The organism is Nocardioides luteus (genome assembly GCF_014648595.1).
GTDB lineage: Bacteria > Actinomycetota > Actinomycetes > Propionibacteriales > Nocardioidaceae > Nocardioides > Nocardioides luteus.
The window spans coordinates 1-49083 of sequence record NZ_BMRK01000028.1; the positions used below are offsets into that span (position 1 = coordinate 1).

General features: G+C 68.5%; 52 protein-coding genes and 1 tRNA gene. 29 read left to right on the forward strand and 24 right to left on the reverse strand.

Annotation, left to right across the window (positions count from 1 at the left end; translation table 11 throughout):
• The first annotated feature begins 552 nt into the window (after positions 1-552).
• From IEY81_RS22180 to IEY81_RS22190, 3 genes are all read left to right on the forward strand, one after another.
• Complete coding sequence (locus IEY81_RS22180; RefSeq protein ID WP_189120675.1) at positions 553-1164, forward strand: hypothetical protein; 612 nt, start codon at positions 553-555, stop codon at positions 1162-1164.
• Between the two features lie 328 nt (positions 1165-1492).
• Positions 1493-2101: a hypothetical protein gene (locus IEY81_RS22185; RefSeq protein ID WP_189120676.1), complete on the forward strand. Its 609-nt coding sequence runs from the start codon at positions 1493-1495 to the stop codon at positions 2099-2101.
• Between the two features lie 400 nt (positions 2102-2501).
• Positions 2502-3056: an HDIG domain-containing metalloprotein gene (locus tag IEY81_RS22190; protein WP_189120677.1), complete on the forward strand. Its 555-nt coding sequence runs from the start codon at positions 2502-2504 to the stop codon at positions 3054-3056.
• Here the strand turns inward: IEY81_RS22190 and IEY81_RS22195 are convergent, their stop codons facing one another.
• Complete coding sequence (locus tag IEY81_RS22195; protein ID WP_189120678.1) at positions 3057-3548, reverse strand: NUDIX hydrolase; 492 nt, start codon at positions 3546-3548, stop codon at positions 3057-3059. It lies immediately after the preceding gene.
• Between the two features lie 16 nt (positions 3549-3564).
• On the reverse strand, positions 3565-4299 hold the full coding sequence (locus tag IEY81_RS22200) for a helix-turn-helix domain-containing protein (protein WP_194501193.1): 735 nt from the start codon (positions 4297-4299) through the stop codon (positions 3565-3567).
• A 123-nt stretch (positions 4300-4422) separates the two neighbouring features.
• Between IEY81_RS22200 and IEY81_RS22205 the strand changes: the two genes are divergently transcribed.
• The 8 genes from IEY81_RS22205 to IEY81_RS22240 all read left to right on the forward strand — a co-directional run bounded on the left by IEY81_RS22205 (position 4423) and on the right by IEY81_RS22240 (position 10185).
• A complete protein-coding gene (locus tag IEY81_RS22205) occupies positions 4423-4857 on the forward strand; it encodes a plasmid replication, integration and excision activator (protein ID WP_189120680.1) in 435 nt (144 codons plus the stop codon).
• Positions 4854-5231: a hypothetical protein gene (locus IEY81_RS22210; RefSeq protein WP_189120681.1), complete on the forward strand. Its 378-nt coding sequence runs from the start codon at positions 4854-4856 to the stop codon at positions 5229-5231. Before IEY81_RS22205 ends, IEY81_RS22210 begins: the two co-directional genes overlap by 4 nt.
• Before the next feature lie 187 nt (positions 5232-5418).
• The gene (locus tag IEY81_RS22215; RefSeq protein ID WP_189120682.1) at positions 5419-6756 is read left to right on the forward strand and encodes an FtsK/SpoIIIE domain-containing protein; all 1338 of its coding nucleotides are present in this window, start codon (positions 5419-5421) and stop codon (positions 6754-6756) included.
• Positions 6757-6770: 14 nt separating this feature from the next.
• Entirely contained in the window at positions 6771-7034 is a 264-nt protein-coding gene (locus tag IEY81_RS22220) for a hypothetical protein (RefSeq protein ID WP_194501195.1), read from the forward strand.
• Positions 7031-7228 (forward strand): hypothetical protein, encoded by a 198-nt coding sequence (locus IEY81_RS22225; protein WP_189120684.1) that lies wholly within the window; start codon positions 7031-7033, stop codon positions 7226-7228. Before IEY81_RS22220 ends, IEY81_RS22225 begins: the two co-directional genes overlap by 4 nt.
• Positions 7225-8811 (forward strand): replication initiator, encoded by a 1587-nt coding sequence (locus IEY81_RS22230; RefSeq protein WP_189120685.1) that lies wholly within the window; start codon positions 7225-7227, stop codon positions 8809-8811. The genes IEY81_RS22225 and IEY81_RS22230 overlap by 4 nt, the downstream gene beginning before the upstream one ends.
• Before the next feature lies 1 nt (position 8812).
• Complete coding sequence (locus tag IEY81_RS22235) at positions 8813-8989, forward strand: helix-turn-helix domain-containing protein (protein WP_189120686.1); 177 nt, start codon at positions 8813-8815, stop codon at positions 8987-8989.
• On the forward strand, positions 8989-10185 hold the full coding sequence (locus IEY81_RS22240; protein ID WP_189120687.1) for a site-specific integrase: 1197 nt from the start codon (positions 8989-8991) through the stop codon (positions 10183-10185). The genes IEY81_RS22235 and IEY81_RS22240 overlap by 1 nt, the downstream gene beginning before the upstream one ends.
• A gap of 82 nt (positions 10186-10267) precedes the next feature.
• On the opposite strand, the gene IEY81_RS22245 is transcribed toward IEY81_RS22240, so the two are convergent.
• The 4 genes from IEY81_RS22245 to IEY81_RS22260 form a co-directional block, all read right to left on the reverse strand.
• A tRNA-Gln gene (locus tag IEY81_RS22245) sits at positions 10268-10349 on the reverse strand.
• Between the two features lie 59 nt (positions 10350-10408).
• On the reverse strand, positions 10409-11215 hold the full coding sequence (locus IEY81_RS22250; RefSeq protein WP_189120688.1) for an ABC transporter permease: 807 nt from the start codon (positions 11213-11215) through the stop codon (positions 10409-10411).
• A complete protein-coding gene (locus tag IEY81_RS22255; protein WP_229788085.1) occupies positions 11203-11961 on the reverse strand; it encodes an ABC transporter ATP-binding protein in 759 nt (252 codons plus the stop codon). The genes IEY81_RS22250 and IEY81_RS22255 overlap by 13 nt, the downstream gene beginning before the upstream one ends.
• Positions 11958-12332: a hypothetical protein gene (locus IEY81_RS22260; RefSeq protein ID WP_189120689.1), complete on the reverse strand. Its 375-nt coding sequence runs from the start codon at positions 12330-12332 to the stop codon at positions 11958-11960. Before IEY81_RS22260 ends, IEY81_RS22255 begins: the two co-directional genes overlap by 4 nt.
• Positions 12333-12394: 62 nt before the next feature.
• Here IEY81_RS22260 and IEY81_RS22265 point away from each other — a divergent pair, with 62 nt between their 5' ends.
• From IEY81_RS22265 to IEY81_RS22280, 4 genes are all read left to right on the forward strand, one after another.
• The gene (locus tag IEY81_RS22265) at positions 12395-12916 is read left to right on the forward strand and encodes a helix-turn-helix domain-containing protein (protein ID WP_189120690.1); all 522 of its coding nucleotides are present in this window, start codon (positions 12395-12397) and stop codon (positions 12914-12916) included.
• Between the two features lie 88 nt (positions 12917-13004).
• Complete coding sequence (locus IEY81_RS22270; RefSeq protein WP_229788087.1) at positions 13005-13241, forward strand: type IV toxin-antitoxin system AbiEi family antitoxin domain-containing protein; 237 nt, start codon at positions 13005-13007, stop codon at positions 13239-13241.
• Between the two features lie 4 nt (positions 13242-13245).
• Positions 13246-14340, forward strand: coding sequence for an ATP-dependent DNA ligase (locus IEY81_RS22275; RefSeq protein WP_189120692.1), 1095 nt, complete (start codon positions 13246-13248; stop codon positions 14338-14340).
• A gap of 36 nt (positions 14341-14376) precedes the next feature.
• The gene (locus IEY81_RS22280; RefSeq protein ID WP_189120693.1) at positions 14377-14901 is read left to right on the forward strand and encodes a hypothetical protein; all 525 of its coding nucleotides are present in this window, start codon (positions 14377-14379) and stop codon (positions 14899-14901) included.
• A 217-nt stretch (positions 14902-15118) separates the two neighbouring features.
• Here IEY81_RS22280 and IEY81_RS22285 read toward each other — a convergent pair whose 3' ends face one another.
• The 4 genes from IEY81_RS22285 to IEY81_RS22300 all read right to left on the reverse strand — a co-directional run bounded on the left by IEY81_RS22285 (position 15119) and on the right by IEY81_RS22300 (position 19525).
• Entirely contained in the window at positions 15119-16756 is a 1638-nt protein-coding gene (locus IEY81_RS22285; protein ID WP_189120694.1) for a CotH kinase family protein, read from the reverse strand.
• On the reverse strand, positions 16756-17433 hold the full coding sequence (locus IEY81_RS22290) for a DUF4956 domain-containing protein (protein ID WP_189120695.1): 678 nt from the start codon (positions 17431-17433) through the stop codon (positions 16756-16758). Before IEY81_RS22290 ends, IEY81_RS22285 begins: the two co-directional genes overlap by 1 nt.
• A gap of 23 nt (positions 17434-17456) precedes the next feature.
• Positions 17457-18341 (reverse strand): polyphosphate polymerase domain-containing protein, encoded by an 885-nt coding sequence (locus tag IEY81_RS22295; RefSeq protein ID WP_189120696.1) that lies wholly within the window; start codon positions 18339-18341, stop codon positions 17457-17459.
• A 104-nt stretch (positions 18342-18445) separates the two neighbouring features.
• Positions 18446-19525: a DNA polymerase domain-containing protein gene (locus IEY81_RS22300; RefSeq protein ID WP_189120697.1), complete on the reverse strand. Its 1080-nt coding sequence runs from the start codon at positions 19523-19525 to the stop codon at positions 18446-18448.
• Between the two features lie 91 nt (positions 19526-19616).
• On the opposite strand from IEY81_RS22300, the gene IEY81_RS22305 reads away from it, so the two are divergent.
• The 5 genes from IEY81_RS22305 (at position 19617) to IEY81_RS22325 (ending at position 24019) form a co-directional block, all read left to right on the forward strand.
• The gene (locus IEY81_RS22305) at positions 19617-20513 is read left to right on the forward strand and encodes a DUF4349 domain-containing protein (protein ID WP_189120698.1); all 897 of its coding nucleotides are present in this window, start codon (positions 19617-19619) and stop codon (positions 20511-20513) included.
• 40 nt (positions 20514-20553) lie between these two features.
• On the forward strand, positions 20554-21849 hold the full coding sequence (locus IEY81_RS22310) for a GNAT family N-acetyltransferase (protein ID WP_189120699.1): 1296 nt from the start codon (positions 20554-20556) through the stop codon (positions 21847-21849).
• Positions 21850-21897: 48 nt separating this feature from the next.
• On the forward strand, positions 21898-22296 hold the full coding sequence (msrB, locus tag IEY81_RS22315; RefSeq protein ID WP_189120700.1) for a peptide-methionine (R)-S-oxide reductase MsrB: 399 nt from the start codon (positions 21898-21900) through the stop codon (positions 22294-22296).
• Positions 22297-22397: 101 nt separating this feature from the next.
• Entirely contained in the window at positions 22398-23126 is a 729-nt protein-coding gene (locus IEY81_RS22320; RefSeq protein ID WP_189120701.1) for a sulfotransferase-like domain-containing protein, read from the forward strand.
• The gene (locus IEY81_RS22325) at positions 23126-24019 is read left to right on the forward strand and encodes an aminotransferase class IV (RefSeq protein ID WP_189120725.1); all 894 of its coding nucleotides are present in this window, start codon (positions 23126-23128) and stop codon (positions 24017-24019) included. Before IEY81_RS22320 ends, IEY81_RS22325 begins: the two co-directional genes overlap by 1 nt.
• A 2-nt stretch (positions 24020-24021) precedes the next feature.
• Here the strand turns inward: IEY81_RS22325 and IEY81_RS22330 are convergent, their stop codons facing one another.
• Complete coding sequence (locus IEY81_RS22330) at positions 24022-24792, reverse strand: LLM class F420-dependent oxidoreductase (RefSeq protein ID WP_189120702.1); 771 nt, start codon at positions 24790-24792, stop codon at positions 24022-24024.
• A 100-nt stretch (positions 24793-24892) separates the two neighbouring features.
• Here IEY81_RS22330 and IEY81_RS22335 point away from each other — a divergent pair, with 100 nt between their 5' ends.
• A complete protein-coding gene (locus IEY81_RS22335; RefSeq protein WP_189120703.1) occupies positions 24893-26173 on the forward strand; it encodes a uracil-xanthine permease family protein in 1281 nt (426 codons plus the stop codon).
• A gap of 197 nt (positions 26174-26370) precedes the next feature.
• Here the strand turns inward: IEY81_RS22335 and IEY81_RS22340 are convergent, their stop codons facing one another.
• The 4 genes from IEY81_RS22340 to hemQ form a co-directional block, all read right to left on the reverse strand.
• A complete protein-coding gene (locus IEY81_RS22340) occupies positions 26371-26745 on the reverse strand; it encodes a hypothetical protein (RefSeq protein ID WP_189120704.1) in 375 nt (124 codons plus the stop codon).
• Positions 26746-26840: 95 nt separating this feature from the next.
• A complete protein-coding gene (locus IEY81_RS22345; RefSeq protein ID WP_189120705.1) occupies positions 26841-30485 on the reverse strand; it encodes an RHS repeat-associated core domain-containing protein in 3645 nt (1214 codons plus the stop codon).
• Between the two features lie 10 nt (positions 30486-30495).
• On the reverse strand, positions 30496-31203 hold the full coding sequence (locus IEY81_RS22350; protein WP_189120706.1) for a WXG100-like domain-containing protein: 708 nt from the start codon (positions 31201-31203) through the stop codon (positions 30496-30498).
• A 146-nt stretch (positions 31204-31349) separates the two neighbouring features.
• Positions 31350-32069 carry a hydrogen peroxide-dependent heme synthase gene (hemQ, locus tag IEY81_RS22355; protein ID WP_189120707.1) on the reverse strand — a complete coding sequence of 240 codons (720 nt, stop codon included), beginning with the start codon at positions 32067-32069 and terminating at the stop codon, positions 31350-31352.
• A 58-nt stretch (positions 32070-32127) separates the two neighbouring features.
• On the opposite strand from hemQ, the gene IEY81_RS22360 reads away from it, so the two are divergent.
• From IEY81_RS22360 to IEY81_RS22380, 5 genes are all read left to right on the forward strand, one after another.
• Entirely contained in the window at positions 32128-33060 is a 933-nt protein-coding gene (locus tag IEY81_RS22360; protein ID WP_189120708.1) for an alpha/beta hydrolase, read from the forward strand.
• Between the two features lie 229 nt (positions 33061-33289).
• The gene (locus tag IEY81_RS22365; RefSeq protein WP_189120709.1) at positions 33290-33589 is read left to right on the forward strand and encodes a flagellar protein FlgN; all 300 of its coding nucleotides are present in this window, start codon (positions 33290-33292) and stop codon (positions 33587-33589) included.
• Positions 33590-33598: 9 nt separating this feature from the next.
• Positions 33599-34846: a hypothetical protein gene (locus tag IEY81_RS22370; protein ID WP_189120710.1), complete on the forward strand. Its 1248-nt coding sequence runs from the start codon at positions 33599-33601 to the stop codon at positions 34844-34846.
• Positions 34846-35481: a hypothetical protein gene (locus IEY81_RS22375; RefSeq protein WP_189120711.1), complete on the forward strand. Its 636-nt coding sequence runs from the start codon at positions 34846-34848 to the stop codon at positions 35479-35481. Before IEY81_RS22370 ends, IEY81_RS22375 begins: the two co-directional genes overlap by 1 nt.
• Entirely contained in the window at positions 35474-36118 is a 645-nt protein-coding gene (locus tag IEY81_RS22380; protein WP_189120712.1) for a protein TPRXL, read from the forward strand. The genes IEY81_RS22375 and IEY81_RS22380 overlap by 8 nt, the downstream gene beginning before the upstream one ends.
• 1 nt (position 36119) lies before the next feature.
• Here IEY81_RS22380 and hemG read toward each other — a convergent pair whose 3' ends face one another.
• The 8 genes from hemG to IEY81_RS22420 all read right to left on the reverse strand — a co-directional run bounded on the left by hemG (position 36120) and on the right by IEY81_RS22420 (position 44711).
• Positions 36120-37424, reverse strand: coding sequence for a protoporphyrinogen oxidase (hemG, locus tag IEY81_RS22385; protein ID WP_189120713.1), 1305 nt, complete (start codon positions 37422-37424; stop codon positions 36120-36122).
• A 33-nt stretch (positions 37425-37457) separates the two neighbouring features.
• The gene (locus IEY81_RS22390; RefSeq protein ID WP_189120714.1) at positions 37458-37748 is read right to left on the reverse strand and encodes a ribosomal protein L7/L12; all 291 of its coding nucleotides are present in this window, start codon (positions 37746-37748) and stop codon (positions 37458-37460) included.
• Positions 37749-37968: 220 nt separating this feature from the next.
• Positions 37969-38466, reverse strand: a complete 498-nt coding sequence (locus tag IEY81_RS22395) for a flavin reductase family protein (RefSeq protein WP_189120715.1) — start codon at positions 38464-38466, stop codon at positions 37969-37971.
• Positions 38463-39812, reverse strand: a complete 1350-nt coding sequence (locus IEY81_RS22400) for an MFS transporter (RefSeq protein ID WP_189120716.1) — start codon at positions 39810-39812, stop codon at positions 38463-38465. Before IEY81_RS22400 ends, IEY81_RS22395 begins: the two co-directional genes overlap by 4 nt.
• A gap of 8 nt (positions 39813-39820) precedes the next feature.
• Positions 39821-40969, reverse strand: a complete 1149-nt coding sequence (locus IEY81_RS22405; protein WP_189120717.1) for an LLM class flavin-dependent oxidoreductase — start codon at positions 40967-40969, stop codon at positions 39821-39823.
• A gap of 26 nt (positions 40970-40995) precedes the next feature.
• Positions 40996-42204 (reverse strand): SfnB family sulfur acquisition oxidoreductase, encoded by a 1209-nt coding sequence (locus IEY81_RS22410; RefSeq protein ID WP_189120718.1) that lies wholly within the window; start codon positions 42202-42204, stop codon positions 40996-40998.
• Positions 42201-43307 carry a dimethylsulfone monooxygenase SfnG gene (gene sfnG / locus IEY81_RS22415; protein WP_189120719.1) on the reverse strand — a complete coding sequence of 369 codons (1107 nt, stop codon included), beginning with the start codon at positions 43305-43307 and terminating at the stop codon, positions 42201-42203. Before sfnG ends, IEY81_RS22410 begins: the two co-directional genes overlap by 4 nt.
• 162 nt (positions 43308-43469) lie before the next feature.
• Positions 43470-44711 (reverse strand): acyl-CoA dehydrogenase family protein, encoded by a 1242-nt coding sequence (locus IEY81_RS22420; protein ID WP_189120720.1) that lies wholly within the window; start codon positions 44709-44711, stop codon positions 43470-43472.
• Positions 44712-44858: 147 nt separating this feature from the next.
• Between IEY81_RS22420 and IEY81_RS22425 the strand changes: the two genes are divergently transcribed.
• Complete coding sequence (locus IEY81_RS22425) at positions 44859-45773, forward strand: LysR family transcriptional regulator (protein ID WP_189120721.1); 915 nt, start codon at positions 44859-44861, stop codon at positions 45771-45773.
• Here IEY81_RS22425 and hemE read toward each other — a convergent pair.
• Complete coding sequence (gene hemE, locus IEY81_RS22430; protein WP_229788086.1) at positions 45752-46849, reverse strand: uroporphyrinogen decarboxylase; 1098 nt, start codon at positions 46847-46849, stop codon at positions 45752-45754. The genes IEY81_RS22425 and hemE overlap by 22 nt on opposite strands.
• Before the next feature lie 79 nt (positions 46850-46928).
• Between hemE and IEY81_RS22435 the strand changes: the two genes are divergently transcribed.
• The gene (locus IEY81_RS22435) at positions 46929-47567 is read left to right on the forward strand and encodes a DUF3000 domain-containing protein (protein WP_189120722.1); all 639 of its coding nucleotides are present in this window, start codon (positions 46929-46931) and stop codon (positions 47565-47567) included.
• Positions 47564-48832 carry an HRDC domain-containing protein gene (locus tag IEY81_RS22440; RefSeq protein WP_189120723.1) on the forward strand — a complete coding sequence of 423 codons (1269 nt, stop codon included), beginning with the start codon at positions 47564-47566 and terminating at the stop codon, positions 48830-48832. Before IEY81_RS22435 ends, IEY81_RS22440 begins: the two co-directional genes overlap by 4 nt.
• Positions 48833-49083: the final 251 nt, after the last annotated feature.

The window sequence follows — 49083 nt, forward strand, 5'->3', positions numbered from 1 at the left end:
GCTGCTGAACGTGTCGGCCTGGTCGACGTCGGGGTGCAGGGTCCCGGACAGCTAGCGGGTCGGGTCGATCTGGTCGACCGGTTGGAGAGTGAGCGCTTGGTCTACGGGCTGGGCGCTCTTCTTCATTTGCGCGGCGCGTAGGGGGACCGGCCGCCAGGCCGCACGCCCCCGGAGGCCGCGCCTGCGGCCGAAGGCCGCCTTGAGTCAGTAGAGAAAGTTCTCACGGAACGTCGGATAACGCGGTGGTTTCACCAGATCAGGGGATGACCTGGATGATCGACCGTCTGACCCGATGAGGCAACGCCTAGATTGCGGAGCGTGCTTCCATCCAGGCGTCGAAGGCAACAAGAAGTCGCGGCTCGTGAGGCTGCTGGCGAGTCACTTTGGACCGACCGTTTCGATGCCCCGACGCTCGTGCGCCTGAGCGAGCTATGGCTCGCTATGGAACGTCTGGCGCACGAGATGCATGGACCGGCGGTTTTCGGGGAGCGAATCTCGGACCTGCTACGACGTGAGGGAGGCTGGTCGGTCGGAGGGATGATCCGTCCAGACATGCTGAACAGTGCTCCGCCGCCGGCTTCTGAGTTGGTCCAGGATGCCCTCGCGGCCACGTGGGTAGCGGTCCGCGAGATGACCTCGAAGCAAACCGCTGAGGTCTTTGCTCGGGATGTGAACGAAGTCTTGGCGGAGCATCGGCTTGCTTTTAAGTTCGTCGAGGGCGAACTGATTCCCTTTTCGTCGGATGAGCTGCTCCAGAAGATTGTGGAGCCGGCACTGCGATTGCTCATCGGTCAGAAGTTCGCGGGGGCACACAGTGCGTATCTCAACGCCCTTAGGGAGATCGGCGGAGGAAGCCCAGCGGACGCGATCACGGACGCTGGAACTGCACTGCAAGAGTGTCTTGTGGCGCTCGGTTGTCGGGGAAACGCCCTCGGCCCTCTGATCAAGGATGCCAAGAAGAACGGTCTTCTTGGTGGGCACGACCAGCAGCTCATGGACGGGATTGAGAAGTTCATGCATTGGGCCAACGCGGACCGGAATACAACCGGGGACGCCCACTGGGCCTCCGAGGCCGTGGTTGCGGACGCGTGGCTCATGGTTCACGTCGTGGGCGCGCTCATGGTTCGACTCGTTGATCCAGGAAAGCCTAGAACCGAGGTCTGACACTACGCATTGCGGTCTGGCTGTCTTCGTTGGCACTCGGGTGGCCTTCATGCCTCGACAACGCGCCTGCCTTGTCCGTCTCCGAGTGTTCACATGAATCGGTTGTGACAGGAGGGACAGATGTGAGCGTTGTTGCCTGAAATCTACTGTCTAACCCAGGGCGGGCCATCGTGCGGGTAGTTGCTTCGGCGTGTTGCTTCGAAAAATTGCAGCCCTGCGTGGTCCGATTTCCCTCGGCGTTCAGGGAGGACGCCCACCCCGGAGGGAACCTCGTGCCCGACTGCAGCACAGACGGACTCTGGAGCATCTTCGCAAGGGATAAGGACTGATGGAGACGACCGCGAGGAACCGAACAATCGGCGGGATCGTCATCGCTGCGATAATTCTTATACTTCTCCTAGTGCTCTTTTCGTGCACCGTGACCGCAGATCTACAGGGATACGGGTATACCTATCATCGGGATGCGCAGGGGTACGTGGCTACCGTTGATGTGCCGACGCCCGAAGAAATACCACCAGAGTGGGATTGTCACCCCAAGGATGGTGCGTTTAGGACGTTGACTTGCGACATCCGGGTCGACGGCGCCCAAGGACCCGATGCCGATGGCTTGACCCGACAGGAGATTGAAGCTCTTGTTAGGGAGGAAGTCGCGCGCATCGAGGACACTCCCAAAGTCGAGCCGAAGCAAGAACGGGATTCTCCGTCGGACGCCTCGCCGATCGACTGGCCGAGCTGGATCATGGCCGTGGTGGCTGTTGCGACCCTTGTCTGGCTGGTGTTCACGCAGCGTGATCACATTCCGGCACTGGTAAAGAAGGTTCGCCGCCCGTTTGTTTGGCTACGTCGTCGGTTGGAGGCCAGGATGCAGATCACGAGCAGCGGCCCTGGGCCGCTTCGTCGCAAGAGGGGCTGGCGGCCGGATCGCAGGGGTTCTTAACGGAACTGTGCCCACTAGGTGATCCAGGCACTCCCTACCGCCAGCGGTCGTTCCACACGTTGATGTCGCGCTTCGCGGGTCGCATCTCCTTGACACTCAGCCAGTCCCACCGGATCTCGGGCCTCTGGTACGTGGTGTCGACCCAGATCACCCAGGCACGCCACCTACCTTTGTGCAACTCCCACTTGAGCACGAGGCCCGGGGCATCGGCGCGGATAGTTCCGGCGTTGGCGATGCACCCAGACGTGCAGCCAGTGCCTGGGATTGGGCCAGGCGTCGTTCTTGGGAGGGTTGGCCGACACGCCTCAGGATATCGAATGTATGTTCGACTCATGGTCGGCGGCCACTGAGGGGGCAAGGCCGATGACCCTCTAGGTGCCGACGCGCTAGCGTTGGTCGGGTGTCTGATGTCCTGAGCGCCGCGCAAGAAGAAGCCCGTCGACTAGTTGAGCCACTGGGTCGACGCTGGCTGCACCTGTCCGCGGTTGGCCGAAAGGCCGAAGTTCTTGCGCCGAAGGTCGGTCTCGATGTTGGCCTCCTGGCGGGAGCATGCTGGCTCCATGACATCGGATACGCCCCCGAGTTAGTTGACACCGGGATGCACGCCATCGACGGTGCGCGCCACCTTCGACGAATGGGCTGGGATGAGCGCGTCGTCTCGATGGTTGCCCACCACTCCTGCGCGCTGCTGGAGGCCGAGGAGCGTGGCCTTAGCGCTGCGCTCGACGAGTTCGAGCGGCCGCCGGCGGAGTACGAGGACGCGGTGTGCTTCTGTGACATGACGACCGGCCCGGCCGGGGCTGACGTATCCGCTCCTGATCGTCTCGACGAGATCGAGGTCCGCTATGGCCCGGACCACCTCGTGACGCGATTTATTCGCCGTGCGCGACCTGAGATTCTCGCCGCTGTTTCGCGGGTGGAGGGTAGGCGGTCGGGCGCAGCTCGGTCGGCCTGACTAACTGGCTGCCGAGGTCTGGTCGATGTGCGGCCACTGTCCGCTGAGCGCCCAATCGATCCGGACCCGCTGACTACGGTCCATCTGGAGCCCTGGCACCTTGTCGGGATCTACCCACTCGACGCTGAGACTTTCCTTGCTCGGCGTCGGTTCGCCAGCGAGGTAGCGCGCGGCGTAGATGATCGTGAACTCCTGGCGGACCTCGCCGTCCGAGGTGTACTCGATGCGGTGTAGTGGATCGGTCCAGATGCCGACGAGATCGGTCACCGCAACCTCGATGCCGGTCTCTTCGAGGGTCTCGCGGATAGCGCAGTCTGTGAGCGATTCGCCGGGGTCCATCGCGCCCCCTGGCATGGACCAGTTGCCGTTGTCGTCGCGACGGATAAGCAGGATGCGCCCGGCCTCGTCGCGTACGAACGCGCCAGCGCTCGGCTTGATGCTGTTGACCTCCGGCGCTGCCGGGTCGTCGTACCAATCGATCCTGCGGCCCATGCCAACAGGCTACGGCTCACGCGGGCGTGGCGTCCTTCCATACCCGGTCAAAGGCGGCGGCGTAGTAGTTGAAGAGATAGGCCTCTGCAGCGCGCTGGTAGTGGAACACGGGGGAGTCCTTGGCGGGTGCGCCGTGGGTGTGAGGGTTCGCGAGAACCTCGTCGTCGAAACGGTAGATCGAGGCGTAGAGCGGTGCGTCGTGCTGGCGTACGTCGACCCCAGGCAGGCCCTTGACGTGTGCCAGGTACTCCAGCGTTGAGCGTGCGCGCTCTGGGAGTGCGGGCAGTCCTTCGTTGAGCCCTCGAAGGCGTACCGCTTCGCTCTCCGGGTCTCCGAGAAGCACCCGAACCTGTCCGCCTGCGGCCGAGATGCGCTCGATCTCGCTGGCCAGGCCGTAGACCTCGACGAGGAATCCGCCGGCATAGGCGAGTACGTCCAGTCGCTCGGTCGTGCGAGTCAGCAGAGAGCGCCACACGTCGCCGGGCACGCTCTCGCGGGTCGGCCACAGCTGGACCAACTCCGACTGGGCCGAGGATGCCGCGCGGGAGTCCAAGAGCAACTGCGGCCACAGGTAGGTCTCGTCGTGTCCGAGTGCCTCGGCAACACGCGCGCGGGTGCCCGGGTGAGGTACGCGCCCCTGGCTGATCCACCGCTCGACGCTCTTCGGATCCACGCCAACCGCCCCGGCGAGTGCGGAAGCGGTCATGCCGGATGACGTGAGTGCTGAGCGGATGCGCTGGTTTGCTGCCATGTCCCCATCCTGGGGCAAATGTCCCCAAATGTCCAGTGATTGGGGTGAATGTGTCCCCTGGTTTCGCGGGTCAATGGATGCAATCCGGAAGAGGTCCGGACACGCAACCAAGGAGCAAGAGCAATGGCGATTCAGCGGAGGATGAACCTCACCATCGAGCAGGTCTTCCCGGCAGGTGCGTTCATCGTGGGCGCGGTCGAGCCGGTGCAGGACTGGGACCAGGCGGCGCTCCCGGATGGGACCCGGCCGCAGAAGATCGACAAGGAGACCGGTCTGCCGACCTGGACGGTGCCGGTCCTCGACGCGGACCCGGAGGCGGGGAAGAACGAGAAGACGGTCAACGTCAAGATCGTTGCCAAGCACCAGCCGGTGCCCCCGGCCAACGACACGGGTCTGCCGTTCGTCCCGGTCGAGTTCACCGGCCTGGTCGGTGTCCCGTGGATCGACGACTCCGGCAACCGCCCCAAGCTGCAGTGGTCGCTGACCGCTACCGGGATGGACGCTCCCTCGGCGCGTAAGCCCGCTGCGGGTGCTGCTGCCTCTAAGGCGGCTGCGTGATGTGGGCCGACCTGGAGTTCCTGGGCAGCGTGATGGAGCGCCTGCCGCAGATCGATGTCCGGTCCCCGGGGCTGGTCTCGCTGGAAGTCCTCGAGGGCGGCACGGCCCTCGGCGGTCGTCGACTGCTCGCTGATGTGCGGGTCACCATGCGCACCATCACCGAGGCTCAGACTCTGGCGGACACGCTCGGCCTGACGGGGCACTACCGCGACCCGGTCATCGACGGCCAGGTCATGCACGACTGGGTCGGCCTGGTCGACAACACCACCGGCCGTCCCATCGACGTGAGCGTCGTTGCCTACGAGCCCACCGACCAGACCACTGACGAGACCACCGACGAGACCACCGACGAGACGACCGGGGTGAGGGCCTGATGGGCACCGCGCTCGGCGTCGTCATGGTCCTCGGCCTGCTCTACCTCGTCGCCTCCGTGCTCTTCGACTGAGCACGACTCAGGGCACGGCGTGACACCCCGAAGGCTCCCGCTGGCCGTCGCGTGAAGGGAAGCGCGTGGCGGCTGACGGGACTCCACCCCAGCACTCTCTGGAAAGGCAGCACGTCATGAACGAAACACTCGTCTACAGCGTTGGCGGTCTCGTCGCGCTCCTGGTCGCGGTCCTCGTCGCGCTCCCCACGACCCGCAAACCCACCCTCGCGGCCCTGGTCTGGGTCGGCATGCTGGTCCGCCGTGCCTGGTGGTGGCTGCGCTTCCGGATCACCTGGAAGGGCCTCGCCCGTGAGTCCGGTCTCTCGAAGCGTCGCACCAAGCGCGTGAAGCGGATGGGCGTCGGGGAAGAGTCCATCGAGAAATGGCGCGACCCGAAGTTGCGGAGGGTGATCACCTCGTCGCACTCGGTCACGCTCAAGGTCCGCACTCGTCGCGGTCAGGCCCTGGCCGACCTCGAAGCCTTCGCCCCGAAGTTGGCGGCGACCTACAGCGCGGATTCCTTCCGGGTCTATCCCGCCAAGCGTCGCGCGGGGTCGACGGTGATGTTCGAGCTGGTGATGCGGGACCTGATCACCAAGCCTGCTACGGCCTCGATGCCGGAGCCTCGGATGCAAACCTCGTCGGTGCTGCTGGGTCGTCGTCAGAACGGGAAGCCGTTCCACCTGCAGATCGAGCAGCGTCACACCCTGGTTGTTGGTGCCTCGGGCGCCGGTAAGGGCTCGTTTCTGTGGGGGATCGTCGGCTCGCTGTCGCCGGCTATCGCGGTCGACGCTGTGCGTGCCTACGGGATCGACCTCAAAGGCGGCATGGAGTTGACCATGGGTGCCCCGCTGTTCACCAAGATTGCCGTCAAGGGTGAGCAGGCCGTCGAGATGCTGCAGGAGTTCGTAGCGATCGCTGACACTCGCACCGAGGAACTGCGCGGCGTCTTGCGCAACCACAAGCCCGGTCCGGGTGACCCGCTCTACCTGCTCCTGATCGATGAGTTGGCCTCGCTCACGGCGTACGCCGACCCCGAGATCAGGAAGGAGGCTGAGCGGCTTCTCAAGCGGCTTCTGTCCATCGGGCGCGCTGTGGGTGTCGTCGTGGTCGCGTTCGTGCAGGACCCCCGTAAGGAGGTCATCGACATGCGCGGACTGTTCACCCAGACCATCGCTCTGCGGGTCCGCTCGGCGATGGAGACCAACATGGTCCTGGGTGACGGCATGGCTGCCCAAGCGTCGGCTCACCGGATCTTGAAGGCTGCCCAGGGTACGGCGTGGATCATCGACGAGGACGGCTCCACCGACCGGGTACGCGCCGACTACTGGCCCGATGAACTCATCCGGCAGTTGGCCTCGCTCTACCCCGCAACCCCCGACCTGGCCACCATCCCCAACATCGCCCCGGACGCTGCCCCTGGGGAACTGCCCGGGATGCAGCTCTCCCTCACCGATGGCGGTGCGCGATGAGTACCCCGGCCTGGATGGAACACGCCGCCTGTGCCACTCGGGAGGCTCGCGGGCTGCCCTGGACCACCGACGCTGTCGAGACTCCCACGGTCCTGGTCGACCTGATGCGGGAGACCTGCGACGGCTGCGCGGTCCGCCTCGCCTGTGCTGCCTACGCCCGCACCTCGAAGGCCTCTGGTGGTTGGTGGGCTGGGGTCGACCGTGCCGATGAGCCTGCCGACCTCCTGGAGCTGCTCGACGTTCTCCCCGCGGCTTCGGTTCTGGGCGGTGCGGCATGAAGACGTTGGCTGGTGACCCGATCACCCTGCAGCGGGTCAGCGAGCCTGCAGGAGACGGCGGACTCTGGGTCGCGACCTGCACCGGGTGCGGCTGGACCTCCTCGGAGCCCGGTTGGGCCACCTACAAAGACCCCACCATCGCTGCTGCTCGCCGCCACGCCGAGTGCACGGGTGACCAAGGAGCCCTGTGGTGACCATCTCGACCTTGGATGCACCGGGCATCCACAGTGACGCATCCTCCTCGACCTCGGGCTCGTTCCCTGGGTTCGGGGAGGATGCGCCGCTGGATCTGTCCGGACTCACCGACGCTGGCCTGCAGGCGGTCACCGCTCGTCTGATCGACAAGACCTTCGACGCCTTCGCTGAGACCGCTGCGGCGGTGAAGAACTGCGCCCACCCCGTCCGCCTGGTCGGCCGCTCCGAGACCTACGAGCTCGACCCCGCCACGGGCGAGGTTGGCGGGCTGCTGTCCTCGTTCGACTCCGCCGATGCACCGCTGGGGCTGCTGTACCGGGCCTGCGGGAACCGTCGCGCTGACGTGTGCCCGTCCTGCTCCCGGACGTATGCCCGTGACACGTTCGCGATGATCAACGCCGGCCTGGTTGGTGGCAAGACGGTGCCTGACACGGTCGCAGAGAACCCGCTGCTGTTCGCCACGTTCACCGCGCCCTCGTTCGGCCACGTCCACGGATACCGAGGCGGCAAGCCCTGTCGGCCGCGTTCCCGTGACATAGGCGAACGCTGCCCGCATGGTCGACCGACCGCCTGCCACCAGCGTCACGACGAGGACGACGCGCTCAACGGTGCGCCACTGTGCTTCGAGTGCTACGACTGGCAAAGCGCGGTCATCTGGCAGTACTGCCTCCCTCAACTGTGGCGCTACACGACTCAAGCCTTGCGCCGCGCTCTCGCTCGCTGCCTTGGCGTTCCGGACTCTCGGCTGGGCAAGGTGGCGTCGCTGCAGTTCGTCAAGGTTGCCGAGTACCAAGTGCGCGGCTTGGTCCACTTCCACGCCCTGCTTCGGCTCGACGGCCCGGATGGCCCGGGATCTGCTGCGCCGCTGGATGGTCTCGACCTGGCCCAGATCCTCCAGGCCGCTGCCGCTGAGATCTTCGTGGACGCTGCGCCGGCATACGCGGGTGATCCCTCGAGGCGGCTTCGCTGGGGAAAGCAACTCGACATCCGAGTCGTTCGCGATGGTGACCGCATCGAGGACCCAGACAGCGACCTCACCCCCGGCCAAGTCGCCGGATACCTGGCGAAATACGCGACCAAAGACGCCAACTCGGTTCGCGCCGACGAGCCCCGGCCCCACCTAGCCCGCCTGGTTGAGGAATGCCGGGACCTGGCCGAGTCTGCTGCAGGTCACTACGGCTACGGCACCGACGAGAAGGGCAAGCCCCTCAACCCGTACCACTACCTCGGCAAGTGGGCGCACATGCTCGGGTTCCGGGGTCACTTCTCGACCAAGTCCCGGCGCTACTCGATCACCCTAGGTCGTCTGCGTCGCGCGCGGGCTCGCTACCAAGCCTTGGTCGCTGCCTCACACACCGACGAGGAAGCACGCACGCAGCTCCTCGACCTCGGCCAACTCGAATCGCTCCTCCTGGCCGACGACGAGGAAACAACCCTCGTCATCGGCGAATGGGCCTATCAAGGCTCCGGGTGGACGAACCCCGGTGACGAAGCCCTCGCCCTCGCGGCTGCTGCCCGTGCCCGCGAATACGACCAGTGGAAGGCCCAGACCAAGAACACCACCAACGGGAAGGGGAAGTGAGATGGATGAGAAGTTGCTCTACCGGATCAGCGAGGTTGCGTTTTACCTCAGCCTGAGCCGGTCGAAGACGTACGAACTGGTGCGGGTCGGTCACCTGCCCTCGGTGAAGATCGACGGCATCCGGCGCGTTCGTGGCTCCGATGTGGTGCAGTACGTCGAGGGACTGAGGGCCGCCTGATGGGCAAGGTGAAGGACGGCATCGTCAAGCGTGGCAACACCTGGTCCTACGTCATCCGGGTGACGGATGCCCACGGCGTCAGCAAACCCAAGTGGAAGGGCGGCTTTGCGACTGCCGAGGAGGCCAAGGACGCTCGCGATGAGGCGCGCGTTGCTGCTCGTCGTGGGGAGTTCGTACACCGGAAGTCGACGACCGTTGAGGAGTACCTGGCTCAGTGGCTCGAAGCGCACCGGATGGAGATTCGGCCGAAGACGGCTGAGGACTACCGGCTGATGATCGCGCGCTACATCGTGCCTCGCCTCGGCAAGATGCGGCTCCAGTCGGTGAAGCCCGCGACCCTGAGCACCTTCTACGCCTACCTCCTGCGGGAGGGCGGAAAGGACGGTGGCCCGCTGTCTCCTCGGACGGTCAACTACGTGCATTCGGTCCTCCGGAAGGCACTCAACGATGCCGTCAACACAGACCAGATCCTGGCCAGCAACCCGGCGCTCAAGGCCAAGCGCCCGAAGTCACAAGGGGTGACCGCAGTGCATGACATCTGGGACGCCAAGCAACTAGCCCGGTTCCTCGACGCCGTGGCGGCTGATCGGCTCGGGCCGTTCTTCCGGGTCGCTGCCTACACCGGCGCTCGACGAGGCGAGCTCTTCTATCTCCAGTGGTCGAACGTCGTCCTCGACGGCTCAGACCCGCACATCTGGATCCGGGGCTCAACGGCGATCGTTCGTGGCCACCGGGTCGACGGAGGAACCAAGACCGGCCGGGCTCGCCGGGTCAGCATCGATGCGGGAACCGTGGCTGTTCTCCGGTCCCACAAGGAGCGCCAGGAGAAGGAGCGCGAACTGGTCGGGGCCTCCTGGCCGGACAACGATCGGGTGTTCCGCATGGAGATGGGTACGCCGCTCCGGACCGACCTCCCCGGCGAGATCATGCGTCGGGTCATCAAGGGCCTTCACACCTCGAAGAACCCGCTTCCGTCGATCCGCCTTCACGACCTCCGCCACGTCCACGCGACGTTGCTGCTGAAAGCCGGTGTGCCGGTTCACGTCGTCGCGGCTCGTCTCGGGCACCGCGATCCCTCGATGACCCTTCGCGTCTACGCGCACGTTCTGAGCGACCAGGGCGCGAGCGCTGCTCAGACGTTTGCAGACATCTTCATCGAGGACGACGAGGACGACACCGAGGACGGGAATCAGTGATGGGTGTTAGCAACGGCGTTAGCAAGCGGGCCGGTTCCGGCTCCTCGCTCCCCCACCAGATGGGGCGATTCACGCTCAATTGTGGCTCCCCGGGTAGGAGTCGAACCTACGTCGCTAGTCCTGATTCAAAGTCAGGCGGGCCCTGCCGGCAGACCAACCGGGGAACGTACGCCGAAACGCACGGGACAACTGTAGACGGGAGAGTGTCCGTTCACCTCACCGACTAGACCACGTCGCGGCGTAGGGAGACGACGGCGGCGAGCGCGGAGGCGGCCAGGACGTAGAGAAGGAGGACGAGGGCACCGAGGAGCGGGGTCTGGATCACGGGGCCGGCCAGTCCCGTCTCGGCCGCGATCATCTCCAGCAGCGCCGTCGATCCGGTGAGCGATGCGGTGGCGCCACCGGGGAGGTACGGGTAGGCGATGTTGATGCCCGGGAGGATCATCACCAGGTTGTCGACGAGGTAGAAGTAGCCCAGCGTGATGCCGATGGCGAGGAGCTGGTGGCGCGCGACGGCACCGATGGAGACGCCGAGCAGCATGTAGATCGCCGCGGCGATGCCGTAGCGCACCGAGGTGCCGAGGATGGCGGTGAGGCCGAGGCCGGCTTCGATGCCGTTGACGACGGTGCCGGCGTAGATGCCGATGACTGCGGAGAGCGCCAGGACGAGGCCGTACGCCAGGCCGAGCGCTCCGTAGACGAGCAGCTTCGCGGTCAGCACCACACCACGCTTGGGAACGGCGAGGAAGGTGGTGGCGACGGTGCGGTGTCGGTATTCGCCGGTGATCGCCACGGTGCCGATCAGCGCGGGGGCGAAGAGGGTGACGCCGAGCAGGCTCAGGACTGCGGAGACACCTTCGACCGTGTCCAGACCGGGCATCGGCGGGGTGGCGTTCTCCGGGCCGGTGAGTCCGACGATCCCGGTGAGCACTCCCCCGCATCCTGCCGCGGTGAGCAGCGTCCACAGCGGCAGCCGGGTCCGGGTCAGCCGCACGGTCTCTCCTCGGACGGCGTCGTTCAGCCGGCGCATGCCATCTCCTTCTCGATCATGCTCAGGTAGGCCTCCTCCAGGGAGGCGTGCTCGGCGGTGAAGTCGGCCAGGGAGCCGGACCAGAGGGAACGGCCACCGGCGATGAGCACCAGGTCGTCGATCACCTGCTGCAGCTCGGTGAGCACGTGGCTGGAGACCAGCACCGTCCCGCCCGCGTCGGCGAACGTACGCAGGAACCTGCGCAGCCAGACGATGCCCGACGGATCGAGTCCCTCGGTCGGCTCGTCCAGGATCAGCCCGGAGGGTCGTCCCAGCAGCGCCGTCGCGAGGGCGAGCCGCTGCTTCATCCCGGTCGAGAACCCGCGGATCCGCCGACCCGCCACGTCGTGCAGACCGGTCTCGTGGAGCACCTGACCTACCCACTCGCGAGGTACGCCGATCAGCGCGGCCTGCGTCTGCAGGTGGCCGCGCGGGGTCATCCCCGGGTGAGCGCCGGCCAGGTCGCCGACGACACCCAGGACCTGCGACGGGCGGCTCAGTGCTGCGTACGGGACCTCATCGATCGTCGCGGTTCCACGGTCCGCGCGAACGAGGCCGGTGAGGATGCGCAGCGTGGTGCTCTTGCCGGCGCCGTTGGGCCCGACGAAGCCCGTCACGCGTCCGGGCAGGGCAAGCAGATCGACGCCGCTCAGCGCGGGCACCGGCCCGAAGGACTTGGCCAGGCCCTCGGCCCGCAGGACCGGGCCGTCCAGCGTCTCGCTCGGGGCCGACGTCCCCGCGGTCACGAGCGTGCCCGGGCGAGCAGGGCGTCGAGCCGGGCGGCCTGCTCGGCGGCGTCCGGGGCGCTGACCAGCAGTTCGTCGAAGCCCCCACCCGACTCCCGGTCGCGCAGCCGGACCCGCAGCATCGGCAGCCCGCGTGTCATCGAGACCAGCCGACGGGTGCCGTCGGGGTGGCGGAAGGTGCCGAGCTTGCGGAAGCCGGAGACCACCAGGCCGGAGCGCCAGCCCAGGATCTCGGTGCTCCAGCCCGGCAGCAACTCCACCGAATCGATGGCGCCGATGGCGACCGAGTGGGCCGCGCGGCCCGCCATCAGGCGCTCCCAGCTGGGAAAGACGAGCGTCAGCAGGTGGTCCTCGACGCGGAGGGTCGTCATCTCTTCTCCTAGAATATGCTCAGATCAGGAACATTCTCATTTTGAGAATAATGGAGGTCCTCATGCCGCCGCAAGGCAATATCGCCGACGTCGTCGCACACCCCGTCCGCCTGCGGATCCTGCAGGCCGTGGGCGGTCGCGACCTGACCACCGCGCAGCTGCGCGAGCTGATGACCGACGTGCCGCAGGCGACGCTCTACCGGCACATCGCCGCGCTCGTCGACGTCGGCGTTCTCGCCGTGGCATCGGAACGGCGGGTCCGCGGCACCGTCGAACGCACCTACACGCTCGGCGAGCAGATGGCCCACGTCGAGCAGTCCGAGCTCGCGACACTCTCCGACGACCAGCTCCGGGCGAGCTTCCTCGCCTTCGTCGGTGAGCTGCTGCGTACGTTCGAGGGGTCGCTGAGCCTCGGCGACCTCGCGCGCAGCCACCTCGGGTTCGGCACGGGCGCGATGTACGTCGACGAGGACGACCTCGCTCGGATCCAGCAAGGCTTCAACGAGCTGCTCGCGCCGTACCTCGAGGAGGTGACCGGGAAGCAGCGGGTGATGCTGTCGACCGTGCTGCTGCCTGCTGAGTAGGCCTCGACAAGCTCGACCACCGTGATCAGCACCCATGCGATAGCAACATTTGTTCCTTTTAATGGGTACAACCGTTGTCATGGCCGACATGACGCTGGCGCGGATCGGCGCGATCGCGGAGCGGCGGTGGGGGCTGATCAGCACCGCTCAGGCCGCCAACGCAGGCGTGTCTCGCAAGCAGGTCTCCCGGATGGCCACGAGCGGCGCGCTCGAACGCGTCACCCAGGGCACCACCGGTGGGTTTCGGGGGTTTCGGGGGTGGCGCGTTCTCGAAGAGGGGTCTCGACAAGCTCGACCACCGGGGGCGCCGGATCGCTTACGGTGAGCAGGTGGACCTTCCTGTGATGCCGCCGATCCTGCCGATGCTGGCGAAACCTGTGAAGAACGTGCCGACCGACGGCGGGTACGCGTTCGAGCCGAAGTGGGACGGGTTCCGGTGCATCGTGTTCAAGGACGGCGACGAGGTGGAGCTGGCGTCGCGGAACACCAAGCCGCTGACGCGCTACTTCCCCGAGGTCGTCGAGGCGCTGCGGGAGACGCTGCCGGAGAGGATCGTGCTCGACGGAGAGATCTTCGTGGCGATCGGCAACCGGCTGGAGTTCGAGGTGCTGCAGCAGCGGATCCATCCGGCCAAGTCGCGGATCGACCTGCTGGCGGAGGAGACACCTGCTGCGTACGCCGCCTTCGATCTGCTCGCGCTGGGTGAGGAGTCGTTCCTCGACAAGCCGCTGACCGAGCGGCGGGCGGCGCTCGAAGGTGTCTTCGACGGGCTCGAGGGCCGGAGTGTGCATCTGTGCACGACGACGACCGACCCAGAAGTGGCCCAGGACTGGTTCACCCGGTTCGAGGGCGCAGGACTGGACGGGGTGATGGCCAAGCCGCTGGACGCACCGTACGCCCCCGACAAGCGGACGATGCTGAAGATCAAGCACGCCCGCACGGCCGACGTGGTCGTCGCCGGCTACCGCGAGCACAAGACCTCCACCCCGGAGAAGCCGCTGCTCGGCAGCCTGCTGCTGGGCCTGTACGCACCCGGCGAGGACGGTCAGCCGGAGCTCCAGCACATCGGCGTCTCGGCGTCCTTCACCGCCGCGCGCCGCGCCGAGCTGTGGCAGGAGATGCAGGAGCTGGTGGTGCCGATCGAGGAGCACCCGTGGGGCCGGTGGAGCGAGTTCCTCACCGCCAACCCCGACCGCGTCCCCGGCACCCAGAGCCGCTGGTCGCAGGGGAAGGACCTCTCCTTCGTCCCGCTGCGCCCGGAGCGGGTGGTCGAGGTCGGCTACGACCACATGGAGGGTCGCAGGTTCCGGCACACCGCCCAGTTCAAGCGGTGGCGGCCCGACCGGGACCCGGAGTCGTGCGGTTACGAACAGCTCGAGGAGCCCGTCGCGTACGACCTGTCCGAGGTGCTGGGAGGTCCCTGATGAACAGCGCGATCAAATCCCGCTAGGGTCTGGGCCATGAGCTACGACGTCGTACTCCTGGTCGAGCAGGCACTCACTCTCGACGACGCCACCCGGGTGCACTCCCTCCACGAGGGAGTCGAGGACCCGGTCTACCACGTGCTGCTGCCCTTGGAGGACGCAGCAGCGCGGATCGAGTCTGCGATGGGCACGCTCAGCGCAGCCGAATACCTCGGCTCGGCGATGATCATGAACGAGATCGACCTCGACGCCGTGCGCGAGGAGGCGAAGGAGGAGGCCGAGAAGTCTCTGGCCCAGACGCTGAAGGTCCTGAAGGCCTCCGGCGCCGCTGCCCACGGCGAGCTCGTCCAGGACCCGGTCAAGGCGCTGCGCGCCAAGGTCGCCGCGGTCGACGGACGCGAGGCGATCATCATGACCCGGCCGCACGTGGTGGCCGAGTTCTTCCACGTCGACTGGACCCACCAGGCGCGCCGCCACCTCGACGTGCCGGTCCTCCACCTGATCGAGCACGAGACCTTCGACGAGCAGGCCGGCGAGGGTGAGGGCATCAGCGGAGCCTGATCCGTTACGTCCCGATCACGCCTGACCTCGGCAATGTGACGGACGACGCACCAAAGGTTACCGCTCTGTTACCGGCATTCCATGGTCGCCGCTGCCCGCATTCCCCTAGGATCTTCAGGTCGCTGTTCCGGGGGGATCCAGCGGCAAGGAAGTGCCTGCTCGTGCGATCGGGGGATCCGCGCTGAGCAGGCACTTCTACTTTTCGCCTGGCGACGACTCAGCTCGACCGGGCGGCCTCCAGGGCGGTACGCCGCTCCTTCACCCACGTCGCGATCGTCTCGCTCGCCGTCCTCAGCTCCGCCGCGGTCAGCGCATCACTGGTGGGCACCGTCTCTGCGAGCTTCTTCGCCGTCGCCTCCGCGGTTCCGTTGCCGTAGACCTCCTCGAAGAGCCTCCAGTACGCCGCGGTGTAGCTCTCCTTCACGCCCTCGGACTCGAGGAACCGCTCCTTCAACGGGTTCCCGCCGCGACCCCCACCGGCCTCCTGCTGCTTCGGAGACCGCGCCCACTCCGGCGGCTGCTGACCACCCTGCTCCCCGCCCTGCCGTCCCTGCTCCCGCAGGCCCTGCCCGGCCCCGCCGGGGCGCTGACCGTTCGCGACCCGGTTGCCGCCGAACATGCTGATCTCGTCGTCGGGCCCGAGGGTCGCGTCGCCCTGCATCGCGAGGTTGAGGTCCCAGGAGACCACCGAGAACCTCTTCGACGTCAGGTCGTACCAGAGGTAGTAGTTCTGCCCCGGCCCGCCCATGTCGTCGCTGTTCACGATCAGGTTCTGCATGGCCAGGTACTCCGCCAGCGAGTCCACGTCGAACCACTGGTCGAGGTCGGCCGCGAACTCCTTCTCGTCGGCCTCGTCCAGCCACTTCAGGAAGTCGATGATCGGCTGCAGCGTGCCGTCGTCGCTGGAGTTGATCTGCTTGAACTGGTCGCTGTAGGAGGACTGGTCGTCATCGACGTAGCTCAGCTTCGAGGATGCGTCCGCCTTGTAGAGATAGCCCGGTGAGTCGAACAGGTTGTTCGCCGCGTTCTCGTCGGGGTGGGCCAGCAGGAGCCGTGTCGTCGTCTCGCTGCCGTTGACCGAGTAGACCGCATACCCGTAGTCCTGGGTCGGGAGGCCGGCGGCCTTCGTCAACGAGAGCGCCATCGCTTCGTTGAGCACGGGGCTCCCGGGGCGTACCGAGATCTCGGTCATGCCCTGGTAGGCCCGCCCCTCGACGTGCTTGTCGAAGCTGAGCAGCAGCGGCAGCGACGTGGGGTCGTCGGCGGACGCCTGCGACATCCCGCCGGGGCCGGCGCGGCCCTGCTGACCACCCGGGCCGCCCTGGGGCATCCCGCCGTCTTCGGGAAGCTTCGTGCCCTCCGGAAGCTCCATTCCTTCGGGAAGCTCCATCCCTTCGGGAGGCTCCATGCCCTCCGGAGGCTGCATACCACCCGGGCCGCCGCGACCACCGCTGTTGCCCCGCAGCCCCATCAGCGTGGAGTTGCCCTTCAGACGTACGCCGACATCGTTGACTACGGTCCCGTCGATGGTCAGCGTGGCGGTGACCCACTCCTTGTCGCCGTCTTTCTGGAAAGAGTCGATCATGTCGTCGTACTCGACATCGGAGATGTCGATGGACAGCTCGTGGTCCACGGAGGTGTCGAAGAGGTCAACGGTTCCCTGGAGATCCTCGGTGATCGTCGCCTCGGTGACCGTGGCCGCACCGGTGATGTAGGGCTTGATCCCCACGTCGCTGATCGTGGCCAGCAGCGCGACGCTGAAGACGACCAGCAGACCGACCAGCTTCCAGTGCTGGCGCCACGCGCGTGGCAGCCGGTGCCGTAGCCGGCTGCCCGGCGTCTGTTCCTCGGCCATCACAGATCGGTCTGGTCGTAGCCGGTCAGCACGGTCACGCGCTGGCCGCTGTTGACGCCGGAGAGCGCCCGCATCAGCTCACCCGAGCTGGTCCCCTTCTTGAGCTGGGCGGTGTAGTAGAGCTCGACCAGCGCTCCGGAGCGTACGGACTCGGTCGAGACGAGCTCGAAGTCGGAGCAGTGCTGGATCATCAGGTCCTCGACCAGGGCCGTGTACGCCGGCTCCGGCGGGACCTCGACCTTCACCACCTGCCGCTGCACGTCGAGCTTGAACCAGCTGAACTTGTTCATCAGCACCAGGACGAGGCAGATGATCACCGTGGCGGCGATGGCCAACAGGTAGAACCGGGTGCCGGTCGTCATCCCGATCGCCATCACCAAGAAGATGAACCCGACGTCGCGGGTCTCTTTGATGGCGTTGCGGAAACGGACCACCGACAGGGCTCCCACCAGCGCGAACGCGCGGGCGATGTTGGAGCCGACGACCAGCATGATCAGCGAGATCACCATGCCGACCAAGACGAGCGTCTGGACGTAGGACTGGCTGTAGGAGACGTTCTTGTGGGTGGCCCGGTAGACGTAGCCGATGATCGCGGACAGCACGAACGAGAGCGACAACGACACCACGATGTCGAAGACGGTGAACGTGGAGCTGAGATCCTGGAAATCGAGATTCATGGGGTGCTTTTCTGTGTTCGGGGTCAGCGAGAGCTGACGAGGGTGGTGGGGGACGACGGGGCGAGGTGATCGGCCGCGCCGTAGCGCGAGCGCGGCGCCAGCGAGAACGCCTCGATCGACTGGCAGTACTTCGAGATCCGGACGACGGACATGTCGAGCGCGGCGGTCAGGTCGGTTGCCCAGTAGGGCACCCGTTCGTTGGCCTTGAGCTCGACGACCGCCAGCTTCGGCGGGATCAGGAACCGGTTCTCCGCACCGGAGGCGAAGTGGAAGTCGCGGTCACGACCGTGTACGCGGTGGTCGATCGTGACCCGCAGACCGAGGTCGGCCTCACGGCCGACGAAGGCCTCCCGCTGATAGCCGGTGGTCACGATGGGACGTAGGTCGAGATTGCCGACGAGCGTCGTCACCTCGCTGACGAAGCCGCGCGAGCCTCCGGCGGTCTCCAGGTCCACCTCCTCCCGCTCGTCGAGCCAGCGGCGGGCCTGGGCGTACGGCAGAGCGAGGCGCCGCTTCTGGGTCACCCGGTTGACCCGCTGCTTGATCTCGACGTGGACCGGAGTCTCCTCGACGCACTCCGCGGGTGCACCGTACAGACGCATCCGAACCTTGCGACGGAACCGCAGGCCCTCGATCTTCTCCCAGTAGAACCGCAGGTCAGCGGTGTCGTAGTAGATCGACGTGACCGGGTAGCCACCATGCGGCGAGTAGGGGTCGGAGTCCATCCGCGCGGCCAACGTCTCGCGGAGCTCGGGCACCTTCAGCTCATCGATCAGATACTTGATCTCGTAGCGGTTGAAGGCGTGCAACCGGCTCGCGGTCTCCTCATAGCCGGTCGGCTTGGTCGGAGAGTCCTCCGCATCGGTCTCGTCGGGGACGGCGCCTCGGCGCCGGCTCAGCCAGCTCATCGAATTCTTTCCTCCCAAGAGAGTCGCTTGATCGACTCCGGGAGTTCATCGCGAATTCGTGTACCGGCACTGTGCCGAACCTGTGATCCGCCTGTGAACCAGGATCACTCGATCCGGTTGCCCTCCTCGTCCCAGTGGGAGGCGACCTTCTTGCTCGGCTGCACGCGTGGCGGCTCACCGGGCATCTTCGGGTAGTCGGGCGGGAAGTTGAGCTCGCCTCCCGGAAGCTCCTCCCACAGCTCGAGCAGGGGCGTGAGGTCGTACGACTCGTCGTCGATCTCCGCCCAGCGGTCGCCGTCGGCGAGGAAGTCGGGGACGGTGAAGAGGTTGAGCTCGCGAGGGTCCTCGAGGTCGGCGAGCTCCTCCCAGGTGAGCGGGGTGGAGACCGGAGCGCCGGGCTTGGGACGCAGCGAGTAGGCGCTCGCGATGGTCCTGTCTCGGTTGTTCTGGTTGAAGTCGACGAAGATGCGCTCCCCGCGCTCCTCCTTCCACCATGCGGTGGTCACTCCCCCGTCGCGCCGCTCCAGCTCGCGGCCGAAGCCGATCGCGGCGTGCCGCAGGTCCTCGAAGGTCCACTCCGGCCGGATGCGCACATAGATGTGTACGCCGCGGTTGCCGCTCGTCTTCACGAACCCGCGCAGGCCGTGCTCCTCGAGGGTCTCGCGGGCGACGCCCGCGACCCGTACGGCGTCGGCGAAGTCGGTGCCGGGCTGGGGGTCGAGGTCGATGCGCAGCTCGTCGGGGTGGTCGACGTCGTCACGCCGGACCGGCCAGGGGTGGAAGGTGAGCGCGCCCATCTGCGCGCACCAGACCGGCACCGCGATCTCGGTCGGGCAGATCTCGCGCGCCTTCCGCCCGCTGGGGAAGGTGATCTCGACCTCCTCGAGATAGTCGGGAGCGCCCTTGGGCGTGCGCTTCTGGTAGAAGCCGTCGCCCTCCTTGTCGGTCGGCCCGGTCGCCAGCTTCATCCCCTCGCGCCAGCCGTCGGGCCAGCGCTCCAGCGCGGTCGGCCGCTCGCGCAGCGCGCGCATCAGCGGGTCGCCGAGGGACGCGAAGAACTCCGCGACCATCAGCTTGGTGACCTCCGGGGTGCGGTCGGTCGCCTCGTAGATCACCCGGTCGGGGCTGGAGATCCGCACCTCGCGCTCGCCTGCCTGCACGTGTGCCGCCGGTGTCTTGGCCATGGCAGCAACCTAGCCCGTCCTGGTGCGAAATGACTCGAAATGATCAGGCGTGCAGGTGCACCGGAACGGGTCGCAGCCGCGTAGGAGAGGCATGAGAACAACAAAGGTCAGGCCTATCTCGGGTGCGGCCCTTGTGATCGTCAGCATCTTCGCCCTCAGCTCCTGCGGGTCCGGTGGGTCGAGCGACTCCGCCGGTACGCCACAGGTCGAGTCGCTGGCCGACTCCTCGGCCGGGAAGGCGGCTCCACCGGAGAAGGCCGACGCGGCCGCGCCGAGACAGGCCGTCGTCAAGGCCTCGATCATCTCCACGGGCTCGGTCTCGCTCAGCGCTAAGGACGTCGGGAAGACACGTACGCAGGTCCAGCGTGTCAGCGACAAGTACGCCGGTCAGGTCACCGAGCAGGAGACCAGCGAGGGCGACGGAGACGGCCCCAGCCATGCCCGGATGGTGCTGCGGATCCCGTCGAAGTCGTTCACCGACGCCATGTCCGACCTCGAGGACGCCGCCACCCTGCTCGACTCCAACACCACCAGCACCGACGTCACCACCGAGGTCGTCGACACCGAGGTGCGGGTGAAGAACGCCCGGTCGAGCATCGAGCGGATCCGCACCCTCCTGTCCCGAGCCGAGGCGATCGGCGACGTCATCTCGATCGAGTCCGAGCTCGCCCGCCGCGAGGCCGACCTCAACTCCCTGCTCGCTCAGCAGGCGGCGCTCGAGGACCAGACCTCGCTGTCCACCATCACCGTCGACATCGACCGCGCCGGGCCGGGCGGTGCCGGCGACGAGGACCCCGGCTTCCTGGCCGGGCTGAGCGCCGGCTGGGAAGCCCTCGGTGGCTCGGCACGCGTCCTCGCGGTCGCCCTCGGCGCCGTGGTCCCGTGGGTGCCGGTCGTCGCCCTCGTCCTCGCGCCCGTCTGGCTGCTCGCCAAGCGCCGGAAGCAGGGCGTCGCGCCCGTCCCGGCCACCGGCCCGGCGGACGAATAACCTGTCGAGATCGGGGTGCTCGGCGGCGTACCTTCTGAGCATGAGCGCGCTCGAGCACCCTGGCCTCGTCTTCCGCAGCCTCGACCCGGTCGACGGGGACGAGGCACTCCTCAAGGGCTGGTACGAAGGGACCCGGCGCGGCTTCCACCAGACCCGCGGCAGCGACGACGGGCTCGCGGTCTGGCGCGACCACGTCCGCAGCGACTCGGTGACGCTGCTCGGCGCGTGGACGGAGGAGTCCGAGTTCGCCTCGACAACGATCCCCGTCGCGACCTTCTCCTCGTGGGCCTCGCCGGTCAACGTGGGCGGCGGGGCAAGCCTGCCGACGCTGCTGATCAGCGACGTGACCGTCTCCCCCACCCACCGCCGCCAGGGCCTGCTGCGCAAGCTGATGACGGTCTCGCTCGCCGACGCGGTCGCCGCCGGGCTGCCGCTCGCAGCGCTGACCGTCTCGGAGGGCTCGATCTACGGGCGCTTCGGGTTCGGCACCGCCACCCAGCTGCGCCAGATCGAGGTGGATGTGACCTCGAAGTTCCGCTATCGCGCGGATGTGCCCGCCGACGACGGCTCGGTGACGCTGATCGAGCCGAGCGACGCCTGGAAGACGGTCTCGTCGATCTACAGCACCTTCCAGGGGCGCACCCGCGGCTCGGTGACACGGCCGCAGTTCTACGAGCCGTGGCTCTCCAGCGGCTATGACTTCGAGGGCGACTCGAAGGGCGAGTCCAAGCAGCGGGCGGCTCTGCACCTCGACACCTCCGGCACCCCGGACGGCTACGTGATCTACCGGACCGCCGACGAGCGCAACGACGCCGGACTGAGGTCGGCTCGGGTCGTCGACCTGGTCGCCCTCACTGCGTCCGCCTACCTCCGGCTGTGGCGCTTCCTCGCCGACATCGACCTCGTCGAACGAGTGATCTGGCGCAAGGCGCCGCTGCAGGACCCGCTCTACTGGGCGCTGGCGGAGCCGTTCGCGGTCAAGAGCGAAGAGCTCGACGACATGCTGTGGGTGCGCGTGCTCGACGTCCCAGTCGCTCTCCAGGCCCGTCCCTGGTACGCCGCCGGCGAGGTCGTCCTCGGCATCGACGACCCGCTCGGCCACGCCGCCGGTTCCTGGCGAGTGGCGGTCGAGGGCGGCACCGCCGAGGTCACCCCCACCGACGCCGCCCCGACGGTCGAGCTGGCTGCGGACACCCTCGGTGCGCTCTATCTCGGCGGCGTCGACGTCCGCACCCTCGCGGCCGCGGGCCGCATCACCGGCTCCCCCGACGCGATCGAGACCTGGGCCGGGATGACCGACGGCGGGCCGCTCCCCTACTGCATCACCGGCTTCTGAGGCGACCGGACTCGCCGGTCGCTCCCACCCCGGACGTACCATTTGGGTATGGGTTACAACGTGGAGAAGTCCGACGAGGAATGGCGCGCAGAGCTGTCGCCTGAGGAGTACGCGGTCCTGCGTGAGGCCGGCACCGAGCGGGCGTTCACGGGCGAATACACCGACACCGAGACCAAGGGCATCTACTCGTGCAAGGCCTGCAAGGCCAAGCTCTTCGAGTCCGACACCAAGTTCCACTCCGGCTGTGGCTGGCCGTCGTTCTACCAGCCGATCAGCGACACCGTGGAGTACATCGAGGACAAGTCGCACGGGATGGACCGGGTGGAGGTCCGCTGCGCCAACTGCGGCTCCCACCTCGGCCACGTCTTCCCCGACGGCTACGGCACCCCGACCGGCGACCGCTTCTGCATCAACTCGATCTCGATCTCGCTGGAGGCGGCTGAGTGAGGTCGAGCGGCGAGCTTGCTCGTCCGCTCGCGCCGAGCGAGGGAGCAACCGCGCGCAGCGCGGAGGCTGCCGACCAGGCCTGATCCGGCTACCGTGATGCCGTGACGGTGCGCATCGCGATGTGGTCGGGCCCGAGGAATCTGTCCACAGCGCTGATGCGCTCCTTCGAGAACCGCGCCGACTGCACGGTCCTCGACGAGCCGCTGTACGCCGCCTACCTCTCCTCCACCGGCCTGGATCATCCCGGCCGGGACGAGGTGATCGCCTCCCAGCCGACCGACTGGCGGGTCGTGGTCGAGGAGATCACGACCGGTCCGGTCGGCTCGGCGGTGCAGTACCAGAAGCACATGACCCATCACCTGCTCCCGGAGATGGACCACGGCGCCTTCGCTGGACTCTCCCACGCGTTCCTAGTCCGCGACCCGGAGCGGGTGCTGACCTCGTACGCGAAGGTCCGGGAGGAGCCGACGCTGGAGGACCTCGGGCTGCCGCAGCAGGTGGCGCTCTTCGAGGAGTTCGGCGGGCCGGTGATCGACGCCGCCTCGATCCTCGCCTCGCCGCGGGCGGCGCTGACCGCGCTGTGCGCTGCGCTGGGCATCGGCTTCGAGGAGTCGATGCTGTCGTGGCCGGCCGGTCGCCGCGACTCCGACGGTGTGTGGGCACCGCACTGGTACTCCGGCGTCTGGGCCTCGACCGGCTTCGCCGCCTCCTCCCCCGGCGCCGCCGACCCGCTGCCCGCGCGCCTCGAGCCGCTGCTGGAGCGCTGCCTCCCCTACTACGATCGCCTCGCTCCCCATGTCATGACTCCCGATCTCATGGACGGCCCGTGATGCTGCAGACATACGACCCCCGCAACGACGACATCAAGGTCTGGATCAACGGCGATCTCACCCACCGCCTGGAGGCACGGGTCTCGCCGTTCGACTCGCTCGCCCAGGGCGGTGACGGGGTCTGGGAAGGTCTGCGGCTGACGCACGGACGGATCTTCAAGCTCGACGAGCACCTGCTCCGGCTGCGCCGCTCGGCCCGGGCGATGGCCTTCTCCGACATCCCCTCGGATGCGTTCATGACCCAGGCGATCCGGGAGTGCCTGGCCGCCAACGGGATGCACGACGACGTCCACATCCGGCTCACCCTCTCCCGAGGCGTGAAGGTCACCTCCGGCATGGACCCGCGGCTCAACCAGTCGGGCCCGACGCTGATCGTGCTGGCGGAGTTCAAGTCGCCGGTCTACGACGAGTCCGGGATCACGCTGGTCACCGCCGCCCAGCGCCGCCCGCGTGCCGACATGCTCGACCCGAAGATCCACCACAACAACCTGATCCCCTCGATCCTGGCCAAGGTGGAGGCCAACAACGCGGGCGCCGACGACGCGCTGATGCTCGATGATCTGGGTTTCATCGCGGAGACGAACGCCACCCACTTCTTCCACGTACGCGACGGGGTGCTGCGCACCTCGACCACGCGCGCGTGCCCCGAGGGCATCACCCGCGCCACGGTCCTGGAGCTGGCAGCCGACCTCTGCCTGCCGATGGACGTCGGTGACTTCTCGCTCACCGACGCCCACACGGCCGACGAGGCCTTCGTGACCGGCACCATGGGCGGGCTCACCCCGGTGGTCTCCCTCGACGGCCGCCCGATCGAGCGCGGGCCGGTGACGCAGCAGCTCGCCAAGGCGTACGCGGACCTGCTGGAGACCTCGGGGACGGTCGTCGTCGGCTGAGCTCAGGCGTCGCGCCAGGCGACCAGCTTCTCGAGGAACGAGAGGTCGTAGTCGGGACCGTTCACGCCGACGGTGAACAGCGTGGCCCCGGCGTCGGCGAGCGCCTGGGCGGACTCGAGGTCCTTGACCTCGACCGAGACCTCGATCTCGGAGACGTCACGGCCGACGTTCTTGCAGTGGCCGGCGAGGATGCCGTGCTTGCGCTCGAGGGTGGGGATGTCGGAGAAGGAGTGCCAAATGTCGGCGTGCTTCGCGACGTACTTCAGGGTCTTCTTCTCCCCACCGCCGCCGATCATGACCGGGATCCTGCCCGAGCCGGACCGGCCCAGCGGAGCGGGGTTGAGCTCCGACCACCGCTTCTCGATGCGCGGCAGCGCCTCGCCGAGGGCGTCGAGGCGCGAGCCGGCGGTGCCGAAGTCATAGCCGTACTCGGTGTAGTCGCGCTCGAACCATCCCGACCCGATCCCGAAGATCAGCCGACCGTCGGAGATGTGGTCGACGGTGCGGGCCATGTCGGCGAGCAGCTCGGGGTTGCGGTAGGAGTTGCAGGTCACCAGGCAGCCGATCTCGACGCGCGAGGTCTGCTCGGCCCAGGCGGCGAGCATCGTCCACGCTTCGAAGTGCTTGCCGTCGGGCTCTCCGTAGAGCGGGTAGAAGTGGTCCCAGTTGAAGATCACGTCGACGCCGATCTCCTCCGCGCGACGGGCGGCGTCGCGGATCTGGGCGTAGTCGGCGTGCTGGGGCTGGATCTGGACTCCGATGCGGATCGTCATGTGCCCAACACTACGGAGCGTCCGTCTTCCGTACTCGCGTGAATCGGCCCTATCGTTCGGCAGGCGGCGGACCGCGTCGCACGAGAGCGAGAGGTGCGAGATGCGATTCGGTTGGGATCTGCACGGGAACGGCAAGAACGTACGCGAGGGCGCGATCGTCAAGCCCGGCGAACGGCTGAGCTGGCCCAGGACGATCGGCTTCGGCGGCCAGCACGTGGTCGCCATGTTCGGCGCGACCTTCCTGGTGCCGCTGCTGACGGGGTTCCCGCCGACCACCACCCTCTTCTTCTCCGGCTTCGGCACCCTGCTGTTCCTGCTGATCACCCGGAACCGGCTGCCCAGCTACCTCGGCTCCTCGTTCGCCTTCATCGCACCGATCGGCGCCGCCATGGGCGGCGGCGGGATGGGCTCGGCGCTCTTCGGGATCATGGTCACCGGTGCGCTGCTGGCCCTGGTCGGCGTGCTCGTGATGGTCACCGGCACCCGCTGGATCGAGGTCTTGATGCCGCCGGTGGTCACCGGTGCGATCGTCGCGCTGATCGGTCTGAACCTGGCCAGCGCGGCCACCAACAACGTCGTCGGCGGCGACCCCGCCAACCCCGACAACGCCTCGGTGCTGGTCGCCGCGATCACCCTGGCCACCGTGCTGATCGTCGCCGTCGCCTTCCGCGGCCTGATCGCCCGCCTCTCGATCCTCGTCGGTGTCGTCGTCGGCTACATCGCCGCGCTGATAGCCGGGCAGGTCGACACCTCGGCGTTCGAGAAGGCCGCCTGGTTCGGCCTCCCCGACTTCTCCACGCCGTCGCTCGACTGGGCCGTGGTGCCGATGTTCCTGCCGGTCGTGCTCGTCCTCGTCGCCGAGAACGTCGGCCACGTACGCAGCGTCGCCCACCTCGCCGCCGACGACAGCATCAACCGCGAGACCGGCCGCGCACTCTTCGCCGACGGCCTCGCCACCACCATCGCCGGCGGCTTCGGTGGCTCGGCGACCACGACCTACGGCGAGAACATCGGCGTCATGACCGCGACCCGCGTCTTCTCCACCGCCGCCTACTGGGTCGCCGGCATCGTCGCGATCCTGCTCTCGCTCTCACCGAAGTTCGGGGCGCTGCTCAACACCGTTCCGCCGGGTGTCCTCGGCGGCATCACGGTCGCCCTCTACGGCCTCATCGGCCTGATCGGCATCCGGATCTGGCTCGACAACCGCGTCGACTTCGCCGACCCGGTCAACCAGTTCACCGCCGCCGTCGCGCTGATCATCGGCATCGGCAACCTCACCCTCACCTTCGGTGACCTCACCTTCACCGGCATCGCGCTCGGCACCATCGCCGCGGTCGTGATCTACCACGGGATGACCGCGCTCGCGCGGGTCCGGAGGTAGTTGTGAAGCTGAGGGTGGTCTATGGGCCACCCTCAGCTTCACAAGCTCGATCCTGACTCGTTCGGCCCCGTGTCCACCTCGGTTGAGGGGCACGGACCTTCAGCGTCGTCCACCGCGACGGCGAGCATCATCGCTCCCCTTCGGCTGGAACTCTCGACTCAACCGATGCATCCCGAATGACTTCGAGATGCCATGACTCATCGGTTTTTCCAAGAGAGGCCGACAGACTCGATGACATCGAGCGCTTTGCGCGCTCTCCCCGCCATCCCCACCGCTTCCAGATACAGAAGAACGGTCACTCCATCCAGATCCCCGACAGAATCGTGAAGGGCTTCGAGGGCCCCGTTCAACGCCCAGGCGAGCCATTCGTCGGTGTCCATGCCCTGGGCCATCGGCTTGCCTGTCGCATCGACTTCAAGCGGCGGAATCGCAACCACGATCGCCGGTGCACCGTCGTTGCGAGGATTGGAGAGCACCTGGGCAACATGTTTTTTCGGGTCGGCTCCGTATCTCTCTGCGGCAAGAGGGAAGGAAATCAGTTCGGCGTCACAACCCGCAGCAGTGTTCTTCACCGGGCCCGACCGCACCTCGAACGGATACCCGGGTCTGACTGCGTCCAAGACGTCTTGAACGCAGTCCTCGATTCCGATTGCAACAACGAATTTCATCAAGCCCCGGCTCCTGGGATACCACCCGGCATGACAGACGGACGACCGAGCAGTTTCAGCTCGTCGTTGTTCAGAGCGTAGCCTCCGCCTTTGACATCGGAGGTGTACGCCATCTGAGCGTCCCCAGGCAGATCGGAAACCTTCACGGAGGTACGGGTCATCGTGTACGCACCCTCGTCGGGCCAGCGACCGTATGCGGTGCGGGCATAGTCCGCCGCGCCACCCTCCGAGAATGAGAAGTACTTGACCCCCTGCGGGCTGTTCCATTGACGGGTGCTCAGAATGTCCTTCAACTCGTCGGCCTGCACCGCGCGCCAGAGGAAGATCTGGCCTTCCTTGGTGCAGGACTGCAGCCCAGCCGGGTCGACCCAGTTAGTCGGATTGTGAACATACGTATTCGGGTTCGGTGCCGGCGCAAGACCGAGGGGGTCTTGGCTCAAGTATCGGCCGGTGCCTGAGTCGTAGTAGCGGTGATGGTTGTAGTAGAGACCCGTCTCAGAGTCGGCGTACTGCCCGGCGAAGCGGAGCGGTGTAGCCGACTCTTCGAAAGAGACACCCCAGACGGTGCGCCGCGCGTGCCAGCGAAGCTCCCCATCGGAGCCGATCAGTTCCGACGGTGCGCCGGCAAGATCGGTGACGACAGAGTAGAACCGCGCGTCGACTTCCTCTTGTGTGAGCTCGACCTGCGCAACGGGCTGGTAGCCCTGGTGTGCCCAGGAGAGAGTGCCTCCCGATCGGCCGGTCTGCTCGATGAGGACGTTTCCGTCCCACGAGAAGAGGATCTCCTCGGCCACCTCACCGGACTCGGCATGACGGCGCTTGGCGACGCGGCGACCGAGAAAATCGTAGAGGTAGGTCCAGCGGGTGCCGTCGGGGGTGCGGACTGCGGTGAGGCGGTCGTTGGCATCCCACTCGTAGAGCCAGGTGTCGGGCTTCTCCGACAGCCTGGTTCGGGTGTGGCGGACCAGGCGGCCCTGGGAGTCGTAGGCGTAGCGGCTGCGGCCGGCTCGGGTGAGCAGGGTGCCGTCGTAGTCGCGGCGCTCGGCGTCGCCGCCGCCGGTTGCGGAGCGGGTGATGTTGCCGAGCGGGTCGTAGGCGTAGGACTCCGAGACCGAGTCGTCCAGGGCGACCGAGGTGATCCGGTCGGCGAGGTCGAGCTCGAAGCGGCGGGCGCCGGTGAGCTTGTCCTCGACGCCGATCAGGCGGCCGGCGGACTCGTAGGCGTAGGTGCGCTCTTGGAGCACGTCGGCCGGCGCCGAAGCAGCGGCCCGTTCGAGACGCTGGGTCAGGGGCTGGCCGAGGAGGTCCCAGGTCTGCTCCAGGACGACGTCACCGGTCGTGCGCCGGGTCTCGCGGCCGGCCGCATCGTGCTCGAAGGCGATCTCCTGGCCGGCGACCGTCATCCGCTCCGGCGCGGGCCCGAGGCCGTAGGACCACTCGGTCTCGACCCCTGCCGGCGTGGTGCGGTGGAGCGGACGGCCGAGGGCGTCGTACGTCTTGGCCACCCGACGACCGTTGACCGACTCCGCCAGCACCCGACCGAGCGGGTCACGCTCGATGACCAGGTCGACGCCGGGAGAGGTCGCACGCAGGAGGCGGCCGAGCGGGTCGTAGGCCAGCGATGTCGTCTTGTCCTCGGCCTGCTCGGTGACCACGTTGCCGAGAGCGTCGTAGTCGTAGACCAGACGCTGCCCCGCACCGTTGACCTGCTCGACCATCTGGCCGGCGGCGTCGTAGGCGTAGGTGAGGGTGCGGCCGTTGTAGTCGGTCTCGCTCGCGAGGCGGCCGGCCTCGTCGTAGTCGTAGCGCCAGGTCTCGCCCTTCGGGCTGGTGACGCTGGTGAGACGCAGCTCGGGGTCGTAGGTGTAGCGCGTGATCGCACCGTCGGGGGCGAGCACCTCGGCAGGCATGTCGAAATGGGTGAACCTGGTCATCGTGGTGCGACCGGCGGGGTCGGTGTAGGAGACCGGGTTGCCCTCGCCGTCGTAGGTCCAGGACTCGGTCGATCCGTCCGGGAGGACCCGGGAGGCGAGCTGGCCGTCGACGGTCCAGGAGTAGGTGGTGCGGGCGCCCAGGGCGTCGGTGCTGGCCACGACTCGGCCGAAGTGGTCGCGCTCGAACTCGGCCCAGCGGCCGTCGGGCTCGACGACGCGTCGGGGCAGTCCGGCGGCGTCGGTCTCGATGGTGCGGACCCGGCCGAGGGCGTCGGTGACCGAGGCCAGGTGGCCGTCCTCGCCGTAGCCGAACGCGGTGGTGGCGCCGGTGGCGTCGGTGACCGCGGTGCGACGGCCGACCTCGTCGTAGTCGAGCGTCGTGGCGGTGCCGTCGGGCCGGACCTGGCGGACCAGGCGGGGCCCGGCCGGGGTCTCGGCCCACTCCATCGTGGTCCGGCTGCCGTCGGGGCGGGTGACCTCGGTGAGGTTGCCGGCGTCGTCGTACACGAAGCTCGTGCGGCGGCCGAGCGGGTCGATGCGCGCGAGCAGCTGGTTCTGCGGGCTCCACTCCGAGGTGACGGCGTTGCCGAGCGGGTCGACGGTGGCGACGACCTGGAAGTGGGTGTTGATTTTGAAGGTCGTGGTGAGCTCGCGGGAGTCTGTCACGCGGGTCTCGCGCAGACCGCTCGAGTTCGCCTCGCCGTACTCGAAGGTGTTGCGCATGACGCCGTCGGAGCCGCCCTGGCTGATGCAGCGGCCCTGGGAGTCGTAGACGTAGTCGTAGAAGGTGCCGTTGCGGTCGACCCAGCGGGTGAGCCGGTGCTGGTCGTAGCCGAACTCGAGCTCCTCACCGGATCCGTTGACGATCCCGGCTAGGTCACCGGCGTCGTCGTAGCGGTAGGTCGCCACCTGCACCGGGTCGGCCCCGTCGGGACGAGTGACCGTCAGACCGGTGACCCGGTGGCCGGCGGTGGCCACCTGCACCCGGTAGCCCGCGCTGTGGGTCACCTCGGCGGGAGTGCCCGCCTCGTCCCGCGCGAACCGGACCCAGTCGCCGGAGGCGTTCGTGATCGAGGTCAGCCACGCGGTGCCGCCGGACCCGGTGTAGTGGCGGGTCTCCCCCGTCTCGGTGTCGAGGAGGTCGTAGCCGCCGTCCTCGCTCACCTGCAGCCGCAGCGAACCGCCGGCGACCGGTCGCGCCTCCTGGCCGTCGGTCAGGTTCTTGAACACGTGCGCCCTGGTGTCGGCGGCGATCACGACCGCCGAACGCCGACCCACCAGGTCGGTGTGGACGTCGAGCCGCTCGTCGAACGTCGAGGACCACGAGACGCCGAACCAGTGACCGTAGGTCCAGTCGCTCGAGTGCTTGCGGGTCAGGACCAGCGGGAGGTCGCCGGGGAGAGTGAGGTCGGTCTGCTGCAGGTAGACCGCGCCGGTGGCCACGTCGACCGGGTCACCACAACCCTGCTGGTCGCGGTTTCCGGTCTTGTCGGTGCCGTCCTTGTTCGTGGGCAGGCCGTCGGTGCGACCGGGCTTGTCAGGGCCGGACCGCGCCATGTCGCTGTCGAGGTCGCGACGGGCGTCCGCGTGCTTGCGGATCCCGTCGGCGACGTCGTCGGCGTTCTTCTTCAGGGCGTGCCCGACGTCACTGAGCGCCTTGGTCGAGGCTTCCCGGAGCTCCTCGACGACGTCATCCATCTTTCTGGCCATCGAAGTTCTCCTAGGACTCGAAGAAGGGCAGGGCAGACACTTCGGCTGCGAAGGTGGTGCACAGGTCGAACTGGTCCGCACCGCAGTCGTTGAGCGCGGTGGCGATCTGCTCCATCACGTCGTAGCTGAGCTCGGTCGCGGCGGTCGCGTCTCCGTCGGTCACCAGCGGAGCCGCCGCGATCGAGGTCGCGAGCTCGGCGATCGTGCCGGTCAGCGGCTCGATCACCATGGTGGCGAGCTGGCCGATCAGCTCTTCCATGATGAGGTCGGTGGCGATGTCGAGCGCCTTCTTCCGAGCAGCGATGATGGCGGCGTTGCCTGCCACGCTGAGGCCGGCGGTCACCACCGCGGTCGCGGCGGCCGCAGCGATCTGGGCGGCCGTGATCGTCAGCTCGGCGATCACCTTCACCTTGAGCCCGACGATCGCGTCGGCGGCCATGTCGATGCCGGTCGCGATCCCGGGCAGGGCGTCGAGCACCGCATCCATGTTGGACGTACGGTTCTCGGTCCACGCCCTGATCAAGGCGTTGGTCGACTGCGCCTTGGCTCCGTCGCCCAGCTCGTTGACCCTGACCTGCAGGTCATCGAGGGTGCCTCGCAGGTCCTGCTCCAACCCGCGCAGCAGCTGCGCGGCGTCGCGTACGGCATCCTCGTCGACGTTCGGCCATTCGTAGCCGAGCAGGTCGAGAACGAAATCCAGCTCCCCAGGGATGGTCATCCCCACACTTCTGCCCTCCCGCGGTCGTTTGGAGATCAGCGACCGTGAACGGGGTCGGCGAGAACCCGAGCACTGGCCACCGCGACGTCGAAGGTTAGTGGAGTGTCGCGATGGCCGAACAGTGAATTACCGAGGTTCGTCCCGCCTCACGGAAGGCGCTCGAGAAGATCCGCGATCTCGACACGGGCGCCGGTGTAGAACGGCACCTCCTCGCGTACGTGACGGCGGGTCTCGGAGCCGCGCAGGTGGCGCATCAGGTCGACGATGCGGGAGAGGTCGTCGGCCTCGAAGGCGAGCATCCACTCGTAGTCGCCGAGGGCGAAGGACGGCACCGTGTTGGCCCGCACGTCGGGGTAGTCGCGCGCCATCTGGCCGTGCTCGGCGAGGAGGCGGCGGCGCTCCTTGTCGTCGAGGAGGTACCACTCGTAGGAGCGGATGAACGGGTAGACCGCGACGTAGTCGTGGCTGCGCTCGTCGGCGAGGAAGGCGGGCAGGTGGCTGCGGTTGAACTCCGCAGGGCGGTGCAGCGCCATCTGCGACCAGACCGGGACCAGGCGGCCACCGAAGGCGGTGCGGCGCAGCCGGTGGTAGGCCGACTGGAGCTTGTCGGAGGAGCCCGCGTGCAGCCAGAACATCACGTCGGCGTCGGCGCGCAGGCCGGCGACGTCGTAGGTGCCGCGCACCACGATGTCCTCCTCGGCGAAGGCGGCGAAGAGCTCCTCGACCTCGACGGCCTCGGCCTTGCGGTCGGTGTCACCGAGGGTCTGCTCGAGGGAGAAGACCGACCACATCGTGTAGCGGATGGTCTCGTTGAGCTCGTTGATCTTGGCTGCGTTGGACTTGATGTCGGCCTGCGGATCGGTCATGCCCCCATTTTGCGCCACGGCCGGTCGCCGCCCCTCCACCGGCCTCTATCGTGTGCCCATGCTTCCGCTGCGTACCCGCATCTTCGCCTTCCTCCAACAGCGCCTGATGAAGTCGCCGCTGACCGCCGAGGAGATGATCGCCCTCCGCGCCCAGCGCGAAGGATTCCGCACCGGACCCATCACCGCCCTCCTCTTCGGCCGCCCCGCGGACGTCGAGACCAAGGAGACGTACGTCGACGGGCGCCGCTACGCGGTCTACACGCCGCGCGGGCTCAACGGCCCCGCTCCGGTGGTCATCAACTTCCACGGCGGCGGCTGGTGCCTCGGGACGCCGGAGCAGAGTGCCTGGGTCTCCTCCCACGTCGCCGCCCGCACCGGGTCGATCGTCGTCGCGCCGACCTACCGGCTCGCGCCCGAGCACCCGTTCCCGGCGGCCGTCGAGGACGCCTGGGCGGCCGTGGAGTGGGTTGCCAAGCACGCCGCCGACCTCGGCGGGGACCCCGGACGCATCTCGGTGATGGGCGACAGCGCCGGCGGGAACCTCGCCACCGTGGTCGCGCTCATGGCCCGCGACGCCGGCGGGCCGGCGATCGAGTCGCAGGTGCTGATCTACCCGGCCGTGGAGATGTACGAGAAGTTCCCCTCCGAGGCCGCCAACGCCAACGGACCGGTGCTCACCTCGACCCAGATGAGCACGTTCAGCCACCTCTACATGGGCTCGAGCTACGGCGACGAGTCGTGGCAGGCCTCGCCGCTGCGCGCGACCTCCCACGCCGACCTGCCACCGACCCTCATCATCACCGCGCTGCACGACCCGATCCGCGACCACGGGACCCGTTATGCCGAGGCTCTCCGCGCGGCTGGGACGGAGGTGACGCTGGTGGACTACGACACCGCGTTCCACGGGTTCATGTCGCTGCCGGGTGTCGCCCCGGCGGCCAAGAAGGCGCTGGCGGGGATCGCCGAGTTCCTGCGCTCCCTGCCGAGGTGACCCGCTGCCCCAGGTCGTACGAAAACTTCATGTGAACAACCTGACGTTTCGATCCTCGATCGGAAGGTTGTCGCCTGATGCACCTGACTTTGCGCTAGCGTTCTGCCTCGACATCCGACGCCGGAACGGCCTCGGATCGCACTTCGTCTCGGCTCTCATCTCGTCGGCGGCCCACACGCTTCCGCGCCTCTTTGCCGAGCGCTCCGAACGCTGGGAAAGGCGCAGTGACATGGCAGACGTCTCCATCAAGATCGAGACGCTCGAGCAGACCGTCGCCAAGCTCGACTCGATCATCGACGAGTTCGACCACGCCGTGGGGAACGCCAACGCGCTCGAGAGCGCCATCGGCAACCCGTTCCGGCGCGGAGAGCTGCGCGGCAAGGCCGACGACTTCGAGCAGCGGTGGGACATGAAACGCAACGACCTCAAGGACGAGATCTCCAAGGTGCGTGACCACATGAAGGGCGTGGTCGACGGGTTCCAGGACTGGGACAGTGAGACGGCCCTTCTCTTCCAGAAGAAGGGATAGCGGAGAGCCATGGAGCACTCGCCCAAGGGCAGGGAGATCGAGCCTCTCACCGGTGACGCCGAGGTGATCATCACTCGTGGGGAGAGGATCGAAGAGCTCGGCATCCAGATGTCCGAGGCGGCCGACGTCCTGGAGGAGATCGCCAACAGCGAGCTCGCCGACGGCCAGATGCAGGGCAAGGCCGTCGCCGAGCTCCAGGACAAGATCGGCTCCTCCTACACGACGTTGCGAGAGGCCAGCGAGCTCTACACGCCCGTGGGGCCGCTGATCGCGGCGTACGGCGACAGCCTCGGCCAGATCCAGGCCAAGATGAATCCCCTGGTCGACTCCTGCACGGACAAGTGGGCCGCCTACGAGGCGCTCCCGGAGGGCCAGGAGGAGGACGACGCCGAGGGGCAGGCCAAAGAGGCCGCCTACGACGAGTGGCGCGACGACGCCTCGGCCTGGGACGCCCACTACGACACCTGGGACGAGGCCTACGAGCTCGCGGTCAGCGGCATCGGCGAGGAGATGGCCGGCAGCATCAAGGACGGCTTCTGGGAGATCTTCGGCTTCCTCATCAACATCCTCGAGGCCATCGCGATGGTCTTCATGATCGCCGGGCTCTTCCTCGGCGGCGTCGTCGCCATCATCGGGTTCGCCCTCGGTGCCGCGGTCCTGCTCGGCAAGATCGTCCAAGCATCAGCCGGCAAGTGCGACGTCACCGACGTGCTCCTGGCGGTCCTCGCGGTGCTCCCCTTCGGAAAGATCGGCCAGATAGGCAAGGCCTGGGCCGGCTTGGGGAAGAGCGCCGCCACCGGCGGGAAGGCCGTCGGCGCAGCAGGGCGAGCCGGCTACCGGAACTTCGCGCTGAAGCGAGCGGTGCCGCTCGTCGCGCCCGCGAACCCGGTCACGTACGGCTCCAAGATCAAGGTGGCCATCTCCATCTCCACCGGCGCGAAGGAGGTCCCACGGACCAGGGCTGCCTGGTTGGCCAACCCGATCAAGGCCCCCAAGGACATCGGCGTGGGCCTGTTCAGCGGGATCGACGTCGCCACCGGGAAGGCCCTCTACGGGACCCTGGCCACGGCCGGCACCGGGCTCGGCCCGAAAGTCGCCGCAGGGGTCGACGTGGTCGGCGGCCTCGGGAAGTGGATGGGTGAGTGGTACGGCACCGCCTCGACGAGCGAGGCCCTGCACGAGCGGCGGCTCGGCGATCAGGAGAGCGCGCAGGCATCGGTCCCGGACGTCGAGTCGACCGTCACCGGGGGCCGATGATGACCGAGACCTGGCAGGCTGAGATCGCGTTGACCTCGGACCGATGGACCCAGATCCCGCGCGCCGACCGGAACGAGGGCGCGGCGGCGTGGGTCGAGGAGTCGCTCACCGGGCTCCGCGAGGCCTGGGGCGAGGCGTGGAGCGACGAGCTCGACCCGACGGCGCGCACCCTGCTCGCCCACAACCTCGCCGAGGACCTCCACCCCGGGACGCTGGCCGCGCTGCTCCACTGGCCGGTGCCTGCTCCGGCGGTCAGCCGGGTGCGGGTCGTCCTCGGTGGCGGTGAGCCCATCGGCGCCGACGAGTGGCGACAGCAGGGCTTCGACGTCGACGAATACACCGGAGCCGCTCTCGGCCCAGGCCTGAAGTGCGTGGGCTCCCGGACCGGCGAGGTCGACGGTGAGACCGTCGAGCTGCTCACCGGTCTCTTCGTCTTCGCGACACAGGAGGCGAGCGTGATGGTCGTGATCGAGGCAGGCAGCCCCGAGGTCTTCGGGCTCACCTTCGCGGAGATGCCGCTCTTCCTCGCCGAGCTCGAGGTCGTCGGACCCGACGGCACCCTCTTCTCGGCAGAGCCGCCACCCGGCCTGACGACCGACCCCTTCGACCTCTGGGAGGACCCTTCACTTGTCTGAGTCATCTGCGGCCGCGCCCGCACAGCACTCCTCGCTACGCCAGCTGCTCGGCGGCACGAAGGATCCGGAGTTCGAGCTGAAGCTCCTCCCCGGGTGGGAGCGGCACTCTCCCGACGAGGCCGACAAGGCTGCGATGGACGCGGCGCTGAAGAAGCGCTTCATGAGCGTCAACCGGCCTGACCTCCATGCCGCCATGCGTCTGCAGCTGGACCAGGCGTACGCACTCATGAAGCAGCAGCAGGTCAAGGCCTACTTCGCCGCCACCGCCGAGACCGACAGCCTCGCCATCATCCCGGGAGCGATCCTCGCCACGACGTTCCTCGCCGACGGTGGCGGCACCCTCGACACCCATGTCGCGCAGATCATCCGCAACCACGGGGCCAAGCCGCTGTTCGGCGACCGGCGGTTCGTCCGCTACGAGCGCGAGTCGACGACGACCGCCGAGGGCGACGAGGCCGTGATCGCGACGTCGATCGTCTACATGACCCCGGTGCCGGGCTCGAAACGGCGGCGTGGCCTCCAGCTGACCGCGACGCTCGCACGGCCGGTCGACATGGCCGCGACCGACGAGAAGTTCGTGGCCTGGAAGCTGGCTCTGGACGTCTGCGTCTCGACGCTGCGGTGGCTGCCGGCCTGAGTCAGCCGATCTCGCCGGCCGCGCGGTGGGCCGAGCCGATCGTGGCCGGGATGCCGACGCCGTCGTAGGAGGCACCGGCGAGAGCCAGACCAGGTACGCCGCGGAGCGCCTGCCGGATCCGGGCGACCCGGTCGAGGTGGCCGACGGGATACTGCGGCAGCGCGTCGGTCCAGCGCTGGACGTGGACGTCGAGGGGCTCCACGGTGAGGCCCGCGATCTGCTCGAGCGCGGCGAGCGAGTCTGCGACGAGGCGGTCGTCGTCGTCCGAGGGCGGCTCGCCGTGGCGCCCGATGGAGGTGCGCAGATAGTTGCCACGCTCCCCCACCCAGGCCCACTTGGCGAAGGAGAAGGTGGAGGCCTTGATCGCGGACTCCTCGACCGGCGGCACCAGGAAGCCGGACCTGCCGGTGAGCTCGGCGGGGAGATCGGGGAAGGCGAAGGTGATCACCGCGACGCTCGCGGTCTCGATCGCGGACAGCTCGCGGGCGACCGCCGGAGCGGTCGAGCGGAGCAGCTTCGCGGCCTGAGGAGCAGGGGTGGCGACCACGACGGCGTCGGCCGCCTCGACCTCGCCGCCGGTCTCGACCAGGAAGCCCTGCGGGGTGCGGGTGACCGCGTCGACCGGGGTCTCGAGCCGGATGTCGAGCCCCTCGGCGAGGGTGGCGGGCAGCCGGGACATGCCGCCCTCGATCCCGGCGAAGACCGGGACGGTCGAGGTCGGCAGCGCGGCAGCGGCCTCGAGCAGCGACCCCTTCTCGGCGAGCATGAACAGCTGCGGAGCGGCCGCCTTCACCGAGATCGCGCGGGCGTGGCCGGCGTACACCCCGGCGAGCAGCGGGTCCGCCAGCCGGTCGGCGGTCTCGTCGCCGAACCGAGAGGCGATGAAGTCACCGACGGAGACGTCCTCGTCGGTCTTCGCGGGCGGGAGGGTGGGCTCGCGGCGTACGACCTCCAGGGTCTCTTCGGAGAGCAGGCCGGCCGCCTCCAGCGCGGGGAGGTCGAGTGGTACGCCCATGATCGAGCGCGGGATCGGCCGCAGCGCGCCGCGCGACCAGATCGCCGACTTCGCGTCGGTCGGGTGGACTACCTCCAGGCCCGCCTCGCGCGCGAGGGAGACGCCCTCGGGGCGGCGGTTGAGCATCGCCTCGGCCCCGACGTCGACGGTGTGCCCGGCGACGGACTCCCCACGGATCTTGCCCCCGACCCGGTCCGAGGCCTCCAGCACCGTGACCCGATGACCCTTCCGGGCCAGGTCGCGGGCCGCGGTCAGTCCGGCGATCCCTGCTCCGACGACGATGACACGCACAGGATCAGTCTCGCATCCCGCTGATCGCCGGGATCAGGTGAGCCGCTCGACCGCCGTCTTCGCCTCGGCCAGCCCGGCTCCGGTCGCCTCCCGGTAGACCTTGATCGCCTCGATCTTCTTGCCCGCACGAGTCAGCGCCACGACCTCGTCCTGGCGCGGCAGCGGCGGCGCCTCCAGCCCCGCGTCCTTCAGGAGCAGGTCGACCTTGTCCTCGAGACGGTCGATGCGGCGGGAGACCTCCTTCCGCACCTTCCGCTCCGACGACTCGATCGCGAAGTAGACCAGGACGACCAGGACGAGGGTTGCGCTTCCGATGACATCCACGGTCGAAACCCTAGTGCCGAGAGGTCTCCCCCGTCGGCCGAGACGTCACTGCCGCAGGCCGAGACGTCGCTACCGTCGGCCGAGAGGTCGCTACCGTCGGCCGACACGTCACCAGTGCTGTCTCGTCCGACGTACGTGACGCCTCGGCCGACGTAAGCGACGCCTCAACCAGCCTGAGCGACCTCTCGGCCGACCTACCTGACGCCTCGGCCGGCTGGGGTCAGCCGGCGAGCCGGCCGAAGTTCGAGCGGTGGAAGACCAGGGGCTGGCCGGCGCCGTGGTCGGCGGCGTGGAGCTGGAGGAGCACGACGATGTGGTCGCCGGCCTCGACCTCGCGGTAGATCGTGCAGTCGAACTGGGCCAGGCCCTCGTCGAGGGTGAGGGCACCGTCGAGCGAGGCGCTGACGGTGAGGCCGTCGAAACGAGAGCCGACAGGGCCGGCGAGCTGGCGGCATACCTCGCCGTGGTGCTCGGCGAGCACCGTCACCCCCAGGTGGGACGACCGCCGCAGGTCGGGCCAGGTCTTGGAGGTGTTGGCGACCGAGAAGGAGACCAGCGGCGGGTCCAGGGACACCGAGGTGAACGACGATGCCGCCAGGCCGACCGGCCGGCCGTCGACGACGGCCGCCACCGCCACGACGCCGCTGGGGAAGACGCCGAATGCCTCCCGCAGCGCGGCGGGGTCGAGATCCTGGTTGGTACGCAGCGGACCGGTCATCCGGTCACCACCTCTCTCGCGGGCTCGGCCCGCGCTTCTTCCACCGCCGTGTCCCGCAGCCTCTCGCCGCGGGTCTCCGGAAGCAGCCACATGCAGGTCAGACTGATCGCAGCGACCACGACGTTGTAGCCGGCCACCCACCACAGCGAGCGGTCATCGGAGAGCGCCACCAGGGCGGCCGCGATCAGCGGCGTCAGCCCGGAGGCCACCACTCCGGAGATCTGGTAGAGCGCGTTGAGCGCGGAGAATCGGTAGCGGGTGTCGAACAGCTCGCTCCAGAACGCTGCCAGCGGCCCGTAGACGGTGCCGTAGACCAGGCCGAGCCCGCCGACGAAGGCGGCCACCGACGCCACCACCGCCCCGGACTGCACCGCGGCCGCCACCGGGAAGGCGATCACCAGGCCGACCACGGCGCCGACGGTGTAGACCGGCTTGCGACCGAATCGGTCGCTGAGCGCTCCGGCGACGACCGTCATGATCACGCCCAGCACCGCACCAGCCATGATCGCGTTGAGCACCACCGAGCGGCTCAGACCAGCGTCGGAGACGGCGTAGGAGAGCAGGAAGACCGAGTAGAGGTTGTAGGTGAACCCCTCGACGAACCGGGTGCCCATCCCGAGCAGCAGCGTGCGCGGCTGACGTCGGAAGAGCTCTACGACGGGCAGCTTGGAGACCTTCTTCTCCTTCTGCACCTCCTGGAAGGACGGCGTCTCCATGATCGAGAGCCGGATCCAGGCTCCGATGGCGAGCAGCACGATCGAGATCAGGAAGCAGACCCGCCATCCCCACGCCAGGAACGCCGCGTCCGGCAGCTGCGAGGCCACCGCGAACGCCCCCGAGGCGAGCACGAGCCCGCCGGGGACACCGATGTGCGCGAAGCTCCCGTAGAGCCCGCGGCGTCCGGCCGGTGCGTACTCGGTGGCGAGCAGCACCGCCCCGCCGTACTCACCGCCGACGCCGATCCCCTGCAGGATCCGGAGCACCACCAGCGCGATCGGGGCAAGGACCCCGATGGAGTCGTACGTCGGCAGCAGCCCGACCAGGGAGGTGCCGACGCCCATGATCACGAGCGTCCAGATCAGCATCGTCTTGCGGCCGATCCGGTCGCCGAAGTGGCCGAAGATCAGCCCGCCGATCGGGCGGGCCAAGAACCCGACGGCGAAGGTGCCGAAGGAGGCGAAGGTGGCCGCGGTGCCGTCGAGCCCGTTGAAGTAGAGCTTGTCGAAGACGAGGCCGGCGGCGGTGCCGTAGAGAAAGAAGTCGTACCACTCGATCGTGGCGCCGACCGAGGCTGCGAGCGCGACCCGCTTCGGGCTCGCGGCAGTCTTTCCGGGAACAGTCGACATGTCGGTCCCTACTGCGCGGCGGCGCCGAACGGCACAGCCGCTCCGCGGCCGGCGACAGGGGCGGGGTGGGACCACAGGCCCCGGCGGCCGAGCTCGGGCAGGACGCCCTCGCCGAACCAGTAGGACTCCTCCAGGTGCGGGTAGCCCGAGAGGACGAACTCGGTGATCCCCACCTCGTGGTAGGCCTCGATCAGGTCGGCGATCTCGGTGTAGGAGCCGACCAGAGCGGTGCCGGCGCCACCGCGTACCAGCCCGACACCCGCCCACAGGTTGGGGTGGACCTCCAGCCCGTCCCGCGAGCCCTTGTTGAGCTCCAGCATCCGTCGCTGACCCTCCGAGACGCTGCGCGAGAGACCCGCCTGGACCCGCGCGATGTCCTCGTCGGAGATGTTCTCCAGCAGCCGGTCGGCCTCGGCCCAGGCGGCCGCGGAGGTGTCCCGGGCGATCGAGTGGAGGCGGATGCCGAAGCGGAGCTCGCGGCCGTGCTCGGCGGCCAGCTTCTGCACCTTCGCGATCTTCTCCGCCACGGCGGCCGGCGGCTCGCCCCAGGTCAGGTAGACGTCGGCGTACTCGGCGGCGACCTCCAGCGCCTTCGGCGACGAGCCGCCGAAGTAGACGTCCGGCACCGGGTTCGGCTGCTGCTCGAGGCGCGCGTTCTCGACCGAGAGGTGCTTGCCGGAGTACGTCACCGTCTCGCCCGCCCACAGCCGACGGATGATGTGCAGGAACTCCCCGCACCGCTCGTAGCGCTCCTCTTTGCCCAGGAAGTCGCCGTACATCCGCTGCTCGTGGTCCTCGCCGCCGGTGACGACGTTGAGCAGCAACCGCTGGCCGGAGAGGTTCTGGAAGGTGCCCGCCATCTGCGCGGCCAGGTAGGGCGAGACCGAGTCGGGTCGGAACGCGACCAGGAACTTCAGCCTCTCGGAGAGCGAGCTGAGCATCGCCGTGGTCACCCAGGCGTCCTCGCACCACGCACCGGTCGGCGTCAGCGCCGCCTCGAAGCCGAGCTGCTCGGCGCTGCGGGCGATCTGGCCGAGGTAGGGCACCGTCGCGGGCCGGCCCGACGCCAGCGCGCTGACGCCGTGGCCGCCGCCGATCACGTGCCGGCCGTCGCCGCCGTTGGTCGGGAGGAACCAGTGGAACTTGAGGGTGCTCATGTGCTGCCTTTCGGTAGGGATGTGTGTCAGAGCTGTCCGTGGCGGGGCGGCTGGGTGCCGTCGACCGCCCACCGCCCGAGGTGGTGCACCTTCCAGGCGGCCGGGTCGTGCAGGGTGTGGGTGCGCGCGTTGCGCCAGTGGCGGTCGAGGTTGGTGGTGGACAGCGCTGCCCGGGTGCCGGAGACCTCGAGCAGCCGGCTGCTGACGTCGACCGAGACCTGCGCGGTCGACGCGCGGGCCGCGGCCACCGCCAGGCTCGCCTCCGCGGCCGACTCCGCGGTCAGGTCTGCGTCGGCCTCGTCCACGCGCCGGCCGGCCTCAGCCAGGAGCGCCTCGGCGCTGCGTACGGCCAGCTCCATCTCGCCGAAGGCGTGCACGACCAGCGGGTCCTGGGCGGCCGTCTCGGCCCCGGCGAGGGCGACAGCGTCGGCGTAGGGACGCGACATCGTGAGCACGAACTCGGAGGCCTCGTCCAACGCGCGCCGCGCGATCCCGGCGTCGATGGCGGCGTGCAGCAGCTGCGCGAAGGCTCCGTAGGTCGTCGGCCGATCGAAGGTGACCGCGAACGGAGTGATCCACTCCTCGGCGACGACGACGTCGGTGAGGCGCACTGTCCCCGACCCCGTCGTACGCTGCCCGACCGCGTCCCAGTCATCGATGATCTCGACTCCGGGAGTCTCGGTGCGGACCCACGCCACCTGCAACGGCCCGTCGACGCCGCGCCGCGCCAGCACCGCGAGGTAGTCGGCGAAGAGCGAGCCGGTGCAGTAGAACTTCTCGCCGTTGAGCAGCCACTCCCCCTCCTCCCGGGCAGGCGTGAGGGCCGTGCGGATGTCGCGGACGTGCTTGGTGCCGAACTCCGACTGCGCGTTGGCGACCAGCGCACCGGCGCGCACGTCGCTGTAGATGCGCTGCTGCTGTTCGCGGGTGCCGTTGAGGCGCAGCTGGTTGAGGAAGACGAAGTGGCTGTGTGGCACCTGGCCGACGTTGGGATCGCCCCACGAGACCAGCCGGAACACCTCGGCCACCGTCGAGGCCGACAGCGCCGGGCCGCCGAACTCGAGCGGAACGGTCAGCGAGCCGAGCCCCGCCGCGGCGTACGCCCTGACCTGGTCGTGGGGCAGCACCCGGCCCCGGTCGCGGGCGCCGTCGCCGAGGGCGAGCTCTTCGGCCAGCCGCCGCGCCGCCAGGGGTGCGGTCTCGGCCTCGATACGGGAGATCTCGGTCGTGCTCAAGCCACGGGCTCCAGCTGTTGCGCCTCGAGCTCGCGGACGAGCGGCAGGACGCGCTGACCGAAGTACTCCACGTCCTCGTGATAGTGCAGGAAGCCACCGAGGATCAGGTCGGCGCCGGCCCGCTTGAGCTCCACGATCCGCTCGGCCACCTGCTCGGGCGTGCCGACGAGGCCGGTGCGGAAGCCGTCGTTGTACTGCACCAGGTCCTCGAAGCTGGAGTCCTGCCACATCCCGGTCTTGTCGCCGGTGGACTGCCCGGCCTGTTTGACGGCGGAGCCGAAGCCCTCGACGGCCTTACGGTCGGCCTTCTCGATGATCTCCCGGAGGGTGTCGCGAGCCTCCTTCTCGGTGTCGCGGGCGACGATGAAACCGTTGATGCCGAACTTCACGCGGCGGCCGAGCGGCTCAGCGACCGAGTTGACGTCCTGGACCTGGGCGGCCAGACCCTCGGGGGTGTTGCCGTTGGCGAAGTACCAGTCCGAGACCCGGCCCGCCATGGCCTTGGCGTCGGAGGAGTTGCCGCCCTGGAAGATCTCCGGGTGCGGCCGGCCCTCGCTGGCCAGCGGCTTCGGCTTCAGGTCGAAGTCGTGCAGGCGGTAGAAGTCGCCGTTGAGCTCGGCGGAGTCGCTCGTCCAGATCTCGCGCAGGTAGCGGATGAACTCCTCGGAGCGGCGGTAGCGCTCGCCGTGCTCGAGCCACGGCTCACCGAGCTTGGTGAACTCGTCCTTGAACCAGCCCGAGACGACGTTGACGGCCGCGCGGCCGCCGGAGATGTGGTCGGCGGTGGCCAGCCACTTGGCGAGCACGCCGGGCTGCCACAGCCCCGGGTGGACGGCGGCGATCACCTTGAGCCGCTCGGTCGCCAGCAGCAGCGCCAGCGAGAACGAGGTCGACTCGTGCTGGTAGGCCGCGCCGTAGGAGGCCATGTAGCGCACCTGGGACAGGGCGTACTCGAAGCCGTTGTTCTCGGCCAGCTGGGCGAGCTTCTTGTTGTAGTCGTAGCTCCAGTCGGTGCGCTGCTCGATCTTGCTCACCACCAGGCCGCCACTGACGTTGGGCACCCAGTAGGCGAACTTCAGGGGCTCGGTCGCCGGTGAGGTCATGCTGGTCTCCTTGGATCGCTAATGTCTATTAAACTTATCCGATTAAACAGGTCACGAGACCGGATCTCCCGATGTGGACCAGCGGAAGACCCGATCCCGTGATAGGTGCCGCCTATCAAGCAGCGACAGGGCGAGAGGCCCCGCAGATCACCGCCGGGCGGCTCACGTGTACCAGGTCGGCACAGGGATTTCGCCGAGCAGCGCGTAGCGCCCGACCTCCGCCCGCTTGTGTGCCACCGGGTCATGCAGCGAGTGCGTCCTGATGTTGCGCCAGAAGATGTCCAGACCGACCTTGTTGGAGGTCGCCCGGGCGCCGGTGAGGTCGTAGACCTTGGCGCCGATCTCCAGGCCGACGTCGATCGCGACCTGCTTGGCCGCGGCGATCACGACCGCCGCCTCGCCGCGCTCCTGCTCGGTGACCTCGTCGGCATGGGAGTTGATGGCCTCGATCAGGCCGGCCGCCCGCTCGGCCAGAGCCTGGGCCGCCCACAGCTTCGCGGTGAGGTCGCCGTACGTCTCCTGGATGTAGAACTCCTCGCTCCCCTTCTCCTTGACGTCGCCGGCGTAGGGCCAGGCGCGGGTCGTCTCGCGGGTGTAGGTCGCAGCGGTGGCCAGGGCGCCCTCGGCGATCCCGAGGTAGAAATTGGTGAAGATGAGCTGGATGATCGGCACGTTGAGCGTGTTGTAGACCCGCGGGACGAACTCGTACGACCCGCCTCCCTGTTTCACGTAGCCGGCCGCGGACTCCCAGGGGACCCGCACGCCGTTGATGTCGACCGCACCCGACTCGGTGAGCCGCTGGCCGAGGTTGTCCCAGTCGCCGGCGAAGACAATCGCCTCCTGCTGGGTCGGCACGATCGCGAAGACATGCTTCTCCGTCCCCTCGATGACACCCTCGAGCACGGTGAGGTCGGAGACCCGCCCGCCGGTCGAGAACGACTTGCGACCGGTGAAGACGAGCTCGTCACCCTCGACCCTGATCACCAGGTCGTCGTCGCGCGGATTGACTGCGCCGCCGAAGAAGAAGCTGTTCTCGGTGTAGAGCTGCTCGACGGCGGCGATCTGCTCCGGGGTGCCGACGAGCCGCGCCGCCCAGGCCCACAGGTAGTGGTAGCCGAGCAGCTGCCCGATGGACCCGTCACCCGCGGCGACCGCCCGGACGACCCGCAGCGCGGTCGTCCAGTCCTGACCGGCGCCGCCGTGCTCGATGGGGCCGAGCAGCGTGACCAGGCCGCTCTCCTTGAGCAGGTCGACCTCGTACGTCGGGACCTGGTTGGCGCGGTCGCGGGCGACCGCGTCCGCGGAGAGACGGGTCGCCACCTCCCGCGCCCGGTCGATCCAGCCCTCGGCAGTGGTGGGTGCCGCACCGAACTCCGCGGCGGTGCGTACAGACTCTGTGGTCATATCGCCCTCTCGTGTCTTGCGTCGTGAAGATGTGTCTTCTTAGTTGACTAAATTAGTAGAGAATTAGCACGAGGGCGCTTCCTGGACGCCAGTAATCGCCGATCACCCGCTCGGGATGACCGATCACCGCCCGAACGAGAGGACAGCGTGAGGATCGAACAGCTGGAGTACATCGCGGCCGTGACCCAGCACGGCTCGCTGCGACGGGCGAGCGAGCAGCTCCACATCTCCCAGCCCGCGCTGAGCGAGGCGATCACCAAGCTCGAGCGCGAGCTCGGCGTGACGCTGCTCGACCGGCGCCGAGCGGGCGCGCGGATCAGCCGCGAGGGTCAGGAGCTGCTCCCCTACATGGCCGACGTCCTCGAGGCGGTCGAGAAGCTCCGGCTGGCTGCCGGCGTGCAGAGCACCGGCGTCGGCTCGGTCCGGGTCGGCACGGTGCAGGCGGGCACCTCGACGGTGCTGCTGCCGACCCTGCGGAGGTTCGGCGACGAGCACCCGCGGACCAGCGTCGAGGTGCGCACGATGCTGCACGAGGACATCTATCTCGCCCTGGCCGAGGGCACGATCGACGTCGGCCTGGTCAACCTGCTGAGCGGCGACGACCTGCCGCCGACGGTCGAGGGCAGCGTCCTCATCCAAGGGAGGCCGGTCGTGGTGCTGCCCGCCGGCCACCGGCTCGCCTCACGTGCGGAGGTGACGGTCGAGGAGCTGCGTGCGGAGCCGTTCGTCGGGATGCGCGCGGGCTACCTGATGTACCGCTTCGCCCACCGCGTCTTCGGCACCGACCTCCCCGACCACTGGCACGCCACCGACGGCGCCGAGATGGGCAAGATGATGGTCAGCGAGGGCATGGGGCTGACCCTGCTGCCCGACTACAGCGTCGCGGGCGACCCGCGCGAGACGAGCGGCCAGATCACCATGCGACCGTTGGCCGGGGACCGGTCCCGGGTGCGGATGCTCGCGGTGCAGCGGCACAACTCGCGTACGTCCTCAGGTGCTCGGACGCTGCTCGAACTGCTCGCCGAGACGGCCGTCGAAGCTCAGGCCTCGGCGGGCTCGTAGCTCTGCACGAACTCGGTGAGCCGGGCGAGCTGGTCGGGGTCGGTGCTCGGGATGACGCCGTGGCCGAGGTTGAAGACGTGTCCCTTCGCCCGGCGACCGGTCTCGATGATCCGGCCGGCCTGCTCGAGCATCACCTCGGTGGGCGCGAAGACGAGGGCGGGGTCGAGGTTGCCCTGGACGCCGAAGCCGTCACCGAGCTGGCCGATCGCCCAGTCGAGCGGGGTGCGCCAGTCGACGCCGACGAACTCGGCGCCGGCGCTGCCCATGAGCGGCAGCAGCATGGCGGAGTTGACGCCGAAGTGGATGCGCGGGACGCCGAGCTCGCCGATCCGGCTCAGCACCTGGGCGGAGTAGGGCAGCACGTGGCGCTCGTAGTCGGCGAGCGTGCAGGCGCCGGCCCAGGAGTCGAAGAGCTGCACCGCGGAGGCGCCTGCGCGGACCTGGACCTCCAGGAACGCGCTGGAGATGCCGGCGATCTTGCGCATCAGCGCGTCCCACACGTCAGGGGCGCCGAACATGAGCGCCTTGGTCTTGGCGTAGTCCTTCGACGGACCGCCCTCGACCAGATAGGAGGCCACCGTGAACGGAGCACCCGCGAAGCCGATCAGCGGGGTGCCGCCGTTGACGGTCGCGAGTTCGCTGGTGAGGTTCTGGACGGCCTCGGTGATGTAGGGGACGTGCTCGGGGGTCAGGTCGGGGATCGCCTCGACGTCGGCGAGGGTGCGCACCGGGTCGGCGATCACCGGACCCACCCCGGGCTTGATCTCGAGGTCGATGCCGACGGCCTTCATCGGCAGCACGATGTCGGAGAAGAAGATGGCCGCGTCGACGCCGTAGCGGCGTACGGGCTGGAGCGTGATCTCGGTGATCAGCTCGGCGTTCTGGCACGACTCGAGCATGCCGATGCCCTCACGCACCTTCAGGTATTCGGGCAGCGACCGGCCGGCCTGGCGCATGAACCACACCGGCGTACGGCTGGCCTTCTGGCCCGTCAGCGCCTGCAGGAACGGCGAGGCTGCGAGCGCCCCCGAAGTGCTCTCGGAGGAGTCCTCGACGATGTTCCTGGGGGTGTTCACGGCAGCCACCTGGCAATGGTCCCACCCGGTGCGGCGTGTACGCACATCGCGAATCGCGCAGAAGACATACGCTGTTCACATGGTCGTCCGTGGAGAGTCGCGTCCCGCCGCGGGACCGGAGAACGGCCCGGCCGTGTTCCGGTCCGCCGCGGAGGGCATGCGCGCCGCGACGTTCCGGCCCGAGGTGCTGGCGGAGGAGATGCCGGCGCCGCAGCGGATCGCTCCGTACGCCGCAGCCCTGTCGGCCGACGTGACCGTCGGTGACGTCGACGTGGCGACCGGCCGATTGATCCTGCTGCACGACCCCGAGGGCAACGACGCCTGGGGCACGGTGCACGCCGCGCCTGGTACGTTCCGGCTGGTGGCCTACGCACGCGCAGACATCGACGTCGAGCACATCAGCGACCCGCTCCTGGGCGAGGTCGGCTGGTCGTGGCTGCTCGACGCCCTGTCGGCTCACGGCGCCTCGCACGTGGCCGCGGCCGGCACCGTGACCAGGGTCGCCACCGAGTCCTACGGCGGGATGGCCGAGGAGGAAGGCACCGCCCAGATCGAGATCCGCGCATCGTGGACGCCGGTCGGAGCCGACTCGGGCGAGCTGGACGTGCGACCGCACACCGAGGCGTGGGGCGAGCTGCTCTGCACGGCCGCGGGGCTTCCTCCGGTGCCGGAGGGCGTCACCGTCATGCCGAGCCGACGAGGTCAGCGGGGCGCGTGAGTCACGAGAGCACGGAGCCCGAGACGGGGCCGGACACACCTGAAGATGCGGCGCCGGCACCTCTGCTGACCCTGCGCGACGGACTGCCTCCGGTCACCGACACCGACGAGGGCCTGTCCAAGGCCGCCGCGGCCATCGCCGCCGGCACCGGACCGGTCGGGATCGACGCCGAGCGCGCCTCCGGCTACCGCTACTCCAACCGCGCCTACCTGATCCAGCTGCGCCGCGAAGGCTCCGGGATCTGGCTGATCGACCCGATCGAGCTGACCACGATGGAGCCGCTGGTCGAGGCGCTCGAGGGCACCGAGTGGATCCTGCACGCCGCCACCCAGGACCTTCCCTGCCTCAACGACCTCGGCCTCTACCCGGCCGCGCTCTTCGACACCGAGCTCGCCGGCCGGCTGCTCGGCTACCCCCGGGTCGGGCTCGGCACCCTCGTCGAGACGGTGCTCGGCTTCACCATGCTCAAGGAGCACTCCGCGGCCGACTGGTCGACCCGCCCGCTGCCCGACGCCTGGCTCGAGTACGCAGCGCTGGACGTCGAGGTCCTCGTCGAGCTGCGTGACGCGCTGGCCGACGAGCTCGTCGCGCAGGGCAAGGACGCCTGGGCCCGGCAGGAGTTCGACTGGCTGCGTGGCTTCGAGGCGCCAGTGCGTACGGATGCCTGGCGGCGCACCTCCGGCATGCACCGGGTCCGCGGCCGCCGCGGTCTCGCCGCCGTGCGTGAGCTGTGGCTCGAGCGCGACCGGATCGCCCAGCAGCGCGACGTCACCCCGAGCCGGATCATCCCCGACGCCGCGATCGTCGCCGCCGCCCAGGAGCTGCCGAAGGACAAGGCCTCGCTGCTCGGGCTGAAGGGCTTCCACGGCCGTGGCGCCGAGCGCTACGTCTCCTCGTGGCTGAAGGCGCTCGACCGCGCGGCCACGATGCCCGAGGACGACCTCCCGGTCCGCTCCCCGCGCTCCGACGGCCCTCCCCCGCCGCGCGCCTGGGCCGACAAGGACCCCGTGGCCGCTCGCCGGCTCGCGCTCGCCCGCGAGGCCATCAACGCCCTCTCCGAGGAGCGCAACCTCCCTGCCGAGAACCTTCTCACTCCCGACTTCCTCCGCCGCACCATGTGGACGCCCCCGGGCACCCGCGACCCCGGCGCCCTCCTCGACGGCATCATCGAGATCCTCTCCGGCTTCGGCGCCCGCGGCTGGCAGATCGCCCTCACCGCCCCGCTCCTCACCGACGCCGTCCTGCAGGCCGACAACGAGTCCTGACCCCGGCGGCTTCGGCGCCGCCGAGGCGTCACCCGCGTCGGCCGAGGCGTCACGTACGACGGTCGAAAGGGCACGGACGACGGTCGAGGCGTCACGTACGACGGTCGAGGCGTCAGGTGCGCAGCCGAGAAGGCAGCTGCGTCGGCCGAAACGTCACTTACGTCGGTCGAAACGTCACGTGCGGCGGTCGAGATGGCACGGCAGTGCCATCTCGACCGCCAGAACTGACGTCTCGACCGACCGCACTGACG

Coding starts and splice junctions, on each gene's coding strand:
- msrB (WP_189120700.1), top strand. CDS start 21,898: ATGGGTTACAACGTGGAGAAGTCCGACGAGGAATGGCGCGCAGAGCTG.
- IEY81_RS22370 (WP_189120710.1), top strand. CDS start 33,599: ATGGAGCACTCGCCCAAGGGCAGGGAGATCGAGCCTCTCACCGGTGAC.
- IEY81_RS22265 (WP_189120690.1), top strand. CDS start 12,395: ATGCCGCCGCAAGGCAATATCGCCGACGTCGTCGCACACCCCGTCCGC.
- hemQ (WP_189120707.1), bottom strand. CDS start 32,069: ATGACCGATCCGCAGGCCGACATCAAGTCCAACGCAGCCAAGATCAAC.
- IEY81_RS22215 (WP_189120682.1), top strand. CDS start 5,419: ATGAACGAAACACTCGTCTACAGCGTTGGCGGTCTCGTCGCGCTCCTG.
- IEY81_RS22420 (WP_189120720.1), bottom strand. CDS start 44,711: ATGACCACAGAGTCTGTACGCACCGCCGCGGAGTTCGGTGCGGCACCC.
- IEY81_RS22270 (WP_229788087.1), top strand. CDS start 13,005: ATGACGCTGGCGCGGATCGGCGCGATCGCGGAGCGGCGGTGGGGGCTG.
- IEY81_RS22395 (WP_189120715.1), bottom strand. CDS start 38,466: ATGACCGGTCCGCTGCGTACCAACCAGGATCTCGACCCCGCCGCGCTG.
- IEY81_RS22250 (WP_189120688.1), bottom strand. CDS start 11,215: ATGCGCCGGCTGAACGACGCCGTCCGAGGAGAGACCGTGCGGCTGACC.
- IEY81_RS22225 (WP_189120684.1), top strand. CDS start 7,031: ATGAAGACGTTGGCTGGTGACCCGATCACCCTGCAGCGGGTCAGCGAG.
- IEY81_RS22195 (WP_189120678.1), bottom strand. CDS start 3,548: ATGGGCCGCAGGATCGATTGGTACGACGACCCGGCAGCGCCGGAGGTC.
- IEY81_RS22310 (WP_189120699.1), top strand. CDS start 20,554: ATGAGCGCGCTCGAGCACCCTGGCCTCGTCTTCCGCAGCCTCGACCCG.
- IEY81_RS22405 (WP_189120717.1), bottom strand. CDS start 40,969: ATGAGCACCCTCAAGTTCCACTGGTTCCTCCCGACCAACGGCGGCGAC.
- IEY81_RS22280 (WP_189120693.1), top strand. CDS start 14,377: ATGAGCTACGACGTCGTACTCCTGGTCGAGCAGGCACTCACTCTCGAC.
- IEY81_RS22435 (WP_189120722.1), top strand. CDS start 46,929: ATGGTCGTCCGTGGAGAGTCGCGTCCCGCCGCGGGACCGGAGAACGGC.
- IEY81_RS22200 (WP_194501193.1), bottom strand. CDS start 4,299: ATGGCAGCAAACCAGCGCATCCGCTCAGCACTCACGTCATCCGGCATG.
- IEY81_RS22330 (WP_189120702.1), bottom strand. CDS start 24,792: ATGACGATCCGCATCGGAGTCCAGATCCAGCCCCAGCACGCCGACTAC.
- IEY81_RS22235 (WP_189120686.1), top strand. CDS start 8,813: ATGGATGAGAAGTTGCTCTACCGGATCAGCGAGGTTGCGTTTTACCTC.
- IEY81_RS22240 (WP_189120687.1), top strand. CDS start 8,989: ATGGGCAAGGTGAAGGACGGCATCGTCAAGCGTGGCAACACCTGGTCC.
- IEY81_RS22325 (WP_189120725.1), top strand. CDS start 23,126: ATGCTGCAGACATACGACCCCCGCAACGACGACATCAAGGTCTGGATC.
- sfnG (WP_189120719.1), bottom strand. CDS start 43,307: ATGACCTCACCGGCGACCGAGCCCCTGAAGTTCGCCTACTGGGTGCCC.
- IEY81_RS22260 (WP_189120689.1), bottom strand. CDS start 12,332: ATGACGACCCTCCGCGTCGAGGACCACCTGCTGACGCTCGTCTTTCCC.
- IEY81_RS22290 (WP_189120695.1), bottom strand. CDS start 17,433: ATGAATCTCGATTTCCAGGATCTCAGCTCCACGTTCACCGTCTTCGAC.
- IEY81_RS22205 (WP_189120680.1), top strand. CDS start 4,423: ATGGCGATTCAGCGGAGGATGAACCTCACCATCGAGCAGGTCTTCCCG.
- IEY81_RS22345 (WP_189120705.1), bottom strand. CDS start 30,485: ATGGCCAGAAAGATGGATGACGTCGTCGAGGAGCTCCGGGAAGCCTCG.
- IEY81_RS22295 (WP_189120696.1), bottom strand. CDS start 18,341: ATGAGCTGGCTGAGCCGGCGCCGAGGCGCCGTCCCCGACGAGACCGAT.
- IEY81_RS22220 (WP_194501195.1), top strand. CDS start 6,771: ATGGAACACGCCGCCTGTGCCACTCGGGAGGCTCGCGGGCTGCCCTGG.
- IEY81_RS22365 (WP_189120709.1), top strand. CDS start 33,290: ATGGCAGACGTCTCCATCAAGATCGAGACGCTCGAGCAGACCGTCGCC.
- IEY81_RS22360 (WP_189120708.1), top strand. CDS start 32,128: ATGCTTCCGCTGCGTACCCGCATCTTCGCCTTCCTCCAACAGCGCCTG.
- IEY81_RS22335 (WP_189120703.1), top strand. CDS start 24,893: ATGCGATTCGGTTGGGATCTGCACGGGAACGGCAAGAACGTACGCGAG.
- IEY81_RS22305 (WP_189120698.1), top strand. CDS start 19,617: ATGAGAACAACAAAGGTCAGGCCTATCTCGGGTGCGGCCCTTGTGATC.
- IEY81_RS22185 (WP_189120676.1), top strand. CDS start 1,493: ATGGAGACGACCGCGAGGAACCGAACAATCGGCGGGATCGTCATCGCT.
- IEY81_RS22400 (WP_189120716.1), bottom strand. CDS start 39,812: ATGTCGACTGTTCCCGGAAAGACTGCCGCGAGCCCGAAGCGGGTCGCG.
- IEY81_RS22300 (WP_189120697.1), bottom strand. CDS start 19,525: ATGGCCAAGACACCGGCGGCACACGTGCAGGCAGGCGAGCGCGAGGTG.
- IEY81_RS22285 (WP_189120694.1), bottom strand. CDS start 16,756: ATGGCCGAGGAACAGACGCCGGGCAGCCGGCTACGGCACCGGCTGCCA.
- IEY81_RS22350 (WP_189120706.1), bottom strand. CDS start 31,203: ATGACCATCCCTGGGGAGCTGGATTTCGTTCTCGACCTGCTCGGCTAC.
- IEY81_RS22375 (WP_189120711.1), top strand. CDS start 34,846: ATGACCGAGACCTGGCAGGCTGAGATCGCGTTGACCTCGGACCGATGG.
- IEY81_RS22180 (WP_189120675.1), top strand. CDS start 553: ATGCTGAACAGTGCTCCGCCGCCGGCTTCTGAGTTGGTCCAGGATGCC.